Annotated in this window: 38 protein-coding genes (1 of these 38 only partly in view); 9 read left to right on the plus strand and 29 right to left on the minus strand. The window is 69.7% G+C overall.

Features of this window, described 5'->3' with window-relative positions:
* Positions 1–51: 51 nt before the first annotated feature.
* From KME78_RS33795 to KME78_RS33810, 4 genes are read left to right on the plus strand one after another with little or no spacing between them, the layout of a single operon-like run.
* Positions 52–1,053: an SIS domain-containing protein gene (locus KME78_RS33795; RefSeq protein ID WP_219533482.1), complete on the plus strand. Its 1,002-nt coding sequence runs from the start codon at positions 52–54 to the stop codon at positions 1,051–1,053.
* A gap of 2 nt (positions 1,054–1,055) precedes the next feature.
* Entirely contained in the window at positions 1,056–1,559 is a 504-nt protein-coding gene (locus KME78_RS33800) for a hypothetical protein (RefSeq protein ID WP_219533483.1), read from the plus strand.
* Positions 1,556–2,455: a carbon-nitrogen hydrolase family protein gene (locus KME78_RS33805; protein WP_219533484.1), complete on the plus strand. Its 900-nt coding sequence runs from the start codon at positions 1,556–1,558 to the stop codon at positions 2,453–2,455. Before KME78_RS33800 ends, KME78_RS33805 begins: the two co-directional genes overlap by 4 nt.
* 5 nt (positions 2,456–2,460) lie before the next feature.
* On the plus strand, positions 2,461–2,643 hold the full coding sequence (locus KME78_RS33810) for a hypothetical protein (RefSeq protein ID WP_219533485.1): 183 nt from the start codon (positions 2,461–2,463) through the stop codon (positions 2,641–2,643).
* Positions 2,644–2,812: 169 nt separating this feature from the next.
* On the opposite strand, the gene KME78_RS33815 is transcribed toward KME78_RS33810, so the two are convergent.
* The 6 genes from KME78_RS33815 to KME78_RS33840 form a co-directional block, all read right to left on the minus strand.
* Complete coding sequence (locus KME78_RS33815; RefSeq protein WP_219533486.1) at positions 2,813–3,454, minus strand: hypothetical protein; 642 nt, start codon at positions 3,452–3,454, stop codon at positions 2,813–2,815.
* A 94-nt stretch (positions 3,455–3,548) separates the two neighbouring features.
* Positions 3,549–10,460 carry a DNRLRE domain-containing protein gene (locus KME78_RS33820; protein ID WP_219533487.1) on the minus strand — a complete coding sequence of 2,304 codons (6,912 nt, stop codon included), beginning with the start codon at positions 10,458–10,460 and terminating at the stop codon, positions 3,549–3,551.
* Positions 10,461–10,841: 381 nt separating this feature from the next.
* Positions 10,842–11,651 carry a YwqG family protein gene (locus KME78_RS33825; protein WP_219533488.1) on the minus strand — a complete coding sequence of 270 codons (810 nt, stop codon included), beginning with the start codon at positions 11,649–11,651 and terminating at the stop codon, positions 10,842–10,844.
* A 367-nt stretch (positions 11,652–12,018) separates the two neighbouring features.
* Positions 12,019–12,921, minus strand: a complete 903-nt coding sequence (locus KME78_RS33830; RefSeq protein WP_219533489.1) for an aldo/keto reductase — start codon at positions 12,919–12,921, stop codon at positions 12,019–12,021.
* Entirely contained in the window at positions 12,918–14,498 is a 1,581-nt protein-coding gene (locus KME78_RS33835) for an FAD-dependent oxidoreductase (protein WP_219533490.1), read from the minus strand. Before KME78_RS33835 ends, KME78_RS33830 begins: the two co-directional genes overlap by 4 nt.
* Positions 14,499–14,523: 25 nt before the next feature.
* A complete protein-coding gene (locus KME78_RS33840; RefSeq protein ID WP_219533491.1) occupies positions 14,524–15,153 on the minus strand; it encodes an acyl-CoA-like ligand-binding transcription factor in 630 nt (209 codons plus the stop codon).
* Between the two features lie 178 nt (positions 15,154–15,331).
* Here KME78_RS33840 and KME78_RS33845 point away from each other — a divergent pair, with 178 nt between their 5' ends.
* Entirely contained in the window at positions 15,332–16,621 is a 1,290-nt protein-coding gene (locus KME78_RS33845) for a cellulose binding domain-containing protein (RefSeq protein ID WP_219533492.1), read from the plus strand.
* A gap of 5 nt (positions 16,622–16,626) precedes the next feature.
* Here KME78_RS33845 and KME78_RS33850 read toward each other — a convergent pair whose 3' ends face one another.
* From KME78_RS33850 to KME78_RS33865, 4 genes are read right to left on the minus strand one after another with little or no spacing between them, the layout of a single operon-like run.
* Complete coding sequence (locus tag KME78_RS33850) at positions 16,627–17,760, minus strand: NAD(P)/FAD-dependent oxidoreductase (RefSeq protein ID WP_219533493.1); 1,134 nt, start codon at positions 17,758–17,760, stop codon at positions 16,627–16,629.
* Between the two features lie 21 nt (positions 17,761–17,781).
* A complete protein-coding gene (locus tag KME78_RS33855) occupies positions 17,782–18,546 on the minus strand; it encodes an amino acid ABC transporter ATP-binding protein (protein WP_219533494.1) in 765 nt (254 codons plus the stop codon).
* The gene (locus tag KME78_RS33860) at positions 18,543–19,394 is read right to left on the minus strand and encodes an amino acid ABC transporter permease (RefSeq protein WP_219533495.1); all 852 of its coding nucleotides are present in this window, start codon (positions 19,392–19,394) and stop codon (positions 18,543–18,545) included. The genes KME78_RS33855 and KME78_RS33860 overlap by 4 nt, the downstream gene beginning before the upstream one ends.
* On the minus strand, positions 19,391–20,278 hold the full coding sequence (locus KME78_RS33865) for an ABC transporter substrate-binding protein (protein WP_219533496.1): 888 nt from the start codon (positions 20,276–20,278) through the stop codon (positions 19,391–19,393). Before KME78_RS33865 ends, KME78_RS33860 begins: the two co-directional genes overlap by 4 nt.
* A gap of 221 nt (positions 20,279–20,499) precedes the next feature.
* Between KME78_RS33865 and KME78_RS33870 the strand changes: the two genes are divergently transcribed.
* A complete protein-coding gene (locus tag KME78_RS33870; RefSeq protein ID WP_219533497.1) occupies positions 20,500–21,426 on the plus strand; it encodes a LysR family transcriptional regulator in 927 nt (308 codons plus the stop codon).
* A gap of 14 nt (positions 21,427–21,440) precedes the next feature.
* Here the strand turns inward: KME78_RS33870 and KME78_RS33875 are convergent, their stop codons facing one another.
* From KME78_RS33875 to KME78_RS33905, 7 genes are all read right to left on the minus strand, one after another.
* A complete protein-coding gene (locus KME78_RS33875; RefSeq protein WP_219533498.1) occupies positions 21,441–21,995 on the minus strand; it encodes a hypothetical protein in 555 nt (184 codons plus the stop codon).
* The gene (locus KME78_RS33880) at positions 21,988–22,512 is read right to left on the minus strand and encodes a hypothetical protein (protein ID WP_219533499.1); all 525 of its coding nucleotides are present in this window, start codon (positions 22,510–22,512) and stop codon (positions 21,988–21,990) included. The genes KME78_RS33875 and KME78_RS33880 overlap by 8 nt, the downstream gene beginning before the upstream one ends.
* A 43-nt stretch (positions 22,513–22,555) precedes the next feature.
* Positions 22,556–33,007, minus strand: a complete 10,452-nt coding sequence (locus KME78_RS33885) for a WXG100-like domain-containing protein (RefSeq protein WP_219533500.1) — start codon at positions 33,005–33,007, stop codon at positions 22,556–22,558.
* Between the two features lie 10 nt (positions 33,008–33,017).
* On the minus strand, positions 33,018–33,341 hold the full coding sequence (locus tag KME78_RS33890; RefSeq protein ID WP_219533501.1) for a hypothetical protein: 324 nt from the start codon (positions 33,339–33,341) through the stop codon (positions 33,018–33,020).
* A gap of 14 nt (positions 33,342–33,355) precedes the next feature.
* A complete protein-coding gene (locus tag KME78_RS33895; RefSeq protein WP_308127236.1) occupies positions 33,356–33,697 on the minus strand; it encodes a YbaB/EbfC family nucleoid-associated protein in 342 nt (113 codons plus the stop codon).
* A gap of 169 nt (positions 33,698–33,866) precedes the next feature.
* Positions 33,867–34,268, minus strand: a complete 402-nt coding sequence (locus KME78_RS68540) for a UCP033725 family protein (RefSeq protein ID WP_219533503.1) — start codon at positions 34,266–34,268, stop codon at positions 33,867–33,869.
* Positions 34,265–35,152 (minus strand): SseB family protein, encoded by an 888-nt coding sequence (locus tag KME78_RS33905; RefSeq protein WP_246652560.1) that lies wholly within the window; start codon positions 35,150–35,152, stop codon positions 34,265–34,267. Before KME78_RS33905 ends, KME78_RS68540 begins: the two co-directional genes overlap by 4 nt.
* 257 nt (positions 35,153–35,409) lie before the next feature.
* Between KME78_RS33905 and KME78_RS33910 the strand changes: the two genes are divergently transcribed.
* Positions 35,410–37,326, plus strand: coding sequence for an AfsR/SARP family transcriptional regulator (locus KME78_RS33910; RefSeq protein WP_219533504.1), 1,917 nt, complete (start codon positions 35,410–35,412; stop codon positions 37,324–37,326).
* Positions 37,327–37,358: 32 nt separating this feature from the next.
* Here KME78_RS33910 and KME78_RS33915 read toward each other — a convergent pair whose 3' ends face one another.
* The 8 genes from KME78_RS33915 to KME78_RS33950 all read right to left on the minus strand — a co-directional run bounded on the left by KME78_RS33915 (position 37,359) and on the right by KME78_RS33950 (position 51,546).
* A complete protein-coding gene (locus KME78_RS33915) occupies positions 37,359–37,802 on the minus strand; it encodes a hypothetical protein (protein ID WP_219533505.1) in 444 nt (147 codons plus the stop codon).
* A gap of 58 nt (positions 37,803–37,860) precedes the next feature.
* Positions 37,861–38,157 (minus strand): hypothetical protein, encoded by a 297-nt coding sequence (locus KME78_RS33920; RefSeq protein WP_219533506.1) that lies wholly within the window; start codon positions 38,155–38,157, stop codon positions 37,861–37,863.
* Between the two features lie 14 nt (positions 38,158–38,171).
* On the minus strand, positions 38,172–45,020 hold the full coding sequence (locus tag KME78_RS67400; RefSeq protein WP_219533507.1) for a polymorphic toxin-type HINT domain-containing protein: 6,849 nt from the start codon (positions 45,018–45,020) through the stop codon (positions 38,172–38,174).
* Between the two features lie 14 nt (positions 45,021–45,034).
* Entirely contained in the window at positions 45,035–49,201 is a 4,167-nt protein-coding gene (locus KME78_RS33930) for a LamG-like jellyroll fold domain-containing protein (RefSeq protein WP_246652588.1), read from the minus strand.
* A gap of 249 nt (positions 49,202–49,450) precedes the next feature.
* The gene (locus tag KME78_RS33935) at positions 49,451–49,972 is read right to left on the minus strand and encodes a snapalysin family zinc-dependent metalloprotease (RefSeq protein ID WP_219533509.1); all 522 of its coding nucleotides are present in this window, start codon (positions 49,970–49,972) and stop codon (positions 49,451–49,453) included.
* A gap of 112 nt (positions 49,973–50,084) precedes the next feature.
* Positions 50,085–50,489 (minus strand): hypothetical protein, encoded by a 405-nt coding sequence (locus KME78_RS33940; RefSeq protein ID WP_308127237.1) that lies wholly within the window; start codon positions 50,487–50,489, stop codon positions 50,085–50,087.
* Between the two features lie 29 nt (positions 50,490–50,518).
* Positions 50,519–50,761: a hypothetical protein gene (locus KME78_RS33945; RefSeq protein ID WP_219533511.1), complete on the minus strand. Its 243-nt coding sequence runs from the start codon at positions 50,759–50,761 to the stop codon at positions 50,519–50,521.
* Between the two features lie 59 nt (positions 50,762–50,820).
* Positions 50,821–51,546, minus strand: coding sequence for a tyrosine-protein phosphatase (locus KME78_RS33950; protein ID WP_219533512.1), 726 nt, complete (start codon positions 51,544–51,546; stop codon positions 50,821–50,823).
* A gap of 92 nt (positions 51,547–51,638) precedes the next feature.
* On the opposite strand from KME78_RS33950, the gene KME78_RS33955 reads away from it, so the two are divergent.
* Positions 51,639–53,351, plus strand: a complete 1,713-nt coding sequence (locus KME78_RS33955) for a S8 family serine peptidase (RefSeq protein ID WP_308127238.1) — start codon at positions 51,639–51,641, stop codon at positions 53,349–53,351.
* A gap of 47 nt (positions 53,352–53,398) precedes the next feature.
* Here the strand turns inward: KME78_RS33955 and KME78_RS33960 are convergent, their stop codons facing one another.
* Positions 53,399–54,085 carry a TetR/AcrR family transcriptional regulator gene (locus tag KME78_RS33960; RefSeq protein ID WP_219533514.1) on the minus strand — a complete coding sequence of 229 codons (687 nt, stop codon included), beginning with the start codon at positions 54,083–54,085 and terminating at the stop codon, positions 53,399–53,401.
* A 79-nt stretch (positions 54,086–54,164) separates the two neighbouring features.
* On the opposite strand from KME78_RS33960, the gene KME78_RS33965 reads away from it, so the two are divergent.
* Positions 54,165–55,073, plus strand: coding sequence for an oxidoreductase (locus KME78_RS33965; protein ID WP_219533515.1), 909 nt, complete (start codon positions 54,165–54,167; stop codon positions 55,071–55,073).
* Positions 55,074–55,089: 16 nt separating this feature from the next.
* Here KME78_RS33965 and KME78_RS33970 read toward each other — a convergent pair whose 3' ends face one another.
* The 3 genes in view from KME78_RS33970 to KME78_RS33980 are tightly spaced (each overlapping or abutting the next) and all read right to left on the minus strand, a layout consistent with a single transcriptional unit that may run on beyond the window.
* Positions 55,090–56,118 (minus strand): FecCD family ABC transporter permease, encoded by a 1,029-nt coding sequence (locus tag KME78_RS33970; RefSeq protein ID WP_219533516.1) that lies wholly within the window; start codon positions 56,116–56,118, stop codon positions 55,090–55,092.
* Positions 56,118–57,128 carry a FecCD family ABC transporter permease gene (locus tag KME78_RS33975; RefSeq protein WP_219533517.1) on the minus strand — a complete coding sequence of 337 codons (1,011 nt, stop codon included), beginning with the start codon at positions 57,126–57,128 and terminating at the stop codon, positions 56,118–56,120. The genes KME78_RS33970 and KME78_RS33975 overlap by 1 nt, the downstream gene beginning before the upstream one ends.
* A protein-coding gene (locus KME78_RS33980) for an iron-siderophore ABC transporter substrate-binding protein (RefSeq protein ID WP_219533518.1) crosses the window boundary here: on the minus strand, positions 57,125–57,671 show its 3' portion. 473 nt of this gene lie beyond the right edge of the window; the window shows 547 of its 1,020 coding nt (coding positions 474–1,020); its start codon lies off the right edge, out of view; it ends in the stop codon at positions 57,125–57,127. The genes KME78_RS33975 and KME78_RS33980 overlap by 4 nt, the downstream gene beginning before the upstream one ends.

Here is a 57,671-nt window from a genome sequence, read left to right on the forward strand (position 1 = left end):
GCGGATAAGTGGACCTGTTGGGATTACCACTTTATGCGTACGGTCTCGCCCATGAAGTTCGCTCTGGACGACCAGATCGCCGCACAGCCGGACATGGTCGCGAAATTGCTCACCGTCGACCCGCCTCGCCTGGACGGAGGCCGGCCGATCATCTTCACGGGAATCGGCACCTCGCTGCACGCCGCGCGAATCGCCGCGGCGTGGACGTGGCACGTCTCCGGTGGCCGTGTCCGAGCGGCGGCAGTCGACGCGCACGACCTGGCGCTGTGCTATCCGCTGACCGCCGAGGATCAAGTGGTGGTGATCAGCCATCGCGGTTACAAGCGGTATCCGAGCGCCGCGCTCGACAAGGCACGCGCGGCCGGTGCCGCCACGATCGCGATCGTGGGGGCGGACGCTCCTGATCAGCCCGCCGACGTCGTCGCGCGTACGTGCCCCAATGAGACGGCCGGTACCTTCACCGTTTCCTACCTGTCGTCGCTGGCTGTGCTGGCCGGGATGGTGGCCGGTCTGGAAGGGCCGCATCGGGAGCGGTTCGCGGCCGCGCTGCGGACCGTGCCCGAGGCGCTGAAGCTGACCCTGGCCGAGCCCGCTCCGATCCAGGTCGCCGAGGGCTGCGCTGCCAGTGAGCCGCTGCTGCTGGTCGGCTTCGATCTCGACGCGATCACCGCGGCCGAGGCCGCACTCAAGATCAAGGAAGGGGCCCGTCTGTGGACGGAGGCGATGTCCACGGAGTTCTCCCTGCATGGCACACCCGCCGCCTTCCGCGCCGGCATGAACGTCATCAGCATCACGCCAAGCGCCGACGACCAAGGACGGACGGAAACGCTGCGGGCGCTGCTGGCCAAGCTCGGCGCGACCGTGTGGACCAGCGGCGAGGACGGCGCAGACCTGAGGTTCGCACCGGTTGACCCGTGGATGCGGCCCTTCACGTCCATCGTGCCGTTGCAGCGGCTCACCGCGGAGCTCGCCCGGATACGCGGCACTGATCCCGACACCCTCCACGGCGGGGTGGAACCGTGGATGTCGGCCATGACCGAATTGACGTTGTGACCATGACCCCTTCGCCGATTTTCTCGAACCCCCTCCCGCTGCCGACGGAGCCGTACCGGCCGCGTAGAACCGAATGGCTCGGGGTCACTGAGCGTGCGGGCTGGCGACTGAAGCTCATCGCCATCGCGGCCGGCAGCGAGCTTCCCGGCGATGCCGAGACCGAAGCCGCGCTTGAGGCGGCCGAGCGAGACCTGCCGCAACCCGCGCGGTCCGGGACACGCCTGGGCGCCGGATTCCTTGTTCTGCATCGTGGCACTGAGGCACTGTGGGTGCTCGTGTGCTGGTGGGAGGCCGACATCCTGTACGAGCGGCTGTGGCGGGCCGACCTGGGCACGACGAACCTGCGGCCCGTACCGCCGGAGGGGCCCACGGCCTGCGTCTGGGAACTGCAGGCCATCGACCACGAACGGCGAGCCTGGATCAGGTATGTCCTGGAGCGCCCCGCGACCCCAGACCTTTCCGGGTATCTCACGTCGGGGCCTGTCGCCGAGAGGACGGCGTCGTGACGACACGACGCGTCGCCGTCGTCCAGGCCGCGCCCCGCCTGTTCGATCTGCCGGAGACGCTGCGCCGTTTCCGGGACCTCCTGGCGCGGGCGGCCGCTGAGGGAACGCACCTCGTGGTGTTCCCCGAGGCGTTCATCGGCGGCTATCCCAAGGGCTCGACGTTCGGTGCGAGCGTGGGACGGCGCGACGACCAGGGACGCGCGCTGTTCGCGCGGTACCGCAGATCGGCGGTCGAGATCCCTGGTGAGGCGTTCGAGGAGATCAGCGCCGCGGTGGCGGCCCATGGGGTCCACGTGGTCGTCGGCGTCATCGAACGCGCCGGCCGTACCTTGTACTGCTCGGCACTGTTGTTCGCACCCGACGGCACGCTGCTGGCTCGCCACCGCAAGCTCGTACCCACGGGAACCGAACGCGTGATCTGGGGACGCGGCGCCGCACGCGACGTCATCGTCACGGACACGGACATCGGGCGCATCGGCCTGGCCATCTGCTGGGAAAGCTACATGCCGCTCTACCGCACCGCCCTCTACCAGCGGGACGTGCAGATCTATTGCGCGCCCACGGTGGACGATCGCGACGTATGGACGTCGACCATGCGGCACATCGCCGTCGAGGGCCGTTGCTTCGTGCTCTCGGCCAACCAGTTCGCCGGCCGGAACGACTATCCGCACGACTTCGCCGCTACCGATTCGGCCGACGCGATCATCCAAGGGGGCAGTTGCGTCGTGGACCCCTTCGGACGCCTGCTCGCCGGGCCGTCCTTCGGCAAGCAGGACATGCTCGTCGCCGACATCGACCTGGCCGTGCTCGACGGCGCTTACCTCGACCTGGATGTCGTCGGCCACTACGCACGCCCCGACATCTTCCAGTTCCGTACCTCTCCACCAGAGTCATAGGAGAAATGCACGCTGCCAGGATCGACCACAACGTCATCGACAACCCGCTCGGCGACCCCATGAACGACCTGGCTCACCGGACGGTGACCAGAGCCGCCTCGTTCACGCCTCCTGCCACCGGAGCTGAGGAACTCCTCGATCCACCCCAGCTCGGCGATCAGCTCCAGGGTGGAGGGCTCAATATGTGATCTGACGTGTGAAAACTCCCACTCCCCGGTGCCACTCGTCAGGGTGGCACCCTTCGCATTGGCGACTGACTGCCGGGCGAAGGGATCGTCCAGAGTCGGACAGCAGCGAGACGAAGCCGTGCCGCAGTTCGCGGGCACCAGTCCATTCCGATTCCCGCAGCATCCGTGATCAGGTTGAAAGAGGCTCATTCCAGCGCGGCCAGGCGCCGTTGGGAATGCGGTAGAGGACGCGCGGCGCCGCGAACCAGTCCCGGTCAAGAAAACGGCCCGTGATCCGCCCCGCGAGGATCAGGTAACTCTCCACCTCCTCCTCAAACCCTACGTATGTTTCCAGATCGCGCGCGTAATCCTGGAACGCTTCCACTCCCACCCTGCCCATGAGCTCTCCATCGTAGTGATAGACCATTCCCTCATCGCCGATCTCACCCAGGTAGGCCATATGCCAATAACTAATGATGCGCCTTCCGCCCGTACTCGCTCCCTCCCGAAAAGTAAAGCTCCTGCTCATGGTAATCGCAACGGACCAGCCCGGCGAATGCTCCCCGATCCAGACCAGAATGTCCTGCTCATTTTCGACGGCCAAGCGAAATGCCGTATCGAGATCGCAAAGAATTCCAGAGCCCGGATCCGCGCGGAAACGCTGCGCGATCTCTTCGATATCCTCCGTATCGATCCAGGCCGCATCGAAGCGGGCGTTCAATGTGTACTCGTCCAGGAGGTTCCACTGACTCTCCGCTGGCAGCGTGCGCGACATGTCCACCGTCTCGTTCCTTTGAATTTCTTCAAAAGCTATGGGGGTGGAGGTGATCATACAACCACCTCCACCCCATAGGCATCCCAGCTAGACCGTCGAAGCCCTCCAGGCCGGCCCGGTCACAGACGCTCAGGCCGTCCCGGGCGCCGGGTCAGCTCACAATCTTGACCCAGAATTTTTCCCCGGGCACGACACGGTAATCGGCATAGAACTTGTTGACGGCGTCTCCGTGGTCCAGATTGTCCTGTCTGTCGACTGCTTGAATGGAGTAGTTGCCATCCTTCATGCCGGCGCCCTCCTTGGTCGACGCGAACGGATACTCGTCACAGTTGATCCATCCCGCCTGCGGAACCCCGTGGAGCCACCTTGTCGTTACGGCGTATTTGTCGTAGAAGTAGTATTTGCAATAGTTCACCCCCGCAAGTTCTCGAGCCGACACCGTAGTCCCTTCGGGAACATCCGGCCAGCGTCGTTCGGCGGAAGTCCCCTTGTCCGTGACGAACTGGAGCCTGGAGAAGAACGTTCGATTGACGTTCGCGTCCGTCGTGCTCACCTTGGTCAGCGGCTTGCTGAACGGGTCTGCCCAGTTTCCGGGGATCAGCTTGCTCACGGGAGTCGCGATGGTGGTCTTCGCGGGCGGATACTTGGGCTCGGCCCAGTTGTGGCCGAGTCGCTTCGGCGGGGCGGTGCCCACGTTGGTCTGCGAGTTGAGCGCCTTTTCGATGTGCTGGATGACCTGGAGGAAGTTCGCGTTCCTGCTCTTGGACATCACGAACACCCGGGGGACCGAAGGGATGATGCAGCCCCCAATCCGATGGGGGACCCCGAACCCCCCAAGTTGTTGCCAGTCGCACTGGACCACAGGCACCAGTTCCGTGTACGGATAACCGTCCCAGTCGCTGACGGGAATCCCCGAACCATGCCGGAGAACCGTGTTCTCCTCGACCTTGTAACGACTGTCGACGAGTTTCCGGTTCCAGAGCGGGACGGCCAGGCCTGTGCCCTCGTCCTCACCCGGAATGAAGACGACGACACCGACCTCGCACCGCTGGACACCGCTGTTCGTCCCATTCCACCCGAGCAGGAACTCGGCGTCGGGGGCGGCATTCCACGCGGAGACGTCACGCAGCGTCCTGGGCCCACTCTGATAACGGCATTGGCCCGCCCCCGAGTCGGGGTGGACCTTCATCTCGATCCCGCTCAGGTCATTCGACGGTACCTTCACGTCACCGTCGCCGTCGACAACCGCGAACCCGTCGAGACGGCTGAATATCTTGATCGTCTGGGCCGACAGTTGGCCCTGGGAGAACTCTTTTCCTCCCGTGCCGCCGAGATAGGTGTGCATGACCCAGGTGGCGCGGAACCGGAACGCATCGTCGTCCTCGACCTCGACCGACTGCCCGTTCTTTTTCTTCGCCTTCTTGAGCAATGACCGCTTCGCGGCCCTCACCATCCCGCCCGTGAACGGATTCTCGGCGAATTCCAGGACGTAGATGTACGACGACCAGCAGTAATTGTAGGTGGATTCATGGATCCGGGACTGGCCGAAAGCGTACTCTCCCTTCATCCAGGTCACGTAGGTGTCGGCCGTGTCCCCGTCGTAGTTGTCATCCAGGGCCTGACAGTCATCCAACTCGACGCGCTTGTAGAAGCCGCCGTCGCTGGAGGCGGCGGACGAAACTCCCGTCGTCGTAGTGGACGCTCTGGGGGCCGGACTTGCCTTCGCGGATGGCGCCGCCGCAGTCTGGACGGTCTGGGGTCGCGTGAACAGGTAGGCGACTCCGGCGGCCGTCAGCGGCCGCTGGTAGCCCCGGACCTCGTCGATGCTCCCGGCCATGGCCGCGCCGATCCGCAGCGGGGCCTGGGCGTCCCAGACGGGGAAGGACAACTTCGCGGTCCCGGCCTGTGCTCCGTTCAGGTACAAGGTCGCCGTCCGCGCGGCCGCGTCGTACGTTCCCGCCAGGTGGAACCACTCATCGACCGGCGGCTCAATTCCCGACAGGACACCCTCGACCGTCGCATCGGTTGCATCCGCATTGGTGAAAGTGAAAACCAGACCGTGCTCTGCGGTGTTGCCCAGCCGGAACGGCGCCTGGTGGTTGCCTCTCTGCTCGGCGACGAGGTAATCGCCTTCCTTGTCGCTCCAGCGCAGCCAGGCAGCGGCGGTGAAGCTTTGGTCGGTGCGGATCACCGGTCCGGCGGTCTGCGCCAGGGGCTCCTCGCCGGGCTGGGTGACGTTGACGGTGACCTGCTGCCAGCCCGACCAGACCGAGGAGACGTCGTCGGCTACCGCGCGCAGGCGCCAGCGCACCTTCCACCCGTTGGCCAGCTTGTCCGCTGGGACGGCGATGCTCGCCTGGGTGCCGGAGGCGACGTTGTCCACGTTGCCGGTCCAGATCTGGCCACTGCCCTGACCGCCGGGTGCGGCCGGGTCGTGCTCGACCTCGACCTCGGCGCGCAGCGCCTGGCCGGTGGGGTGGGTGAGGGTGGCCTTCATCGTGGGGGTGAGCGTGGTGGTCACCGTCACGCCGTCCACCACCTTCGACGGGGCGATGGTCAGGCCGGTGGCGGTGGGCTTGGGCAGGCTGACGGTGAAGGACTGCCAGTCCGACCAGGCGGAGCCGGCGGTGGGTGAGACCGCGCGAGCTCGCCAGCGCACCTTCCACCCGTCGGTCAGTTTGTCCGCAGGGACGGCGATGCTCGCCTGGGCGCCGGCCGGGACGTTGTCGGCGCTACCGGCCCAGATCTGGCCACTGCCCTGACCGCCGGGTGCGGCCGGGTCGTGCTCGACCTCGACCTCGGCCCGCAGGGGCTTCCCGGCGGGGTCGTTCACCTGGGCCAGCAGAGTCGGGGTGCGGGTGGGGGTGACCGTGGTGCCGTCCACCTGCTGGGACGGGGTGACCTGTAGCGCGCCGACGGCCGGTTCGGAGACCGGATCGGGTACGTCGACGGTCAGGGCCTGCCAGTCCGACCACGGCGAGCCGACCGTGGTGGCGGTGTTGATCGCGCGGACCCGCCAGCGCACCTTCCACCCGTCGGTCAGCTTCCCGTCGGGGACGCTCGCCGAGGCTTGGGTGCCGGAGGCGACGCCATCGACGGCGCCGGTCCAGATCTGGCCGCTGCCCTGCCCGGTCGCGGCCGGGTCGTGCTCGACCTGGAACTCGCCCCGTAAAGGCTGAGCAGCCGGGTCGGTGACCGTGGCGCGCAGGGCCGGGGTCAAGCTCGTGGCGACGGTGACGCCGTTCACCATCTGGGAGGGGGTGACCTGGAAGGCGCCCACCGTCGGGTTCGGCACATCGGCAGTGGCCGTCTGCCAGTTCGACCACGCCGAAGTGGTTGCGGCGGTGGCGTTGACCGCGCGTACCCGCCAGCGGATCTTCCACCCGTCGGCCAGCCTGCCCGCGGGGACGCTTACCGTGGCCTGGCCGCCGGAGGCGACCACCGGCGAGGCGCCGGTCCAGATCTGGCCGCTGCCCTGCCCGGTCGCGGCCGGATCGTGCTCGACCTCGAACTGGCCCGTGAGGCTTCCCTGAGCGGTGTCGGCGACGGTGGCGGCGAGCTGCGGGGTGAGCGAGGTCGTCACCGTGGTGCCGTTCACGATCTGCGCCGGTGTGATGGCCGGGGCGGAGACGGTCGGCGCGGAGGCGGGTCCGCTGGTGGTGATGGTCAGCTTGGGAGGCAGGTTGAAGTCGGCGTCTTCTGAGGAGGTGAACACCCGGTAGTTGTCGATGTTCGCCTCGCCGGGCGACTTGAGCACCAGGCCGTGGTTGGCGGCGCCGGCGGCCCAGTCCTGGGCGATGCCGGTGACCTTCCAGTCCATGCTGTCCGGCCAGACGGCGCAGTCGGAGTTGACGCCCTTGAAGTTGGTGGAGGCGTCCTCCGTGGTGAGGGCGGGCTTGCCGGCCCAGTACATGTTGTCCGGGTCCCAGGCACTGGTCAGCCGGGCGACCTGGATGCCGTTGGCGAGCGCGGCGCCGCAGTTGGGGCTGTGAACGGTGTTCATCGACAGCGTGGCGTCGGTCACCGTGCTGCCCGGCAAGCCCGTGGTGTCGAACCGCAGGTGCGTCCGGGACTTCATCCCGCCGGTCATGGTGCCGGCCATGATGTTCAAGCCGTCCGGCCAGGCAGGCGAGTCGACGGTGTCGTTGGTGCTGACTTCAACGTCGGCGCCGAGCGGCAGCGTGACCGCCGCGGCCACCCGCACCGGGTAGGTGGTGCCGGCGCCCGTCAGGAACGCCTGGTCCGGCTTGACCACCAGCTCCGTACGGCCGTCCTTGGTGACCACGTCCGTGTCGGCCTTGGCGTGCTTGGCCAGTGGGAGCCTGCCCTTGGCGCTGCCGTCCGACACGATCGGCTGCCCCGCCGAGGCGATCAGCTTCTTGTCCCTGCCCTTCAGCAGCAGCCGGCCGCCCTTGCCCTCGGTCAGGGTCAGGCCCTCGTCGTCTACGCCGATCCGCAGCTCCAGTGGCTTGGACGGCCGCTGGCGCAGCACCACCTCATGCCGGAACCCGGTCGGCAACGCCATCACCACCAGGTCAGCCCCGACGCCCGCGGCGTCGGTGTAGGTGGCCACGCTGCCCTTGACGGTCGGCTTCGGCAGCGGCGTCGGCCAGCGCAGCGCGTACGACTTCCCGTCAGCGGACATCTTCACGAACGGATCCGTGCCACCGGCGGAGATCTCCACGACAGCGTCTTCGGCCATCGCCTTCGGCTTCAGCCTGCCGCCCTGTTCCACGAGGGTGGTGTCGATCGGCACCCACCTGCCGGCCTGCTCGGTCCGTACCGGACCGGCGGTGACCTCGGTCTTGTACGTCTTCCCGTCGGGCTGGGCGTAGGTGATGCTGGTCGCGGTCGTCTCGCCGGTTACCTCGACGGCCTTGCCCTGCTTGGTTGCGGCCTGGGAGGCGGCGATCCGCGCCTGCGACGGCACGTTGGAGATCGCGTTCCCGCTCTTGCCGGCGATCCACGCCGCGGTGTCGTTCAGGCTCGCGTCGTGATCATTCCCGGAGGAGTCGGCGGCTGTACGGCCATCCCCCTCGTCGAACGTCCAACGGCCGGTCATCTGGTCGACCGTCCGGAAGGACCACGAGTACGGCTCCATCGTGTTCTCCACGCCGTCGATCGCCCAGGCGACCTCCGCGGAGTACGTGGTCCCCGGCGCCAATGGCTGGGCCGGAGTGAACGTCACGACCTTGTCGTCGTCGCTGTAAGCCAGGGAACCCGAGACAGTCGTGCCATCGTCCGCCCGTACTGTGACCTCCGCGTTGCCGACCGGCTCGGTGAACGTCACCCGCGCCACCGCGTCGAGCGGGACCTCGACCACGCCGGCAGCGGGCTCGTGGGTGAGGACCCGCGGGGCCAGGGTGTCCTCTCCGTCTCCGCTCCCGGTGTCATCCGGCTCAGGAACGCCCACCTCATCCGGGGTGAACTTGTCGGTGCCGACTGTGTCCGCCATCCCGTTGTGGTTCGCGAGGGTGGCGTCGAGTACTGCGTCGGGTACGTCGATCGACCCGAACTCCTCCACCGTCCTGCCCGCACGTGTCGACATCGCGACCGCCTGGTCGTAGTCGGTGGGGAGGGTACCCAAAGGCTCCGGCGCGGCGATGACGACCGTCTCCTGGCGCGCGGGCGCCGGGGGCTCGAAGTCGACCGTGAGCCTGGGACCGTGGGCGGGATAGCCGCTGGTCTGCTCCCGGCTGCGGTAGCGGCGCCAGTTCCGCAATTCGGATTCGTCACCTGCGGAGAGCCGGAATCCGTAGTTTGTTTCGCCGTCTGCCCATGCCTGGACGATGGTGTCGACCGAGTGGATGAGGTCGTGCTCATAGTTCATCGAACCGGAGCAGTCGGGACTGTAGGCCCCGTACTCGGTGTCCGCGCCCGCGTTGGTGACCGACGGCTGGTCGGACCACTGCAGGGTCAGATGGTCCCAGTCGGAGGTGACCTGCCGAGCGGTGATTCCGGACCCGACGAACTCGCCGCAGTCGTTGGACAGGTAGTTCCACAGCTCCAGGTCGGCGTTCTGGATTCTGGAGCCCCAGAAAGGGTCGCCTGACTGCGGGAGCGGGAACTGGATGTAGGCGCGCCAGCGCTTGGCGATGTTGCTGGCGTAGGACTTGCCGACCCACATCTGGTCGCGGTAGTGCATGTCCCAGCTGTCGGTGAGGTCCACGTCGTTGATGTACGTGTCCATGGGATCGCCGGGAGGACAAGGCGTGCCGAGGGTGCACTCGTACCAGTCGTCGTCGACCGCGGCCATGGTCACCGGGTACGTCGTGGCCGGATCGGCGAGGAAGGCCGGGTCGGGACCGTACACCAGCGCCGAACCGTCCAGGCTCACCTGCGCCCTGCCGACCCTGACGGCGCCGAGGTCCGCGTTCGCGTCAGCCGCGACCGCGTCCAGCAGCGCCGCGGGCCGGATGTCGAGGCTGTGCTTGCCGTTGCCGCTCTTCAGCGTCGGCTGCCCCTTGGCGTTCTTGCCGAAGGAGATGCCCTTGGGCAGATCCACGGGGACGCGGAAGGTCACCGGTCCCGCGGGGCGTTCCCGGATGACGATCTGCTGGCGGAACCCGGTCGCGGTGGCGGTGACGACCAGGTCGATGCCCTTGCCGTAAGCGGAGGAGTAGGTGGCGGTGCTGCCGTTGAGCTTGGGCCTGGGCAACGTGCTCGGAGCGTCGATCTGAGCGGCGAGGTTGCCGTTCTTGGTCTTGATCGCTTCGGTGTCGCCGCCGGGGGACAGCGTCAGGCTGCCTTTGGCTGCCTTGGGCTTGATGACTCCATCTGCCTCGACGAGGGTGGTGTCGATCGGGGCGAAGCCGTCACCGCCGGCGTTCTTGACCCGGATGGGCTCCAGGTACTGCTCCAGCCGCAAGGTCTTGCCGTCGGGGTTGGCGTAGTAGGTGGCGTTCTCCGAGCGCAGTGACTCGATCTCGATGCGCCGGTTGTCCTTCTTGGCCTGCGCCAGCGCCTTGCCGGTGGGCGTGGCCGGAGCCTTTGGCGGTGTCATGGGGGTGGGAGTGGTGATGGGAGGTGGCGTGGGGCCCTGGGCGATCGCGGGCGCGCTCATGAGCGAGAGCGGCATGGTCAGAGCCGCGATCAGGGCAGCGCGGCGGTGCGTCCGGCTGGATAAGCGGGACGCTGTTCGTGATGGGTTCACTCGAGCCTTTCGAACAGATGTGGCAAAACCGAATGATCATCACATGTGTCGCGATCTTATGTAAAGATCCTTTTCAGCAATGTTGTATGGCGTTCCGTTCGCGGTTGGACAGGCCGAGCCGGTAGTCGCGCGCATGCTTCGGGCTTGGCTCGTCGGTGAGCGCCAATAGGTCATCCCAGCGAACCGCCCAGCGCCGCACCCCGCCCGGCATGCCGTGCGGTTGGCCGTCGAGCGGGCGGCGATGGCGAAGCGCTGCGGCGGCGCTCGTCTACTTGAGATGCGGAGGGTAAGTCAGTGCCCTTGGACGTAGGGGAAAATCTGGCTGAAGTCACGGGAGGCGAGCCGGTCCCGGCGGATGCCGAAGATCAGGATGCCTCCGTCTCCGAAGATCATCCCATTGTCCTCATCGAGCTGGAGCAGGTTGACCCACTGGGAGGCCTCCGCCGCGAAACCGGGATCCTTCAGGTTCACCCCGGCCGCGTACGCGGCCGCGGCTTCGATCGGCGAGTGCAGGGCGTCAGAGTAACCGCCGACCTGGTGCGCACGGCCGCCCTCCGCTTCGGCGAACTCGGCGAGCATGTCGGCGAACACCTCCCAAGGCTCCCCCACCACCCGGTCCCAGAACTCGTCGCCCAGCTTGACCAGGTCGTCATGGCCACGCGTCGGCCAGGTGGCCACGGTCTCGGCGGCGAACGGGACCTCGGTGAACACCCCCGCCTCGCCGCTGACGGGCGCCTCGCGTTCGGGCACGCGGCTGGCTCCGGGAGGCAGCAGGATCACGTGCGCGGCCTCGCCGTCCCAGGTGGCGAAGAACAACAGCGTGCCCTCGGCGGGCAGGCCGATGTCCGACTCGTACGCCGCGAGTGCCGCGCAGTCCAGCTCGGCGAGGAACTGCATCGCGGGACCACCATCACCGGCGCACGGCCACGGCACCCCCTCGGGCAGCCGGGGCAGGCCACCCAGCCGGCCCACAACGGTCTCACCCTCCTCGGCGAGCGACAGCCGGACGGCCGGACGAGCCAGGGCGATGAACGGCTCGGCGATCTCCTCGGGTAACAGCTCTCGGACGTACTCGGCGAAATCAAGCATCCAGTCGTGCATGCCGCCCATCCTGCCGGGATCTGATCTCGAACGGAACGGAACGGTGCACGAGCAGCGCACCCAGCCTCAGGAGGCGGTGCTGCGAGTCGCTGATGGCAGCGCGCTGAGGATGACCGCTCCGTCCCGCAACAGGTAGAGGACGCCGATCCCGGTACTCTCCGCGCAGCGACGCCCATGTGGCCGACGCCGCTGTTCGATCCAGCCGACGTCCGTCGTCACCGGCCGCTTCGAGTTGGCAGTGGCAGCGGGTGATCTCCGGGACGCAGCGGGTTCTAGGTCGCTCGAGTCGCGGCGAGCAGTGCCCGCTGGGAGTGAGTCTCAGCGAAGGTGTCGTTCACGGACGGATGCCGCACTCGACATGAGCCTTCTACATCTCGCTGAGGCGGTCCCGCAGCGCGTCGTACACGTCCGTCGGGAGCGGGCCCTTCTGGGCGGCTGCGGCATTGGCCCGCACGTGCGCGGCATCGGTCGAGCCGACGATCACCGAGTGAAGATCTTGGTGGCTGAGGATGAAGCGGAGCAGGAGTTCCATCGTCGTGGCGCCGTCCGCCAGCTCGTCCAGGCCGGCGGCGGCGAGCCGGGCGTGGCGGTCGGCGAGTGGCCGGCGTATCGGCTCCGGTATGGCCTCCGGTGGAGCCACGAGGGGGCGGGCGACTGAGCCGCGGGCGATCGTGCCCGCGCCGGCTGCCGCGGCGGCGGTGATGAGTTCCTCGTGGGAGCGGTCGAGCGCCGAGTAGGGGAGGAGGAAGACGTCGAATGCCCCGATCGCGATGTGCTCCGGAAGGTTGGGCATATTTCCGGACATGCCAGTGAAGCGGATCGCGCCTTCGTCCTGGAGGGCCAGCATCTCGGCGATGGTGTCCTCGGCCCGCATCACGGCGACGCTCGGGCTCATGTGCACCATCAAGATGTCGAGGTGGTCGGTGCGCATCCGGCGCAGACTCTGTTCGACGCACGCGCGGACGTTCGCCCTCGTGTAGATGTGCGGCGCACCGCCTGCGGCGAGTGGGCAGCCGCACTTGCTGGAGAGGATGAACTCGTCGCGCCGGTGGGAGATCCAGCGGCCGATGTGCTCCTCGGCGTCGCCGTAGTCCGGCGAGGTGTCGATGAGGTTCACTCCCGCGTCGAGGACGGTGTTCAATACCGTGCGGGCCTCATCGTCATTTATCGGTTTGCCCCAGGCCTGTGGGCCGCGCAACTCCATCGCTCCGTAGCCGAGGCGGCTCGCCTGCAAGCCGATTCTGCCCAGCTTCGCGGTTGGCAGCGTCACGTCATCGTCCTCTTTCGGTCTTGGCCGGCTCGATGGCAGCGCACCACCGCCGCAAAAGCTGCCCAAAGTGCTTCCAGCTCCGCTGGATCTGGTTGAGGTGTTGCCGATGCCCAGGCCACGTAGCAGTCCGGTCGAAGGAGCAGAGCTGTGGGCGCGGCGGTCTGGGGGCGCGCGGTGACGATGTCGACGTGGTCCCGCCACGGGGCGAGCGTCTCGGCGAGCGATGTGCCTTCGGTCAGGTCCAGCAGCAGCGGGCGGGCGGTTCTGGTCAGCTCGGCCAGCCGGACCGGGCCGGCCGGCGTGTGCAGGTCCATGTCCGGGGCGAACCGGCCGGTCAGCGGGTGCGCCTCGGGTTCGCCCATGTCGTAGCGGACGTCGGCGCCCGCGGTGAGTTCGGCCAGACGCTGTACGGTGTTCGGGTCGCGGAGCAGTTCGGTGAACAGGTCGCGCAGTCCGGTGACGTCGCTGCCGGGGGCGATCAGGGCGGACTGCGCCCGCGCGTTCAGGACCATGCGATGGGCGGCCGATCGCCGCTCGGTCTCGTAGCTGGCCAGCAGGCCGGGCGGGGCGCTGCCGCGGAGTTCGGCGGCGAGTTTCCAGCCGAGGTTGATCGCGTCCTGCAGGCCGAGGTTGAGCCCGGGTCCGCCCCCCGTGGCGGCGTACACGTGGGCGGCGTCACCGATCAGGAACACCCGGCGGTCGGCGAATCGTTCGGCGACCCGGGTGTTACCCCCGGTCATCCGGCGCAGCGCGTGCGGCCCTTCGCCGTCGGGCGGGCCAAGTGGCACATCGACGCCGAGCACGCGGCGGACGCTCGCCCGCAACTCCTCCAGGCTCATCGGGGCGTCGGTCGCGGGCTGGTCCCACTCCGTGGCGCTGACCAGCGGCGGGTGGCCGGGCATCGGCGCGTAGGAGAACCCTCCGTGCTCGGTACGGTGGGGCAGGAACGGCAGAACAGCGCCATAGCCGGGTACGTTCAGCGCGCCGGTCGCGGGATCGACCCAGTCCGCCGGGATCGTCGCGTGCGCTGAGCGGAGCGTCATCCGGTCGTAGGTGATGCCGGGGAATCCGATGCCGGACAGTTTGCGCGTGGTGCTGTGGGCTCCATCCGCACCGATGAGATATCGGGCCCGCAGCTGGTACGCCCCGCCCGGCCCCGCGACGTCGACGGTGACCGCGTCGTCGTCCTGCGACAGGCCGACGGCCTCGTGTCCCCGCCGGATCTCCACGCCCAGTTCGACGGCGCGCTCCTGCAGGACCTGCACGATGCGGCGTTGCGGGACCGGCAGGGCATAGATCGGGCTGTCCGCCAGCAGGCTCAGGTCCAGGCCCATCGCGCCGAACATGAAGTACGCGGAGTTCGGCCGCGGCGGTGCCGGGTTACCGCTGAGACGTTCGTACAGCCCGCGGCGGTCGATCATTTTCACGACCTGGCCGAGTAATCCGTTCGCTTTCGGTTCGTCGCTCGGCTCCGGCAGCCGCTCCAGCACGACCGGCCGGACCCCGGCCAGGCGCAGTTCGCAGGCCAGCATCAGCCCGTTCGGACCGCCGCCGGCGATGACGACATCTGTGATCATCGAGGTCTTTTCCCTTTTCTGGTTCTTACGGGACGGGTAGGCCAGCGGTGAGCTGGTCGAACACCTCGCGCAGCAGCGGCGCGAGCGGAATCGGCCGATCGGCGCTCAGGACGTGCTCCACGGCCACGGCACTGCCCGCGCTGACCACCGCGGCGACCAGTTTCGGGTAGACGTCATGTGCCACGTCGGTGCCGGTGCGCTCGGCGATCGCCTTGGCCAGCTCGTCCTTCGCGACCGCGTCCGCCCTGAGGATCTCGCCGTGCAGCGCCGGCTCGGTCAGCAGGAGCCGGAGCGCGTCGTGCCGGCGCCGGTCGTGGGGAGACCCGCCGCCATGGCCCTCGCCCGGTGCGAGCTGGGCCTGGACCGCGCTCACGATCGAGTCCCACAGAGGCTCATCGACCGGCCGCGCTCGCAGCTCGTCGGCGATCCGCAGGGCGCGTTCCAGGTGGCTGGCGGCGATCGCCTCGGCCTTGCTCGAGAAGTAGTTACGAAAGGTGCGTGCGGACACGTTCGCCGCCGCGGCGATGTCGTCCACCGTCACGTTGCTCCACCCACGCTCGACGCACAGGCCGATCGTGGCCTGGCTCAGCGCGAGCCGGGTCTCCCGCTTCTTGCGCTCCCGCAGCCCGATAGCGACATTCTCGTCAGCCGTCATGCCCACCACCGTAGCGGATCTTGCCAAAATTGCAAAAATGCCGTTTTGGCAAGATCTTCCAGCGGCAATGAAAGTTTCACGGATTTTGGGGTGTTTGCCCAGCTCACCCGCGTCTCTGCTTGACCGGTCGGCGCTCTGCGGGGAGGTTCGTGTCGAACCTTTCTGCCTTGGGAGTCCGATGAGTCGCCGGTTACTCGCCATCCTGCTTCCCGGTCTGCTGCTCGCGCTGTGCGCCCTGGTGCCCTTGACGGAACAGTCCGCCGGCGCGGTCAGCGACCCGCCCGGCCCCGTGACGGGCAACGCCACCTACTTCGACGGGCTCGGCACGCCGTACGGTGGCTGCGGAGTGCCCCAGGCGAACATCGACTCGCAGGACTTCGTCGCGCTCAACGTCTACAACACGCCCGGCGACTACACCTTCTACCCCCGGCCGTTGACGGGAGCCAACCTCAGCAAGGCCGGGCTGTGGAACAACGGCCTCAACTGCGGCCGCTACATTCAGGTGGAGGTCGCCGATTTCTGTACGGGCACCAATGACGGCGCGCAGAATCAGCCGTTCTGCCGCAACGGCTCCTGGGTCGCCGATGCCTACAACGGCGCGAAGCTGACCATGCTGGTCGCCGACAGTTGCGGCGACTCCAACGCCTGGTGCCGCGACGATCCGTACCATCTGGACCTGGCCAAGGACTCACTCAACCGGTTCGTGAAGAACGGCGCCGCGGTCGGGGACATGTATCCCGGTCATTGGAACAACCGACACCTGACCTGGTCGTTCGTCCCCGCGCCCGGCTACAGCGGCGACATCAACATCGGGTTCCTGCAGTCCGCCCAGGTCTGGTGGCCCGCCATCTCCGTCTCGCACCTGGCCAACGGCATTCACGGCGTCGAGTACTTCGCCAACGGCGCGTGGCAGACCGCCCAGATGAACAGCGACATGGGCCAGTCCTACGTCATCGGCGGGACCACGTCGGGCGGCAGCCAGTACCAGATCCGGGTGCGAGACGTCACCGACACGCTGATCAACGGCGGACGCGTGTACAGCTTCACGCTTCCGTCCACCTGCAACCCGCAATGCGGCACGCCCTACACCAAGGTCGGCTACACCACCTCGACCGGCCCGACCGCCACGCCCACACCGACTCCCACGCCGACCCCCACGGGCGGCACCGGTGTCTCCTGCGGCGTGAACTACCAGGTCGCCAACGCCTGGCAGGGTGGCTTCACGACCAACGTCACCGTGCGGAACACGGGGACCGCGACCTGGAACAACTGGACGATCATGTGGACCATGCCGTCCGGCGTGACCTTGACCAGCGCCTGGAGCTCCACGATCACGCCGTCGGGCACCACCTGGACGATCAAGGCGCCGAGCTGGGCCACGAGCCTGGCGCCTGGCGCGTCGGCCACCTTCGGCTTCCAGGCCAACGGCCCGTCCACGCCCGGCCCGGCCAATATCACCTGCTCATAAAGGGCTCAGCTCGTGGTCATGAGGGTCAGGCTTTCGTCCTTCACGGATGGCGCGATGTCGCGGGTGACGCGGTAAGGGGCGAGGTCGGGCCCGTCGCCGTTGGTGATCTCCTGAGCCACGAGGCGGCCGAGTTCGGGGGCGAGGTTGACGCCGCTGTGGGTGACCAGGTGATAGAGGCCGGGGGCGTCGGGGTGCGTGCCCGCCAGCGGCAGGCCGTCCGCCGGCACCGGCCGGACGCCGAGACGGACGCCGGCCAGCCGGGCGGTGCGCAGCGCGGGCAGGATCCGCTGGCCGCCGGCGTGCAGCCGCTCCGCCAGGGCGTCGTCGTCCTGGCCGGAGAGCAGCGCGTCGACGGGCCAGGAGATGGAGCAGATCCGGTCTCCGGGGGCGGGGCGCAGGTCCACCTGGGGCGTGGCCAGGATCGCGTCGAGCCGGAGTCCGGGGATGGGGGTGCTCTCCCCCACCAGCCCGGGGATCCGGGTCATGGGGAGGTCGGTGCCGGCGAGCGCCGCGATGCGGTCGGCGTCCGGGCCGGTGCAGTTGACCACCCAGTCGGCTTCCCAGCGTCGGGTACCGGTCTCGACGCCGGTGACGGTGTCGCCGCTGCGGATCAGCGCGTCCGCCCGCAGGCCGTACCTGATGTCGGCGCCGAGCGTGGCGGCGCGATCGAGCAGGCGCTGGACGAAGAGCGGGGCGTCGTACCAGGCGCTCTGGTCGTGGACGACGAGTTCGCTCGCCGTACAGGCCGCGGGGTCGACGGCGGGGGCGAGTTCGCGCAGCTCGGACGGTTCGGCGATGCGGCAGGCGTGTCCCCAGGATTTGAGGCGGACGGCCCGTTCCCTGAGCCCTCGCTGGCTCTCCTCGCTGTCACCCCACTGGATGGCCGGCATGGGGTGCCACCACGACGGGCCCTCCAGCTCCTCGGCCAGCGTGGCGTGCAGGGCGGCGCTGGCGCGGTTCAGCTCGAAGTAGGTGCGCGGGGTCTTCAGATGGGTGACGTCCATGGAGAAGGTCGCGCTGGAGGTCCCCCCGGCGGGGCCGCCGGCTTCGATGACGACGACCTCAGCGCCTGCGACGGCCAGGTGGTAGGCGACGGAGGCACCGAGCACTCCGGCGCCGAGAACGATGACGCGGGACACGTGGATATCTTTCCTTCGGGGTCAGAGAACCTTGCTGAGGAATGCCCGGGTGCGCTCGTGCCGGGGTTCGCCGAGCACGGCGCCGGGTGGCCCGGATTCCACGACGACCCCGTTGTCCATGAAGACGATGGAGTCGCACACCTCGCGGGCGAATCCCATCTCATGGGTGACGATGATCATCGTCATGCCGTCCGCACGCACCAGGTCACGCATGACGTCCAGGACCTCGCCCACGAGCTCGGGGTCGAGGGCCGACGTCGGCTCGTCGAACAGCATGAGACCGGGCCGCATCGCCAGGGCCCGGGCGATGGCGACGCGCTGCTGCTGGCCGCCGGAGAGCTGGTCGGGGCGGCTGTGCGCCTTGTCGGCCAGTCCCACCCTGGCCAGCAGGGCGTGGGCGCGCTCGCGTACCTCCGCCTTCGGCTCCCGCTTGGCCATGATCGGCGCCATCATGATGTTCTCGAGCGCGGTCATGTGCGGGAAGAGGTTGAAGCGCTGGAAGACCATCCCGATGTCCACCCGCTGGGCGGCGATCGCCTTGTCCGGCAGTTCGTAGACCTTTCCACCGCGCTCCTCGTAGCCGATCAGCCGGTCGCGGAAGTAGAGGCGGCCGGCGTCGATGCGTTCGAGGTGGTTGATGCAGCGCAGGAAGGTGGACTTGCCGGACCCCGAGGGGCCGATCAGGGCCAGCACCTCTCCCTCCGCGACCTCCAGGTCGATGCCTTTGAGCACGTCGAGCGTGCCGAAACGCTTGTGCACGCCTTCCGCGCGGATGAGGGTCTTCATCGGCTGAACCTGCGTTCGATGTAGTGCTGCCCGGCGTTCAGGACGGTCGTGGCCACGAGGTACCAGAAGCAGGCCACCGTGAGCAGGGGGACCTGCTGGAAGTTCCTGGAGTAGATGCCCTGGATCGAGGTCAGGAGCTCTGGTACGGCGATGGCGAAGACGAGGGAGGTGGTCTTGAGCATGGAGACCACCTGGTTGCCCGTCGGCGGGATGATGACCCGCATGGCCTGCGGAAGAATGATCTTCCGCAGGGTCTGGAACCGGGTGAGTCCCAGGGCGTGGGCCGCCTCCGTCTGGCCGGGGTCGACGGAGGCGATGCCGGCCCGCACAATCTCGCCCATGTAGGCCGCCTCGTGCAGGCCGAGGCCCAGCACCGCCGCGGTGAGCTGGGTGATGATCATGTTGGTGTCGAACTGCACGAACGTCGGCCCCCAGGGCACACCGAGTCCGATCGTCGGCACCACCGCGGACAGGAAGTACCAGAACAACAGCTGCACCAGCAGCGGCACCCCGCGGAAGATCCAGATGTAGAACCCGCTCAGCGCCGCCAGCAGGGGGTTGGGCGACATGCGCAGCACGGCGAGGACGACTCCGCCCGCGACGCCGACGACCATGGCGAGCACCGTGAGCAGCAGCGTGGTGGCCAGCCCGCTCAGGACCGCGGGAGAGAAGAGGTACTCGCCGACCACCTCCCACTGCATGCGCGGGTTGGCCACCCACCCCTGCAGCAGGAAGATCGCCACGAAGCCGAGGACGGCCGCGCCCACCCAACGCCCCGGATGACGGAGCGGGACGGCCTGGATCTGCGCCTTCGCGGCCGGTTGTGCGGTCTGCCGGGCCGTGGTCACGACCCGCCGCCGTTGATCGCGGCCTTGTCCAGGGCGCCCGAGTCCATCTTCCACTTGGCCAGGATCTTGGCGTAGGAGCCGTTGTCCATCAGCTTCTGCAGCGCCTGCTGCACGGCCTTGGCCAGGTTCTGGTCTTCCTTGTTGACGAGGATCCCGTACGGGAGGAAGCGGTAAGGCTCGCCCACCTGCTTCATCCGGCCACTGGACTGGTTGGCCTGGTAGCTGATGGTGGGCGTGCCGCCGATGAAGGCGTTGGCCCGGCCGGTGGAGACGGCCTGCAGACAACCGACCGTGTCGGGGAACACCAGCACCTTGACCGCGGGCTTGCCCGCCGCCGTGCACTTCTTGTTCTGCTGCTCGGCGTCGTCGGCCTGGGCGGTGCCCTGCTCGACGGCCGCCGTCTTTCCGCAGAGATCTTCGAGCGACTTGATCGCCTGAGCGTCCTTGTCCTGGACCAGCAGCGAACTGCTGGTCTTGAAGTAGTCGACGAAGGTGACCTTCTCCTGGCGTTCCGGCTTGTCGAGCATCGCCTGGATGGCCAGGTCATAGCGGCGTGCCTGCACACCGGCGATGAGGCTGTCGAAGCTGGCCTGGCTGAACGTCACCTCGACGCCCAGCACCTGGCCGACGGCCTTCATCAGCTCGGGTTCCACACCGATGACCGACTTGTTGTCGGTGTCGAGGAAGACCAGCGGTGGGTAGTTGTGGCCCGCCGCGACGTTGAGCGTGCCACCTTTCTTGATCTTGTCGGGCAGAAGATCGTGGAGCTCTTGACTCTTCTGCTGCGCCGGGGCGGCCGCCTGGGAGGCGCCACCTCCGGAGCAAGCGGTCAGGGACAGGAGTCCCGCCAGGCCGAATGCGGCGGCTGCTTGGGTGAACCGCATCGAGCAGGACACCCCCTCTCGGGCTTAGTGTGACGTTCCGTAAACACCAATATTGGGGGTCCGTTTAGATACGGCAAGGTGAGCGAGCATGCGCGTTCGTGCACATACTGTTCAGTCTTGCTTATCCTTTTTCTTGGCCTCACCAGCTGGTCGGCCCAGTTAGTCGATCCATCCGCTGCAACCTATGGTGATGCAAGTCGCCGGACTGTTAAGTTGGACCGATGCTCACCCCGGTCCAGTTGCAGGCCATCCGTGAAGTGGTCGCCACCGGTTCGCTCAGGACCGCCGCCAAGCGCCTCGGATTCACCCCGTCGGCGATCTCGCAGCAGGTCTCCTCGCTGGAGCGGACCCTGGGCGTCCAGCTGTTCGAACGCCTGCCGCGCAGCATCCGGCCCACCGCGGCGGGGGCCGAGCTGGCCCGCAAGGCCGCCAGGCTGCTGGCCGATCTCGAGGCGGCGGAGGAGGAGATGCGTTCCTTCGCCGGCGCCCACCGGGGCAGACTGCGGCTCGGCAGCTTCTGGTCCGCCGGATTCCGGCTGGTGCCCGCCGTACTCGCCGAGTTTCTCCGCGACCGCCCCAACGTGGACATCCGCTACGAGGAAGGCGATCCGCACGGGACCATTCCGGCGGTGAACGAGGGGCGGCTCGACCTGGCCGTGGTCTTCGAGTACGGCATGGTGCCGCACAACTGGCCGAAGGACCTGACCATGACGTTGATCATGGAGGAGCCGCTCTACGTGCTCGTGCCGACCGGCCATCGGCTGGCCGCCCGCAAGCGCATCCAGTTCGGCGAGCTGTCCGCCGAACGATGGATCTCCTACACCGAGGGGATGGACGCCTCGCTCAACCTGTCACACATCTGCGCGGCCAGCGGCTTCGACCCCGACGTGCTGTTCCGTACCAACGACTACAACCTGCCCTTCGAGCTCGTCCGCAAAGGGCTGGGGGTGGCGATCGTGCCGGAGCTGGCGATGATCGAGTCGCACGACGTGTGCGTGTTCCGGCTCGGCGACGCCGCCCACATTCGCCGGGTCTACACCGTGTGCCGCGCCACCGACCCGAACCCCCTGCTCGCCCACACGACGAACATGCTCATCAGCGCCGCCGAACTCCTGCACCGGCGCACGGACCTCCCCGTCGCCGTGTAAGCCCTTTCAACAGATCACTCCGGCTCGGCGTGCAGCCGGCGGAAGTCGTCCAGGCTCCGGCGGTAGAAGGCGAGGTCGCTCTCCAGCTTCCGCCTGGTCAGCCGGTCGGGCTCGGCCTCGGCCACCGACCTGCCCGACTCGGTCCAGCAGGCGTCGGGGGGCAGCTCGGCCGCGCCCGGAGGGAAGAACTTCAGCGCCTCTTCCAGGGCACTCTCGGCGAAGCGCCAGTCGGTTTCGACGTTCTCGTAGCTGTGGTCGCCGGACGGATCGGCGGCGTGGAAGAGCGCGCCCTCCAGTGCCCTGCTCGTGTACGTCGCGGCGATGAGGATCCACTGACCGGGGTCGATCAGCTCGGAGAGCCCGGAACCGAAGATCGCGTCCTGCTCCCGCGCGCCGATCTCGGCCTCGTAAGGGACGAGGACCTCCAGAGCGCCGAGGCTCACCACGATCCCGTCCGGTTGCCGCGCGAGCGTCGCCTGCCGCGACGCCCCAGGATCGCCGTCGTGGGCCACCAGGTCGAGGTAGACGTACGCCTCCACCAGCGAACGGCCCAGGCCGCGATCAGGCATGCCCGGCCGCCAGGTCCTGGTAGGTGTCCTTGACGACCAGCAGCCGGTCGAGCTCGAACCTGCCGGGCTCCTCCTCCCGCATTTGCTGCCCGCGCTCCGACCAGAACCCGTCGTCGGGCACGGCGTCCGCGCCGGGCGGCGCGAACTTGATGACCTCCTCCACGGCCGCGGTCGCGACCCGCAGCGCCCGCCGGGCCTCGGCCTGGTCGTCCACGGGTACGTTGCCCGCGCTCAGGTCGGCCACCCACAGCCACTCACCCGCGTCGAGCAGCTCCGACGGCTCCGGCCCGCCGAACGTCGGGTAGCCCGTGGGCATCACCGGCCGCTCGGGCAGCCCGAACAGGTATTCTCGCGCGGTCCCGCACTCCTCGCAGGTGCCCGCGTAGCGGTTGACCAGCTCGCCCTCGACGCTGGTCAGCCCACTGTGCCAGGTCGTCTCCACCGACCCGCACGCGCACGGGTGCAGGTCGAGGTAGAGATGCGCCTCGTCCCGCGTGCGCGCCACCGCGAATGCCATATCCGTCCTTTCCTCGACAGTCCATCATGCCGGAACGCGGCCCTCACACCGCGGCCACGCGCTCCCCGGACGGCACCCGCTCAGACTCGGGCTCGGGATCGGGACGTTGGCCGCACCGACACGGCCCGCCCGCGGGGCACTGGCACTCCCCCTCTTCCGGTGGCCACCAGCCGGTCGCGTTGGCGAGCGCGCGCAGGCGGTCCAGGTGCGCGGGCCAGTCCCGGGGGCGCCTGCCGCTGGCCATCGTGGCGAGCTCGTCGGCCACCGGCCGCGGGATGAGCCGCCACACCTCCGGGCGGGCGCCGGCGAGCAGGTCGAACAGCACGCCGAGCCGCCCGAACCGCTGGGCCGTGGTGGCCGCCCGCGCCTGTCGCACGGCCTCGTGCACCTCGGCCAGGGCCGCATGGTCGCCGGGGTGTCCGCCCAGCGCGCGGGCGACGGCCGCGGCGGCGGTCGCGGCGGCGGCCCGCTCGTTCGCGCCGATCGTGCGGCGGCCGTCCACCTGGTACGTCAGCATCCCGGGCTCGGGCGGCCCGGACTGATCCGGCCGGACCTCGACGGGGATGGGCGGACGGCCGGGCAGCACGATGTCCATCAGGCCGGGGCCGTACACCTGGGCCCGTGCCCCCATGAGCGCGGCGGCGCGCGCGATCGCCCTGGTCGCGGCGGTCTCGGGCAGCGCCGCCCCGCCGCGGACGGCCGCGACGTCCGCGGGAGAGAGCTCGCCCGCCCGGGCGAGCTCCAGCAGCCTGGGCGTGGCCCCGTCCTGGCCGGGCGCCAGACCCGCCCGGCTGATCTCGGCACGCAGCGCGGACCTCTCGGCCGCGGCGCCGCGCGGGCCGGCCTCGGTGATCGCGTGGACCAGGCCGCGGAGCCGGGCGAGCGTCCCGGCGTCGGGCACGCCGAGCGCCCGGTGGGACACCACCGGGCCCGGCCCGAGCAGCTGCTCGTCCGGCCGTCCCGCGAGCCGCGCCGCGTGCGCCGCCACCTGCTCGGCCACCGCGGCCGTCACCCGGGCTCCGCCCTCGGCGGGCACCCGGAGGGTCAGCCGGTCCGAGGTACGCGCCTCGACGGTCACCTCGGTGGCGTTCCGCGCGGCCTCGGCCAGCTCCAGGGTGAACCGGCCGCCACCCGCGGTCACGGTGAACTCCTTCACCTGGCCCGGCGCCGGACTCACGTCGGCCACACCGGCGATCTGGGCCACCTTGGACAGCCCGGCCGCCGAGGTGTCGAGGCCCGTGGCGCTCCCGCCGCTGAGCAGCCGCGCGATCCTGCTCTGCGGCTCGGCGGCGGCCGGTGCGCGTGGACCCGTCCCCCAGGGTGGCGCGGGTGGGGTGTGGCCGCGCCGCTCGACGTCGGCGGCGATGACGTCGATCGCGTCCGCCAGGCGCGACCGGGTGGCGGGGTCGGTGGCGGCGCGCCACTTGTCCGACAGGTGGGCGTGCTCGTTCAGGCGCGGGAGCAGGCAGTGATCGGAGCCCTCGGCCTGCGCCTCGGAGAGCGACGGCCGCACGACGCCCTGCGGCGCGCCCCAGGCGGCGGCGGTCGCCTCCTGGGCGACGTGCGTGAGCTCGTGCACCAGGGTGGCCGACACGACGTCCGGGTGCACGCGCGGCCCGATCCGCATCAGGTGCGGGTCCTCCGCCGTGCCGGCGCGCAGCTCCGTGGCGGCGTTCAGCCCCTCGCCCGGGTTCCCGACGATCACGCGGACGTGCTGGTCGGGCGAGGCGGGGAGCTGGACGGCCATCGTGTCATCGGCGGTCCAGCTGATGCGCTCGGCGACCCCGGTCGCGGAGCGGGCCTGGGCGCGTACCTCTGCCGTGGTCAGGTCGGGAACCTCGGCGGGCCGGGCCGAGCTGGAGTAGATGGTGTTCTCGATCTCGGGCGAGGTCACGCTGGGCGGCGCCACGCCCTGGGAGACGCTTCCGCCCGCCGGCGGGTTCGGGAACGGCCGGTCGGCCGGCCACGGGATCTTCTCGGTGTCGACCGCCACGATACCGTGGGCCGTCAGCGCGGCCTTGACCTGGTGGGTGAAGGTGCCGGGCGTCTGGGAGTTCATGAAGACGTCGCGCAGGTCGAGGCCGATGCCGGCGGCGGCGTCCAGCAGCAGCGGGGAGAGCGTGGCGAACGCCTCGGCGAACCCGCCGTCGGCGGGTTCGCCGGCGGGGACGCGCAGCGCGCCGTTGGGGTAGGCGTGGTAACGGTGCACCCCGTCCGCCTCCCTGACCTCCACGAGGGCCACCTCGCCGCGTTCGCGGGCGGCCAGCCGCGCGTCCCGCAGGGCGTCGATCGCGCCCTCGCGGCCGGGCTCCGGCGTGAACCTGAACGTCGGCAGCCCCAGCTCCTCCGTGGGCAGGGGCGCGAGCCGCACGTTCTCCTCCATCCGCGCCAGCAGCTCCTCGATCTCCTCCCCGAAGAGGACCACGTCGATCTCGCCGCTGGCGGCGCCCGGCAGGCGGACGGGCTCGCCGACGGGATGCTCATGGCCTTCCCTCAGCCGGGCCACATTCTGGAATGCCAGGTCGTAGTCGACTCTCAGCCGGACGATGTAGGCGGCGCCCTTCTGGAACATGCTGCGCTCGCGGCGCGCCCCGTGGTGGTCGCTCACGCTCTCGGAGGTCTGCAGGCGGACGCGGGCGCCGAAGCTGAGCCCCGACTCGCCGTCCGAGAGGTTGGCGCCCGCGCCGCCCGGCAGCACGCGGCTGCGGGACAGGGTCGCGTTCTGGGCGTTGGCCGCCCGGTCGACCTCTCCCTTCTCCGCGTCGAACGGCCCGGCGGCGATGGTGAGGTCCGACAGGCGAGCGGTGATGTTCACCTCGGTGCCCTGGTTCCTGAACTTCTGCCTGGCCGCCCGTACGACCACCTCGCCCCCAGGCCCGGTCATCCGCTCGAACGCGGTCAGCATCGCCGACGGGAGCAGCCGCGTGACCAGCTCGGGGCGGATCTCCGCGACCGACGTGGCGCCCACCATCTTGGTGAGCTGCGCGACGATGACCTCGTACAGGGTGGGCCCGCTCGGGTCCTCCCGGATCGCCGCCGGGAAGTGGCCCGGATGCAGCTCGACCGGCCGGGGATCGGGCGTGGTCACCAGCGGTCCGGAGTCCTCGGACGCGGGCCGGATCATGCCGGTCGGGATGCGCCGCACCAAGCTGGCGGCGTAGACGACCGGCGGCGCGGTGCGGACCCTGCCCCGCAGTTTGTCGGCCACTCTGCTCAGCCGGCCCGCCATCTTGCCCTTGCGCATCGGCCTGCGCTCGACCTCGATGACCAGCAGCATGTCCTGCTGGACCCGGTCGAGTTCGCTGAACAGGCCGATCCGCTGCAGCCGGGTGCTCTGCCGGTTGATCGAGCCCGTGTACGAGCGGCCCCGGTCAGTGGACACTCCCCCGCCATGGCCGTCGCCGTTGTCGGAGGCGCCGTAGTCGAGCCCCGCCGAGTAGGAGCCGCTGTACGACTCGGAGTGCGAGCGGTCGCCGTAACGGTAGCGCTGGATGATGATCCCGGCCTGTGTCAGGTGCGCGAGGAACTTCGCCCAGCGGGGATGCTTGGAGTTGGCCGGCACCAGCCGCGCCTTGACCGTGACCTCCTCGGTCCGCGTGCCGTTCTGCACCTCGTAGCTCTTCTCGAAGCCGCTGCGCGACCACATGTCGAGGACGCGGATCCGGACCGCGTCGTCGGAGAAGTCGACGGCCAGCTCCTCGCCCAGGGTCGGGCTGCCGTCCAGCGCCCCGGGGACCGCGGCGGACACGGCGCGGGTCACCGCGTCCAGCATCGGCACGTTGTCGCCGTTCTGGTCGGCGAGGTCGAGTGACTCCACCGTGCTCAGTGACACCGACTCGTCGAACGACGGGGCCAGCACGACGCTCCTGGAGCGTTCGAGCAGGTCCGACGCCTGGCTGAGGACCTTGTCGAGGTCCTTGGCCGTGTCCCCCGAGGGCTGTCCGGGCAGCGGCCGGCCGTTCGGGTCCGTCGCGACCGGGTCGGGCGTGACCCCCATCACCTCCCTGAGCCTGCCGAGCAGGGCCTTCGGGGTGTGCCGCGCCGCGTAGCCGACGTCCGCGCCGGCCGCCCGCGCCTTGGCCACGTCGGCGGTGTAGCGCTGGACCAGGGGTACGGCGATGCTGGTGTCGAGGTTCAGGCTGCGGTTGAGGAAGCGCTCGATGGCGTCGCCCACGAGGGATGCCGGCAGCGAGAGCTCGCCTTCGGCGTACATCAGCAGCGCCTCTTCCTCGGCCAGCGAGAACAGCGCGGTGCCCGGCGCGGTGGCCGTCCGGGTTTCGCCGAGCGGGATCCGGCCCGCGGCCGGCAGCGCGTTCGCCGTGCTCTCCGAGCCGGTGAACGTGAGCTCCGTGGACGCGCGGATGATGTAGTGGCGGCCGTACTTGATGGTGAGTTCCTCGTTGCCCCAGATGTCGAGGATCGAGGTGTTGTCGGAGGTGCCTCCCGACCGGGAGGGCAGCGACAGCGTGCCGCTGTCGCTCGACGTCCCGCCGCCGTCGAGGTCGGAGACGCTCGTCGAGGCGCCGGCGGACACGTTCGACGATCCGCCCCAGGACACGCCGGCGCTGCTGAGCCCGAACAGGATGTCGCCGCTCACGTGGTCGACGATGCCGATCACTTCCGCCTCGCCGAGTTCGCCGGACACCGACAGCGACGATCGGGTGGGTACGCCGTCGACGTTCAGGGCGAGGGCGGCGGTCAGCGCCCGGGTGAACATCTTGAAGTGGGACACGAGGTTGCGCACGTTCAGCATCGCGGCGATGGTCTGGAACGCACCGGAGCCGGGGCGCATGCCCCTGTCCAGCACCTGCCGGGCGGCGGCCTGCGACCCCGGCACGTCCATGTGCAGCAGCCGCAGACTGCGCTGCGCCTTCCTGGAGAGCTTGCCCAGAGGCGCCGGCGGGGTGTCGTCCACGGCCGGGAGGAGGTCACCGGCGATCTTCAGGGTCGCCCTGCCGGTCTCGGTGGCCAGCGTCGTCGTCGTGCCGTTGTGCAGGAGCTCGGCGGTCATGACATGCCCCAGCGAGACGATCGCGACCGGGCCGCTGCTCTCTTCCAGCGTCACCACGTTCACCGTGCCGCCGGCGCTGGAGCCGACCGAGCTGGTGCGGCTGCCGCCCGCGTTGACGCCCACTTCGTGCGTCATGCCGTCGTGGCCCTGGTCGGGCCCGTCGCTCTCGCTGACGGACGCGCCGCCCGCGTACGTCCTGGACTTGCCGATGGCCCGGGCGGAGGTGTCGGAGCCGATGTCGAGGTTGACCACCGTCTCCGTGTCGGTGTGCTTCATGGGGCCCACGTCGCTGAAGTCCTGCTTCAGTGACAGGCGCAGCTGGTAGTTCTCCGGGGCGCCGTTCAGGCCGTGCAGCGTGAGGTCGAGGAGGATGCCGTCCTGGGCGAGGGAGTCGTAGGCCGCGCGGATCCGATGCTCTTTCAGCTGCTCCGTGACCTCCTGGTGGTTGAGGATCTGGGCAGCGCGGGCGAGCCGGTTGTCCGCGTACTCCGTCACGCCGTTGACGGTCTTGGGGATGATGCCGCGGTCGGCGAGCGCGTCCAGCACCTTCTCCTCGAACGCGTCCAGCCCCTCGATGTCCCCGACGACGGCGGGACCCGCGCCGCGCATCTGCCCGGGGCCGTCGCCCAGCCAGACGGGCAGCTCGGCCTTGCGGCCCGGCGGCGGGCCGGGGCGCGGGTCGCCGCGCAGCACCTGGTTGCCGTCGGCGTCGATGACCGGCTGGCCGTTGTCGTCGTACACCAGTGCCGCACTGTCGACGGGCAGTCCGAAGCGGTAGGCGACCGACTCTCGCATGCTGACCACCGCGGTGCTCCGCATCGGGCGCAGCGTGACGGGCGGCTTGCCGTACACCTCCACCGTGTACGTGGTCTCCACCACGAGCTTGTAGCTCTGCTTGGGGCTGGTCTTGCGGTGCACGCTCGGGTGGATCGCCTGCTTGTTCGCGGTGGCGGAGTACGACCGCGACACCCCCCTGGAGCCTCTGGCCTTGGGCCCGATGGAGGGGTGGTAGGGGCCGAGGCCGCCGATTCCCTCCAGCGAGGGATCCTTGAAGCCGGCCGAGGCGTTGCCCTCCGCCGACCTGCCGACCGACGCCCCGCCGGGCACCGCGACGAAGTCGGTGACCACCTCCTCCTCCCACTCCGCGGCGCTCGCGCCGCCCAGCGGCTCGCTCTCCACCCTGATGATCCTGCTGTTGGCGCGTACCCTCGCGTGCGGCTGGCCGCCCCTGGTGAAGACCCGCTCGTGACCCTTGTTGACGGCGTCGCGCAGCTGATGGGGCACCTCGTCCGTGATGAACGTGCGTAACTCGTCATGCGGGACGGCGCCGACCTTGGTGTACTCCCCGCCGAGGGCCGCGGCGACGGTGGCGAGGTGGTCCTCCGTGTCGCTCATGCTGATGAGGACGTGCTTGGGGAGTTTCTCATCGCGCTTGGCCTCGTCGATCGAGACGAGCTTGCGCGCCGGCTGGTCGGCGTAGGACTGCGAGACCCAGATCCGCTGCGCGGCGGCGTCGCCCGGCGCTCCGGAGTCGACCTTGACACTCTTGCCCCAGCCCTCCGACTGCCGGAAGCGCACCTGGACGTTCCAGCTCGCGGCGGCGTCGAACAGCAGCGGCTCGCTCCTGTCGTCGGCGACGTAGCCGCCCTGCGCGAACGCCCCGGACCCGCCCGTCGCCGCCCAGCTGCGCCCGACGGCCGCCCCGACGCTGACCCCCGTCATCTCGACGAGATTCCTGGCCAGCTCGCCCTCGGGCAGCATCGGCGCCAGGACGCCGCTGTTGAAGCCCCGGGATGTCCCGACGCTCCCCGATTCGGTGACGCTGACCGTGCGGCCCGACTGGAAGAACAGGCCCACCATCATCTCGGACCCCTTGATGACGGGGTCCATCACCTCGACCAGGTCGGACAGGGTGAGCTTGACCCGCACCTCCGCCGCCGACCGGCCGCGGCCCACCCGCAGCACGACGCCCTCGGAGGAGACGGCCTTGTGGAAGTCGGCTCTCAGGGCCTGCTCAAGGTCGATCGCCGTGAACCTGGGGCCGGGTCCGTTGGCCTCCAGCATCTCGTTCACGGTGGCGGTGAGCGTGGTCAGATGGGGGAGCCGGCCCGTCGGCAGGGCCGCGGACAGGCTGAGCTCCTGCGGCAGCGCCGCCGCCAGCGCGTCCAGGTAGCTCTGGTGGCGCCGCTGCGCCTCGCCCGCCAGCCGCCGGGCGATGTGGGCCATGCTGACCTCGCCCGCCTGGGCGGGTCTGCCGGCCTGGTTCATGGCCGAAAGGAGCTGCTCGTACGCCTGCCGCGTTCGCGTCGCCTCGGCCAGCGCGACCCGGTACGCCGCGGCCATCCTGAGGTTCCGCTCCTGCGCGGCGCGGAACTCCCGGTTCTCCTGCCGAGCCTTGCGCGCCCGCTCGAAACGGCCGCTGTCGTGCTGGTTCTTCGCCTTGCGGGCCTCGCGCGAGGCCTTGCGGGCCTTCTTCCTCGCCTCCTCGGCGCTGTCCATCTTGTGCTGGATCTGCTTCTGAAGCGCTTTCTCGGCCTTCGCAAGCGCTTCGGCGACGGCCTCCACCTGATGGGCGTGGGGGTTGTCGCCGGGTAAGGCCGGGGCCTGCTGCGTCCGGGTGGCCTGCGTGGGCGCCCAGGGCGGCAGCGGCGGCGTGTGGCCACGCTCGCTCAGCTGGCGGGCCACACCGTCGATGTCCACGGCGAGCCGGCGCTGCTCGCCCAGCGTCGGGGCCCGGTGCCACTTCTCGGCCAGGAACGTCAGCTCGTTGAGCTGGGCCGCCGCGCACATGTCCCGGGTGTTCCTGCCGAGGCGCGGCAGGATTCGCTGTCCCTTGCCCTCGCGGGACGACAGCACGTCATGGATCGTGTCGGTGATCTCGTGCAGCCAGACCCTGGAGACCTGTCCCTCGGCGACGCGCGGGCCGAAGTGGACCAGGTGCGGGTCGTCCTCGGTCCCAGCCTTGATCTCGGTCTGGCCCATCAGGTCTGGGCTCAGGCCCCCGATGACGGGGCGGAAGTAGAGGGTGCCGTTCGTCCTCGTGTGGACCGCCAGCACCCGGCCTCCCTGCGACCAGGAGAAACCGGTCACGTTCTCGTTCAGGAAGTGGCGTGATTGGAGCTCGGCGAACGCGTGGTGCACCTCGTCCAGGGTCAGGTCGGGGCCCTGGCGGCCGTCGGGCACGTGCCTGGTGCCGGGGACGGGTCTCGACGTGACCGTGCCCGGCTTGCTCGTGGCCGCCTTGCTCCTGCCCGGCTCGCTCGTGCCCGGCTCGCTCGTGCCTGGCTTGCTCGTCGGCGCTGTGGCGTCCTGGGCGGGGGTTTCGCCCTCCTGGACGACCAGCAGCATCGCGGTCGCCTCCGCCTGCAGGTCCGCGACGTCGGTGACCTGCTCGGCGCGGGTGTCGAGGGCGGCGCGGAGGCGGTTCATCGTGGCGGCGGTGATCGTGCGCACGCTGGAGCCGGAGGTGACGAGGAGGTCGCCGGTCGGGCCGATCACCGCGTCGGGGAAGTCCGTGGCGAGCGCGCCGATCAGGGCCGTACGGGCTCGGTCGGCGGCCGGGGCGATGGCTGGGGCGGTGACCGCGGCAGGGTGCGTGGTCGTGTCCTGCGTCCCGTGGTCCGCCGCGTCTGCTTGTGGGGCGGTATGGGCCGAGGGGGCGGCCGTGGTCTGGTCGCTGGTCGCGACCGGGCTGGGAGTTCCCGTCTGGTCGGGGGTCGCCGCGTTGTCCGGGGTCGCCGCATTGTCGGGCGTCGCCGCATTGGCCGGGGTCGCATTGTCGGGCGTCGCCGCGTTGTCCGGAGTTGCCGCGTTGGCTGGGGTCGCCGTCTGATCGGGAGTTGCCGCGTTGGCCGGGGTGGCCGCGTTGCCGGGCGTCGCCGTGTGGTCCGGGGCTTGGGCCGGCTGGGCTGCCGTCTCGGCTGTGTCCGGCGAAGGGTGTTCCGCTGTCTGGCCCTGTGCGGGCGCCGCCGCGGCAGCGCGCCCGGAGGGGTGGTGTGCCCCGTTGGCGGGCTCCGGAGCGGTGCCGGGCTGCTGGGGCTGGGCTCGATCGCCACGGTCCTGGGCGGCCGAGCCGCGCTTGGGCGCGGACGTGTCCAGGTCCGGGGTGGTGGCCGCGCGTCCGGCCGCGCCGTCCTGGCCCGTGGGGGACGGCGCGGTGCCCGCCGTCCTCGCCGTCGCGGGCGAGTGGGGCGCGGCACCGGCCCTCGGGGCGCCGGACGCCGCAGGTTCGGGTACGCGCGCGGCCGCACCCGGCTGGCCGCCGCCCGGGCCGGGGCCGCCACCCGCCGGGCTCCCGTCCGGCGTACCCCCGGGCGTACCCCCCGACGGGTCGCCGCCCGCGCGGACGGCGTCGGCGCGGGCCGCGGCGTCATAGGCGGAGGCGAGAGCGGTCGTCGGATGGGCCAGTGTCGTGTAGACCGAAGGGCTGAACGGGCTGATGGATCCGGTGCGCCCGGCACCGCCCATGAAGCCGCCCATGAGGGAGTCGGCCGTGAACGGGTTCTCCCACTGACCGTAGACCGCGCCGTTGGCGATGAAGCTGCCGACCGGGGAGGCGATGGTGTTGGTCGCGCCGGTGGTGATCGCCCGGCCCGCGAACCCGGGCACGCGCCCGGTGACACGGGACACGGGCCCGGCCACCTTCATGCCCACGATCGCGCCGCCGCCCGCGCCGATGATCGCGGCCTTGGACTTGTCCCAGTCGATCTCTTTCCGGGTGCCCATCTTGATCTGCTGGTACTGGGCGGCGAAGTCGATGAAGAACTCCTCGCCGATCTCCTCGATGAGCTCGTGGCCCATCGCGGAGCCCAGCAGCCTGGTGATCACACTCCGCCCGGTGGCGCCGCTGAGCGCGGCGACTCGGGCCAACCGCGTCGTGCCCACCTCCCTGGCCCCGGCGACCGCGAGCCTGACGAGGATGCGGCTGATGGCCGCGCGGGCGCCGGCCGCGTACGGGCCGATGATCGCGGTGGAGGTCCCGGCGGTGAAGAAGTTCACGATGATGGCGATGGCGATGGCGACGACCGTGACCCAGAACGCCACGTTCACCGAGAGCTTGGAGTACTGGGTCTCGACGGCGAAGTTGCTCGCCTGCTGCGACAAGGCCCGCGCGTTCCGGGCCACCCCCGACATCCCGCCCTCGTTGCTGTACAGGACCTTGGCCCTGGTGATGAAGTTGGCGGTGGCGGGCGAGTTCCAGCCGGTCGCGATGGTGCGCGCGGCCGTACCCGCGCGCGGCGCGCTGCCGATGGCGCCGGTGGCCAGGTTCTCGTACACCTGGCACAGCGTCGACAGCCCGCTCTCGCTGGCATCCGGCCATTTCTGGCCGGCGGACAGCATCGGGAGCAGCCAGTTGACGACCCAGCTGGGCAGCGCCTCGGTCTCCCAGGCGGGGAGGACGTCCCTGTCGATGCGCATGATCGACTGGCCGCCGGTCGCCTGGCTGCCTGTGCTCACGGCGCCGGAAGCGCCGTTGACGGTCACCTCCCGGGCCTCAGATCTCTCGCGTCAGCCCGGACATGTCCTGGTACGTGGCGTGGTGGGTGCGCAAGGTGTCGTCGATGGTCTTGCGCATCCGGTCACCGACGTCGGTGATCTCCTTGGTGAGATGGGCGCATTGGATGAGCATCTGGTTCGGGCCGTCGCCGCGGAAGTGGGCGGCCTTGAACGCGGCGCCCTCGGCCCCGCCGCCCCAGGGCGCCGCGGCGAGCGCCTCGGTGACCGCGGCCCTCAGCCGCGGCGCTTCCTGTTCCCATTCCTCGGCCATCGTGGACCACTGCGAGATGCCCCGGTTCACGACCGGCTTGGCGATCTCCACACCATCCCAGGGCTTCAGCTCGTGCCTCCCATCCGCTCGGCGAAGCGCGCCATGACGGCTTCGAGGTCACCTTCGAGATGAGCCTTGAACTCCTCGGGCGGAATCACCGGCTCGAAGATCTCAGTGACGCGCTCCTGGGCCCTGACCGCCGCCCGATGGGCGGTCTCCGCGATCGTGTCGGCCAGGTATCGCGCGTCGGGTCTCCGGTAGATGCGCGGGTCGAGGTCCAGCCGGATGAGCTCGCCGCGGGCGCCCACCGTCACCGACACCTGGCCATCGCGTGAGGTCTCGGTGACCTGAACCGCTTTAGCCTGGGTGTGCAGCTCCGCACTCGCGTCCTGAATTCGTTTGAACACGTCGCGTAACTCGTCGGCGTAAGCCCTCGTTCCCGCTAAGTCGGGTTGGTCGAGCGATTCCACGGACCCCCCTCAAAGCCAAACCGTTCGGGCTCGTCTCTTACGACACTCTCGCATTTCCTCCTAGTTTCTGTCACATGAACAACAAGAGAACAAGGGTGCGCGTGATTTAAGTTCGATCTCCGGCATCCAGCGGTACGGCCTCCTCGTGGATGCCGGTCACCTCCGCGCGCGGCACCCACAGGCGGTAAACGCCCCGCTCAATCCGCTCCAGCCCCAGCTCCAGCGCGGTGAGCGCGGACCCGCCCAGGTATTCGAGCAGCAGCAGCCCGTCCTTCTCGTCGTGCACGTGGAAACGCTCTCCGCGCCATTGGCACACCGTCGCCACGAAATCCAGAGCGGCACACTCCGTAACGGGGACAGTACGCACGTGACAACCCGGCTCGACCTCCTCGAAACCATCCGCGGGTTCGGAACTACGCAGTCGTACCCAAAGTTCCAGAGCGTGCGGCTCCGGGCTGGCCACATAATCCGCGCCCTGCCAGCGGGCCCGGTAGAAATGCCGGCTCACGCCGCCTGCCTCCCCACCAGCAGCCAGCGCCGCAGGTCGCCGTGGTACATCGCGCGCCGGTGCTCGGTTCCCTCGAAGGTGAGCTCCCAGATCTCCGCACCGTGCGGCAGGCCCACGCCGTACACCTTGTACTCGCGGATGACGTGATCGACGTTGGGCACCAGGCCCAGCCCCACGAACGGCGGCTCCTCGACCACCCAACCGGCCACCGCGGCCTTGCCCTCCTCGTCGGTCCCGCCGTAGGGAGTGCGGTACAGGCTGAGGCCGGCGGGGCGCCAGCGCAGGATGTTCAGGCAACCGTCGGTGGTCACCATGTCGGGCTGGCCCAGCGCCTCGGCGAGCACGGCGGGCGTGGCGATGTGAGAGACGTCCAGCGCGTGGTGGCAGTAGCCGGACACCCGCGGCTCGCCGCCGATCAGCAGGCCGTGAACGTCGGCCGGAGAGAGCAGCTTCTGGACCACCGGCACCCCCGACCCGGGATCGAGCAGCAGGTCCTGGGCCAGCGTCGGCACCGCGAGCCTGGCCACCGTGCCTGACTCCAGCATGAAGACGGTCGCCAGCCCCGGGTTGACCGCCAGACCCCACCGCGGGTCCGGCCAGCCCGCCGCCAGCTCGGCCGGCGAAGCGACACGGTAGTGCGTGGCGACGCCGCCGGTGGCCAACCGCATCGCCTCCTCAGAGGTGTAGGCCAGCAACCAGGTCCGATCGGAGTCCACGGCCGTCGCCCAGGCGGGGGCCTCGGTCCCGGCCGCCGCGGCGGCGGTGATCGGCAGCGCCAGGTCGGCGTCGCGGAGCATGCTCAAGCACAGAGCGTCCTGCCCGTTCTCCCGCGCCGCCAGCAACCGCTCCTCGAACGGCGTGGCCGGATGGTGATCACTCATCATCCGCCCAGTGTGCCGACTTCTGCCGCCTGAATCTGTCCAGAAAACGCGATCTTCCCGTATCCGACAGCCGACCCGTCTGGTCGCATAACCCTGCGACCTGTGGTTTTGCACTCGGGCGGAAACGTCTGGACGGTACTGGCGTGCTGCGGCAGGCTGACCGGGCACCGCGGTCAGGCACCGCTTCGACGCTGTTGCGCGGGGGGAGATCGTCGTGGTGCCGGGGAGAGGCGCTACAGCGGAAGGCGGTGCGGGTCCACATGCGATTACAGGTCCTGGGACCGATGCGGTTCTGGACCGGTTCCGGCTGGGCCCCGGTCCCCGGCCCGCGCCCCCGGACCCTGCTGGCCCTGCTGACGATCGAGATGGGGCGACCGGTCACCACAGCGCACATGATCAGCGAACTGTGGCCCGCCAAACCGCCGACGACGGCGGCGACCCTGATCCGGGGCTACATCCTGCAACTGCGCCGCGCGCTCGGCGACCTCGGGGGCGAGATCATCCTCACCCGGGCGTCCGGCTACGAGCTGCGCGGCGCCGCCGACGCGACCGACGTCGCCCGGTTCGCGACCGATGTCGCCCGCTTCGACGCTCTGACCGCGCAGGGGCGCGCCGCACTGCTCAAGGGTGCCGCGGAGGAGGCTCACCGGCTCCTCTCCCAGGCACTCGATCTGTGGCACGGCGAGCCGTACTCCGACGCCCTGCTCACCACGGCGGTGACCGCCGAGGCGAGCAGGTTGACCGAACGCCGACTGACCGCCAGCGAATCCCGCATCGAGGCCGGCCTGCTGCAGGGCCGCGGCCCCGAGCTCATCCATGAGCTCGAAGGCCTGGCGAGGGAGCATCCCCTGCGGGAAGGCCTGTGGGCGCAGCTCATGCGGGCGCTGTACGCGGCTGACCGGCGCGCCGACGCCCTGGACGCCTACCGGCTGGCCCGGCTGACGCTTGTGGAGGAGCTCGGCCTCGAACCCGGCCCAGACCTGCGAGAACTACACCAGGCCATCCTGGAGGGCCGGTCCTTGCCGGGTGCATGTACACCCGCCCGTCCTGCCCTGACCGAGGACACTCTCGCCACTTCGACATCACCTCCCCTGGAACTGCCTCGAGACGTCCCGGCCTTCACTGGCCGACAGGAGGACTTGGCGTTCTTACAAGGGCTCATGACCAGCCCCGGCGGGCCGGGAGCAGCCGTGATCACCGGTGGCGGGGGCGTGGGCAAATCAGCGCTGGCCATCCACCTGGCCCACCGCTTGTACGACCATTTCTCCAGCGGATACCTGTACGTCGACCTGCAAGGATCGCGCGAAGATCTGAAGCCCCTCCAACCCGTCGAAGCCCTGGGACGCATGCTGCGGGCACTCGGCGTCGCCCCGCAGGATGTGCCATCGGAAACCGCCGAGGCGGCGGCCCGTTTCCGTTCCCTCACGACGGGCCGCGGCCTGCTGGTGCTCCTGGACAACGCGGTGGACACGGCACAGGTCGAGCCGTTGCTGCCGGGCGAGCGGTGCGGTGTCCTGGTGACGAGCAGGCGTTCCCTGACGACCCTGGGCTGCGCCGTCCATCACGTGAAGCCCTTGTCCGAGCAGGAGTCACTGGCCTTGATCGGCAGCCTGGCAGGCAAGGAACGTGTCGCCGCAGAACCGGACGCGGCCCTGCGGATCATCCGCTACTGCGAAGGGCTCCCGCTCGCCCTACGCATCGCGGCCGCCCGCCTGATGTCCCGCCCACGCTGGCCCCTGAGTTGGCTGGCAGCCAAGCTGGAGAACGAACAGCATCGCCTGGATGAGCTTCAAGTGGAGAATCTGTCCCTTCGCTCCGTCTTTGCTGTCAGCTTGCGTGACCTGGAGGGTGACCCCAGCGGGCAGGATCTGACCCGCCTGCTCTGCCTCCTGGCCCTCTCATGCCATCTCCAGGTGACGATCCCCCTCGCCGCCGCAGTCGCCGGCACAACGCTCGACCAGACCGAGAAACTGCTCGACAAACTCCTCGACGCCCGCCTCCTGGAATCCCCCGGACCGGGTCGGTACCAGATACCTGATCTCCTGCGCCTGTTCGCCGAGAAGCAGGCCATCGCCACATCTCCTGTCAGAGCCGAATCTGCCCCTCGAGCACGCGATCCGTTGGTAGCGGCGGTAGAGCAGGCAGGCGTACCACTACAGCTGATCCCGAATTGCTAGCCAGGCATCAATCCCGCGACGTACCCGGCTGGTCACACAGGCAAATTCGGATTACGAATCAGCCCGTTGAGCTGGTCGCGCAACTCCGGATCCAGAACCTCCGACTTCGCCATCCCGACGAGGATGTCCCGGACGAATTCGCGGTCGAAATTTGACCGCTGCGCCATCTCGATGGCCCAGGGAACGGCTAGCTGCATCCAATACGAGCGACCAGAACTCCACGCCGACCCAACCGTCATCTCGACCAGCTTCTCGGGAGTTGACACGCCGCCCTCATTGAGAGATTCCCATGCACGGGAAAACTCGCCAAGGCAGGCCGAGAGATCACGCTCCAAAAAAGGCCACATGGCAACGAACCCAGAGCCCTCGAGGGTCGCCCGGCCCTCCTGCTCAACGCCTACACCAATCCGGCCGTCAGGCATGATTCCAATCCATGCCCCGTCGCCGCGATAAACGACCGGAGTCCATTCGGCCATCTCAACCCCACGACCAGTAGCCATATTGGAACCGCTGGCGCGTAGCAGCACTTACGCACTAGTCTCCCAGAAACCACAGATAGAGATGTGAACCATTCTCCACCTGCATACAGAGCCTTTCGATCTCTACTACTGAATCCTGCCCAATAATCTCCAGGACAGATTGATCAGAAATTTCCCGCCGAAGTCTCTCGACCTGTCGAGAATTGAACATTGTATCCGCGTAGGGCAGCAGGCTACCCAAGAACGGAAACTTGTCTTCATCTATGCGCCGGACGGTTTCCATCCAATCCAGTCCGCAAGATCCGCGCAGCACGATTTCTCCGCTCTCCGTGCGCACCTGAACGTTAATCATCGGCCACCACCTCGTCAGTTCGGGTGAACGCCCGTGACTGCACCGTCCCGCACCCATACCGCAACCGAGAACAGATCATTCCCGTCCGCGTCAGAGCCGATCGGGTAGCGGCTTCTAATGTCGAGGACGTGTCGGTGGGCGGAACCGGTGCCGAGATTCGTATTATCCATCGGCTTCCTCATCGCCAGCTTGGCCCAGTTGCGGATATGGTCCGGCGTAACCCAGTCCTCGAATTTTGATTTCTCCTCCCATCTCCAGGAATCCGCGTGATTCGGATCATGCCTCGGGAGGATGTGTTCATCCATCACCTTGTCCGAGACGGTCCCAGGCCCGCAGTTGTGAACGAAGACGGGAGTTGTGCCTGCCAGCACATAGTACGTGTGGATGTCGTCGACCGTCAGATTGTGGACGCGTTGGGTGGCGGTCCACTTCTGAACTGCGGTGATCTGAACATGGGTGCCGGCGCTGGTGCGGAGCCACATGCCCGGCTGCAACTGGTCCGCGTCCCGCCACTCTCGCTGGTTGTCCAGCCAGAACGGATGGCCTTCGGTCGCGGTGACGTTGCCGGTGCGATCGCCTCGGTCGCCGTCGATGTCCACAGTGATCTTGACGAGGTGCTTGACGCCCTCACCGACGATCAGAGCGGTGACCTGTTTCGCTTCGGTTCTGCCGGTGCCCGGATCCGTGGCGAGGACCCGGTCGCCTACATTGACGCGCTCGATGGGCTTGGCGGGTCCATCTGCCATCAACACCTTCGTGCCGAGGACGAAGCTGTTGCCCACACAGTTTCCTCCGCTTGGCCTTGCTCTGGCGGCGGCCCTGCGCACCGCGCTCTGCACTCCCTTGCGAGCCGCCTTCGCCGCGGCTTTCTCGGCGAGTTTCACGGCGGCCACCCGCACCGCCCCGGCGCCGCCGATAAGAACCGGAGCCCATTCGCCGACGAACTTGCCGACCTTGTAGTTCTTGCTGTCCTTGTCGCCCCAGGTCGGGATGTCCTTGTAAAGGGGGCTGTTGGCCTGGGCGTCGTCTGCCGCCGCGACGCATCCGGTCGGGATCCCCGGCGGGCAGGACATTTTCACGATGCCGTAGTAGACATCGGCGAGGAAGTTCTTGGCGGTGCCCAGCGTGCCGTTGACGAGGCCGCTCGCCGCGCCTCCGGTGAAGTTGCGTACATGGCACAAGAAGCGGCATTTCTTGGCGGGAGGCGAACCGCTTGGGCTGCTGTGGCCTCTTCCTGGAGTTGAGTCCGGGCATCCCTTGTTGGCGTAGTAGCAGTCCGGATGGCCGCGGAGCGGTCCGTCGAGGCCGTCGGGGTCGCTCTGGGTGACGGGGGTCTGGTTGGCGTAGGAGTAACCGTCCCAGCTCTGCGGGTAGTCGAGGTTGAACAGCGGGTCGACGGAGATGAAGCGGCCGATGTCCGCGTCGTACTCGCGGGCGCCCAGGTGGGTGAGGGACGTGCTGGAGTCGATGGTGCCGCCGACGAAGCCCCTCTCCCCCGGCCAGGTGCCTATCGCGGTGCCTCGTGGCTGGCCGAAGGGGGTGTAGCGCCGCTTGGTGAGCGCGCCGGTCGTCGCGTGGATCGCCACCTCACCGGTGCCCTGGTGGTCGGGCGACAGGAAGGTGACCCCCGCACTGGTGCGCATGGCGACCGTGTCGCCGTCGTGGCTGTAGTAGCGGGTGGCCTGGGTGGCCGTGGCACCCTTGTTGAGACGGACCTCCAGGCCGGACAGGTACAACGTCGTGCCGGTCGGGTCCCGGCGGATCAGCCGGTCACCGCTGGAGTCGTAGCCGAAGCTGGTCTCCGCGCCGGCCGAGTCGGTGACCTTGGCGAGGTGGCCTTCGACGTCCCAGGTGAGGGCCTGGTCGCTGGAGCCGGTGGTGCGCCGGGTGGTGTTGCCGGTGGCGTCGTAGGCGTAGCTCTCGGTGTGCGCGCCCGCCCCGGTCTGGGTGACGGTGGCGAGCTGGTGACCCTTGTACGAGGCGCCGACTCCGTCGCCCCCCGCATAGGCGTAGGTGCGCGTGGAGGCCACCTGGTTGGACGTGGCGTACTGCGTCTCGGTGGCTCGATTGCCCGAGGCGTCGAAGGCGTACGCGGTCCGGTACGGCGCGGGACCGCCGAGGGTCGCCGAGGCGGGGTCGGCCGCGCAGCCGTCCGTGGCCTGCGTCCAGGCGTCGGTGAGCCTTCTGAGGTAGTCGTAGCGGAAGCACTGGTTGTCGGTGCCGTCGCGGGACACGTCGGTGATCTGGGTGACGTTGCCCGCGTCGTCGTAGCCGTAGGTGGCGCTCCGGTCGACCCCTGGCATGCCGGCGTGGACGGTGGTGCTGGTCTTCAGCCGCTGGGTGCCGAACTCGTAACCGTAGCTCTGGTCGACCTGCTTACCGCCGTTGGACAGCCGCCTGCCCAGCACCTTGCCGGTCTTACTGTAGTCGGTCCCGATCACGTACGTGGACAGGTTGCTGGTCAGCTTGACCGCGCGGCCGAGGTCGTCGTACGTCGTGGCGATCACTTCGGCCGGGAGGCCGCCGACGGCCGGGCTGCTGACCGACCGCGCACTCCCGTCGAGGTTGTAGACCGTGTTGAACTGGTAGCCGGCGGCGGGAGCGAGCGCGGACTCGGCGGCCGGGAGGCCGGACAGGGTCACCGTCGTGCGGGTCGGCCGGTTCTGGTTGTCGTAGAAGTTGACCGCCTCGGTGTAGACGGCGCCGTTCTCGTAACGGACGGTGCTCGCCGGCTGACCCTTGCGGACCGTGTCGTACGTCCACTCGGCGAGCTTGACGCCCGGGCTGCCGCTGGTCGTGTCGTAGCGGGCGGTCTGACGGCCGATCACGTCGTAGGTGGTGCTGATCTTCTTGCCGCGCGCGTCCTCGGTCTGGACGAGCTGGTCGAGGTCGTCGTAGGTGAACGTGGAGACGCCCTTGTCGGGATCGGCCTGCCGGACCTTCCTGCCGCGCAGGTCGTACTCGTAGGTCCAGGTGTGACCGCCGAACCCCTTGATCGACGCCAGTTCTCCCCTGGTGGTGTAGGTGGAGAAGGTCGAGTCGTATCCGCCGGGCCTGTGCCGGCGGACCTCGATCTGCCTGCCCTGCGCGTCGACGAGGGTGGTGGTGGGGGTGCCGCCGTTGGGCGGGGTGACGGTCGTCCGATCTCCGCCGTAGGCGTAGGTGGTCCGCCATTTCTCGCCCGCGTCGCTGTTGCCGGCCAGCAGTCGTTCGGTGAGGACGCGGCCGAGCCCGTCGTAGGTGTAGGCGGTCTGGGTCTCGACCTGGCCCGGGGTGTCCACGCCGAACAGCGACACGCCGGGGGCGCCGTCGGCGTAGTACGCGGCGTATGTCCGGTCCACACTGCCCTGGGCGTTGTAGAAGGTGTCGCTGATCAGGCGGCCGCCGTCCGGGCCTGGCTGCTGGGTCTGGCGGGACCGCAGCCAGCCGTCTATCAGCTCGTACGCGATGTCCTGGCCGCCGTCGTTGTTCAGTTCCCTGGTGGAGACCGTGGTGATCTCGCCGGAGACGATCTGGTAACCGAACTGCTTGTCGGGGAGTTGGCCGGTGTCGCGGCCCGGCGCCCACACCCTGCTCACCCGGCCGAGGGCGTCGTAGGCGAAGACCGTCGTCCTGTCGCCCTCGTCGGTGGACCTGAGGGCGCTGCCCCAGGCGGGATCGAGCTCGGTGGTCGTGGTCATCGCCGAGCCGGTGTCCCCGCTCTTGACCGGCGGGCCCGTGACCGCCGTCTTGGTGGTCAGGCCACTGGTCTCGGTGTAGGCGGTGGTCGTGGTGCGCTCCGCGGGGGTGGCCGCGGTGTTGTCGACCACGGTCATGGTCTTGGGCCTGCCGTAGGCGTCGTAGGTGCTCCTGCTGCCGGGCACGTACCGGACGGCGCCGCTGGTGGTGCCGGTGGCCGCGACCTTGTCGGTCGCCGTGACCAGTCCCCTGGTCGGCGCGGCTCCGAGGGCCCCGCCGTCGTAGTAGGTGCGGACGTCGGAGATGAGCTGCTTGGTGAAGTCGACGGTCTTGCCGCATGACGCCGCCACCGTCCGCACCTGCGCGGGCAGGGCGACCAGCCAGTCGGCGGTGTTCCGCGCCGCCATGGTGATGGTCGTGCAGCGGTTGTCGGCGTCGACGGTGACGTCGCCGAAGTCGTCGACCTCGGTGGGCGCGCCGGTCGTGGTGTCGAAGGCGTTGGTGGTGGTCTTGGTCTCCCGCCAGCTCCCGTCGTCGAGCGCGGTCATGTTCCGGGTGGTCTTGGTGCCGGTCAGGTTGGCGGTGACCGTCCCCCAGGACCGGGTACGGGAGGCCGTCTGGAGGTGCCAGGGTGAGGCGACGCTCTTGGACACCGCCTTGCCATCGGCCTTGTCATACGTGACCGTCCTGACCTCGAGCCCTTGCAGGGACTCGTGGTCGGGATAGGTGCCGCCCTCACCGTCGGAGACCTCGGCGTCCTTCTTGCCGCCGGAGGTGTTCAGGCGGTCGCCGTCCATGCCCTGGAAGTACCAGTGGTCGACCTGGCCGGGCGCGTCGCTGTTCGCCGCGCTGATCACCCGGACCTTGTCGTAGCCCCGCCACTGCGACCACGTCTTGTACTTCTCCGATGTGATCCCATCGTCGTCGTCGTAGTGCCAGGCGGGGTGGCCGATGCCGTAGTCGTACTTGGTGACCATGTCGGGCGAGCCGCCGGTCAGGTCGGTCTGGACGGTCTCGGTCACCACGTACTTGTGGAACCAGTCGAGCGTGGGGTTGTCGTCCTCGCCGCTGGTCTTCATCCAGTACGTCGGGAAGCACCTGCGGTGGTTGGTCTGCGGGGTCGGCAGGTCGCCCGTCGTGCAGTCGGCTCCGGAGTAGTTGACGTCCAGCACACCGCCGAACTCGTTGTACACCGTGCCGATCCGGTTCTTCACGAACGGGCCGAGGTCATCGCCGAGCTTGTCCACCCGGTTCGGCTTCTGGGTGTAGACGAACGACACGGGCGGCAGCACGACCGGGTCCTGGCCGGCCAGCCCGGTGTGGACGATGGACGTCAGCAGCAGCTGGCGGTCGACGTCCGCCATCCCCCACGCGTGGCTCAGCTCCCAGGTGTCCACCGGGCGGTAGTCGACGCCGTTCTCCTTGAGGATCTCGGTCTTGATCAGGCTGAGCCGCTTGCGGGACCAGAACGTCGGCGACATCGTGCCGTGCTCCTCCTTGCACTCCTGGCCGGCGTCGCAGTGCAGGTCCCAGGGCACGTCCTCCCAGTACTCGGGATGGTCCTTGATCTTGTCCTCGGCGCAGTCGGCGTCCTCCGAGCGCAGGCATCGCTCGGAGACCTCGAAGCTGACCCGCGCGGGGGCCTTGCCCGGGAACAGGTTGTCGGCACGCAGGCCGTAGTCGACGTGGTCGAGGTAGCCGCCGCGTACGTACGACGTCTCGTCCTCGGCCTTCAGGTCGCGGCCGTAGTGGTTGCGCTCCTGCTTGTAGAAGTAGGTGACGGCGTTGCCGTCCCGGTCGACGACCTTGTCGAGGTTCCACCGCCACGCCTGCTGGCACCAGGAGTCGCTGAACTCGGCCTTGTGGCACAGCTCGCCGTCGTCGTCGCCGAACACGGGCACCGTCCAGGCCGACTGGGTCTGCGGGTTCTCCAGGGCCAGGGTGTTCAGCCCGAAGAAGTACTGGGTGCCGTCGGCGGTGGTGACCTTCCAGTACTCCCCGTCGTTGTCACCGTTGGCGTTGGAGTCGCCGGTCAGCTTCTCGACGCGGGTGCCGTCGTCGTTCTTCATCCGCCACGTGCCGCCTCCGGCGGGGATCAGCTCGCCGCCCTTGCCGTTCAGCGTCATCGTGGCGTTGTCGTAACCCCAGCACAGGTCGCCTGGATAGGTGTTCCAGGTGGAGTTCTTCGGCACGCCGTCGTCCTTGCAGGACTTGAAGCGGCGCTCGATGTAGCCGGGCCACAGATCGAACCCGTCGCCCGCCCAGGACGGCTGGGAGTTGGTGTTGGAGGTTCGGCCGTCGATGGACGAGGAGGAGTACGACAGGCTGAGGCCCGGCGTCAGCCCGCCGGGCACCGGCGGCACCCGCAGGGCGTACGACCAGGTGAAATCCCCCGACTGAGTGCCGACGCCCCACGTGGCCGACGCTGACAGCGGAGTCGCCTTGTAATCGCCCTTGTCACCGGCCGGTTCCGACGCGGCCGCCAGCACCGTCGCCGCGCCGTCCGCCGACGTCGTCACCTCCGCGCTCACGCTCTGGTGCTCGGTGTCGTTGGCCGAGGCGACCGGTGCCGCCGTACGGCAGCCGGCGACGTCCGGGGTGGTGAGCGCGCACGCGGGCAGCCGTACCAGCCGCAGGCGGGAACCATAGGAGGCGCCGTACGCGCGGGCGAACCCGGAGTAGTCCAGCCGTACGGCCATCTTCCCGGGGACCGGCGCGGCACCGGCCTGCTCAACGGAGAACAGCACCCCGTCGACACCGGCGCGCCGCCCTGCCGCACGGTCCAGCATCCGCACTCGCACCTTGCCCGGGACAGCGGGCGAGGTGGCGGCGCCGACCCAGACCGGAAGCGCGCCCGCCTTCGTGGCCGCGGTCGCGGCGGCCGACCCACGCAGGCCGGGCGCGGCGGCAGGCAGGGAGACCTCGGCGACGCCCGCCTTCGGCCACGTCACGGTGGCGGAGGGCGCCGGGTGGGCCACGGCCGCGTCCACCCGGCGCGGCTTGACCTTCACCTCGTGCCCGGCCACCGTCTTGTCGGGATCCGCCGGCTTGCCCAGCAGCCGTCCGGCCTCCGCCGCCACCGGCGGGGCCCCGATCGGCGCCGACGCCAGCAGCCCCGCACACAGGACGAGCGCCGTCACCATCGCCCACAGCCGTAAGGCGGTCAGGCCTTTGCCGCTACGCACAACATCCTCCACGGCTAGAGCTCGTCGATCTCGGTCGGGTTGGCCAGGTAGGCGACCTCTTCCTCGGTGGCCGCGCCGCGCAGCACCCAGACGTCGTCCAGCTGGCCGCGCCAGTTCTGGCCTGCCGGGTAGGCGCCCCCTGCCTTGGCCCGGCCGAGTTGCAGGGAGGTGATGGGGGCGAACACCCGGGTGTTCTCGCGGTAGGACACCGTCGGCGCCTCGGCGGCGTCCTCCCGCACGCCGTTGACGTACAGCGTGATCCGGCTGTTGAAGCCGTCGTAGACGACGGCCAGGTGATCCCAGTCGCCGAAGCCGCCCTGGTGGAAGCTGGAGTGCTCCACCGTCGCGGTGGTGGCGCCCGTCCCGTCCACGCTGGGTATGTCCAGCACGTAGCGGCCCTTGGCGGCGTCGTAGCGCACCGCCACGGCGCTGTTGGTGGCGCCGGCCAGGCCGAGCACGGTCATGGACCTGGTGGGAACGCCCGCCGTCTCCACCCACGCCGACACCGTGAAGCTCTCGGCGCTGTCCGCCACCGCTCCGTCGGCCGTGGCGTAGTCCCCGTCGCCGCCGGGAAGGTCGAGCGCCCCGGCCACCTGGCCGTCCGGCGGAGTCACGACACCGGTGGTGATCTTCGCGGCGCCGGCCAGCGTGACCAGGTGCTTGACGGCAACCGGCGCGGAGTCGGGGCTGGTCGCCGGGCTACCCGAAGCGGTGTTGAGCCGCCAGCGGCCGATGATGTCGGACTTGACGGTGAACAGGTCCTGCGCCTCCTCGACCGAGACCACCCGGTCGTAGATCCGCACGTCGTCGATCGCGCCCGTGACATAGTCGACCGCCGCGCCGTTCCACTTGGACCGGCCGATCTGCAGCCCGCCTCCGGCCTGCCACACCGGCGGAAGCTCGTTGGACCCGCTCTCGACGCCGTTGACGTAGATCCGGAGTTTCCCGGCCACGACGTCCTGGATTCCGACCAGGTGGGTCCACTGGCCGAGCACGGCGGTGTTGGCCGAGTACGCGGTGAGGGTCGTCGGAGCCGTGACGTCGCCCGCCGTCCGCATGAACGCCCACTTCTTGTTGGCGGCCCGGTACTTGAGGTAGAAGCCGCTCTGGTCGGCGCCGTCCTGGCTGACGATCGTCATGTCCGTGGCGGCGGTCGTCGGCAGCTTCACCCAGGCCGCGATCGCGAAGTTCCCGGTCGTGTTCAGCACCGGGCCCGTGGTGGAGGCGTACGCGCCGGGGCCATTGAGCTGCATGGCCGTCCCTGCCTGCCCAGGAACCCCGAGCGTCGCCCCGCCCCGTACGGTGGCCGAGAAGGGGCCGCCGCCCTCGCCGTAGACTCGCTCGCTGCCCACCGGCTCCTCCAGCCGCCAGTGCGCGGTCAGCTTCCGCCCCTCGGGGGTGGAGCCGGCGGCCAGGCTCGCCGCGTCGTCGTCGGACAGCGCCTCGGCGAACACCTTGACCTCGTCGACGTCGCCCGGCCAGTTGTTCGCGTAGCCGCCGTCGTACCGGCTGCGCCCGATCTGGAAGGCTCCCCTGGCGTCGAGTACGGAGGCGACCGGGGTCTCGGCCGCCTTGGTGCCGTTGACGTACAGCCGGAGCATCTTGGCGGGCGCGTCGTACACGCCGGTCAGCTGGGTCCAGGCGTTCAGCTCCGGCGGCGCGGGCGCGATCGCCCCCGTCCAGGGGGCGCTGGCGCCCTTCACGTCGTTCGCCGGGGTCTTGAACACCCATGAACTCGGGGCGGGATTCACGCCGAGCTGGAAACCGCTCTGGACGGACGCGTCCTGCGCCAGGACGTTGTAGAAGGCGTCGTTCTTGCGCAGCCGGACCCATGCCGAGACGGTGAAGCTCTGAGCGGTGTCGAGGACGGCGAGGTCGGTTGCGGCGTAGCCACCGGCGTAACCGTCGAGGCCGAGGCCGTTGCCGGCTTTGCCCTCCGTGCCCAGGGTGGCACCGGCGCCGGACCGGGCCGCGATCCCCGGGTTCTCACCGGTGAGCGTGGCGGAGCCGGCGGGCTCGTCAAGCTTCCAGCGCGCCTTCTCCGGGGCGCCCTCGCTCACCCAGAACCGGTAGTCGCCGACCGAGAAGTTCCCCGCGGCGTCCCACACGGTGACGTACAGGGTGTTGACACCAGCGTGCGTCGGGACCACCCGGACCGTCTGCGGGTTGGCGGCGCGGCTGACCGCCGCGGCGGGGGCGGGGGTGGTGTTGAGCGCGTAGGCGAACTTCGTCACCTCAGGGTCGAAGGTGATCGCGAACGAGCCGTAGCGGCCGACGCCGTCGCGGGCGCTCACGTCGGGGTCGTCGGGGTTCAGCTCCGGGTATTCGGGTGAGCCGACCACCGGAGTGCGGGGGGCCGTGGGGTCGTAGCGCAGGTAGCAGCTGGTGGCGTTGCCCCCCGAGCTCCACGGGCTCCACGCCGCGCCGTCGTAGGCGCGTACCTGGTAGTTGAAGTCGGCGTTCACCGGGATCAGACCCGAAGGGACCTGCACCGAGAACGACGAACGACGCGAGCCCTTGGCCGACTGCTTCTTGGGGCTGGTGGTGCGCCACTGGTGCTCGGTGCCGCCGGCGTCCTTCCACGACACCAGGAACTCGGCGTTGAGCTTCTCGCCCTCGGCGCCGCTGTTGTCGGGGTCGGTGAGGTTGTCGGCGTACAGCATCGGCAGCCGGTTCACCGGCGTGGTGTGACCGTAGGCCGGGCAGGGGCCGCCGGGGCTGGAGTGCAGCTGCTTCATCTGCGGCTGCGGCGGGGTGGAGTTGTAGTGCACGCGGAGAATCGCGTTTCCCTCGAACCGCTTCCAGCCGTACTCGTCGTCCTCGTGCCCGGCCCGCAGGCCGAACGTCGTGCTCGACCAGCCCTTCTTGGCGGCCTCCTTGACGGCCGACGCCACGTCGAAGACCACATCGCCCGCCGGGCAGCTGCTCGAATGGCCCTTGGCGACGTCCCGGTAGGTGAGGTAGTCCGCCCAGTTGTCGGCGGTCGAGCTCCAGGTCGAGTTCTTGCCGAACGCGGTGGTGCGGTAGATGTGCACCGATCGCCCGTCGCAGGACGGTGCCCAGGTCTCCTTGACCGAGAACTCCGCCGACAGGATCTGCTTGCCCGCGAAACGGCTGGTCGGCATCCGGTAGAACAGCCGCTTGACGTGGGAGCTGCCGCAGTAGGCGCCGGCCGGGGGCAGGCTGATGGGACAGCGCCCCATGCCCTCGTCGCTGAAGCTGTGATCCTCCCAGCCTCCGCTGGAGACCATCAGCTTGGCGGACTCACCGGGCGCGTACCACATGGGATCGATGTAGATCGGGAACTTCGCGTCCGGGGAGGTGAGCAGCCCCTGGTCCGACTCGAGCGTCAGGTGCCCGGCGTCGGCACCCGTCTTCATCACCGCGACGCGTGAGGTGTCTCCCGGCGCCGCCGCGGACGGCCTGCGCAGCCCTCCGTTTCCGGGCATGGCGGACACCGCCAGGGACCCGGCCGGCTCGCTGGAGTCCCACATCTTCGGCGGCGGCGCCCTGAACACCTCGGCGCCCGTCACCGGGTCGAATGCCGACTGATTGCCTCGCGTGTCCGCCGCCAGCCGCAGGTCCGGCGCCGACAGCCCGAACTGGAGCCTGGCCAGCCGGGGATCGCGCGCCGCTTCCGGCGTCTTCACCACCAGCACATGGGACGCGCCGTCGGCAGTGGCCCGGACCCGCAGATCGACGTCGGGCCCGAACACGCCCCGGTACACCGCGGTGTCACCGTCGAGCTCGGGTACGGGCAGGCGGCCGGGCCACGACAGCGACATCCGGCGGCCCGCTCGGGTCATCGACAGCATGGGCGTGTCGCCGCCGCCGGAGAGCCGCAGATCGATGGTGGTGGCCGCCGGCCGGATGGACCCGTCGGGATCCCTCCGCAGGGTGGTGTCGATGCCGACCCACGTGCCGTCCCTGAAGGTACGGACCGGTTCCAGGTGCTCGACCGCGACGAACCCACCCTGTGGTTGCGCCAGCACCTCACGGCTCTCGCCGCGCAGGCCGACGACCTCCACCGGCCGCCCCGACTCACGCGCCGACCGCGCCGCCTCGGCCTCGGTCACCTGGGGTTCGGGGTCGGCCGTACGCATGCCCGCGGCCGGCACTCCCGGCCCGGAAACCGAACCCCAGGACGGGACGGCGAGGCACGACAAGGTCATGGCCGCCATCGCTGACACCGCCGTAAGGGTCCAACGAGTTCTCACACCGCGCTCCCACCGGCTCGCCGTCGATGTCGGCCGGCAGTCCTCTGGCGGCCGAGATCAACAGTGACGGTGACCGGTAGACGGCCCGTTCAGGTCGTGTAGATGCCGTGTTGACCCGTCGCGAGACGTGCCCTGTTCGCTCAGTACGACCAGCGCGCAGCCGACAGGACTCTGCCGCCGTCCCTGACGACAAGGACGGCGGCAGCGTTGGGTTCAGCGGTCCACGAGCACCCGGCCGAACTCGACCTCCGGGGTGGCGCCGGCGAAGTTACGGTCGACCTGGGCCCGTTCGGCCGCGCTCGGGTTCGCGTTCGTACAGCTCACCGGAGCGCTGGAGCCGGACATCAGGTCGGAGCAGAGGCCGGTGCGCCGATCGGGCAGGCCTAAGATGTGGCCGATCTCGTGGGCGGCGATGCGCACCGGGTTGTAGCCCTGTGAGGTGGCTTCCCTGCCCATCCAGATGGTGCCCCGGCCCAGGCTCGTGGGCAGGGTGCGGGGCCAGCCGTTGTCGGCTAAGACGACGAAGTCGGCGGGGGTGCCGGCGACGAGGCGGACATTCGCGACACTGGAGTTCCAGATCTGCGCGGCCTGGTCGACCGCGCCACGGAACTCGGCCGCCCGGCTGGCGTCGTACCGGAGGGTCCTGAGCAGGGGCGCGGCCTGCGCGGGCGAGGTGGCCAGCAGGAACGCGACGGTGAGGACGAGAGAGAGCGCGAGACGGAGGGGTCTGGGCATCGTGTCTCCTCGGACAGTGGGGGTGCTGTCACGCTAGGCGCGACGACGCCGTCCGGGGATAAGCCAGTTTGCCCCTATTGCAGTGGTATGGATCCGTGGAGAGCGAGGCGGGTCAGACCGGCACCCACCCGATCGGCGATTCACGTCTGAGCCTGGCTGCCGCAACCAGTTTGGGGATATGCGAGCCATCGCTCGAGGCCACCTTGGCCGGTCCGTTGCCCGCGGCCGCAGAGGCCACGACAAGGGCGTCCACGACACACTCATGCCCGTCCAGGCCGGCATCCTCCAGCAACCGCCCAGCGAGGTCGGCGATGCCTTCGGTCACAGGTATGACGGTCAGGTGCGCCCGTTGCCAGATGAGCCGCCTTCCGACCGCGCCCGTACGGCGCACTTCAGCGAGCGTCACAGCGCTGATCGCCGGAATGAACCCTTCCTCCCGGGCAACGGCGATCCGCGCAACGACCTTCGGATCGTCCTCACCGAGCAGGGAGAAAGGCTGGGCATCCAGCACGAGCACTGGGGTAGGGAACGAAGCCCCTGCGCGCCTTACTCGCCGGACCACGCTCGCCTGGCCTCTTCCATGACCTCATCGGGCAGCGGACCGGTTCTGCGTTCGTGGTCAGCGACGATCTCGTCGGCTTTCAGCAGCGCCAACCCGTACTCCGCAGCCTGGTCGACGAAGCGGGAGAACCCGCGGGGACCGGTCCGGAGCTCGATTTCTTCGGCGAGCGAGCGGCGTAGCGTCACCGACTTCTTGATCGTCGGGTCTGCGGGCTGCGGTAGGGACATGGGTTCAGTATGCCACTAGGTATCGCATAGCGCTGAGGCCCAAGGCGTTCGCTGGACCATCAAGAAAGATAGTGCTCGCGCAACGCCGTGATCAGCTTGTCGTCGACGCCCAGCCGGGTGACCGCGTAGTCGCGTACGGAACCATGGCCGGCGGCCAGCTCCGCCAGGCAGAGCCGCATGACCTCGCCCGGCGCGCGACCGTAGCCGGGCCACTTCAGCGTCCGGTCGGGGTGGGCCGCTCGCCAGTCGGCGACCAGCCGGTCGGCGGCAAGCTCGGTGAGCGCGAAGTCTTCGACGATGGTCTCCTCGTCCACCCCCAGCAGGGACAGCACCAACGCGGCCAGCAGCCCGGTACGGTCCTTGCCCGACGCGCAGTGCATGACGAGGGGAGCGCTGTCGTCGGCGGCGATCACCTCCAGCGCCTGCCGCAGCTCCTCGACCCCGTCCAGCGCGACCTCGGCGTAGCGGTCGGCGAGGAAACGCGCGGTGTCGATGTCCGGGCCCAGCTCGGCCTGGTCGTAGGGCTGATGTTCGATGCTGAGGTTGTGGTAGGCGAGCCCCTCGCTCTCCGGCACGCGGCCCCTGGCGGCTATCTCCCACGGGTAGCGCAGGTCGATCACCGTACGCACGCCCAGGTCGAGAAAGCGCTGCCAGTCGTCGCCCCGGAGCTTGGCCAGAGAATCGGAACGATACAGGCGCCCCCAGCGCACCGTACGCCCGTCGCGCGTACGGTAACCGCCCAGGTCACGGAAGTTGTGCAAGCGTTCGAACGCGATATGCCTCATCGAGCACACTTTATGGGGTCAGCGGACCTATGGACGTAGCCACCAAACATGACCAGATTGGTGGAGATATCCGTCTTAGCCCGGAGGTACGCGTGAAGCGTGTCATCGTCCTGGCCGCCTGCACCTTAGTGGCGACCGCCCTCGTCCCACCCGCCCAGGCGGTCCGGACCCCCAACGGTCAGGAAACCGAATACGTCGTCTTATACAAGGAGGGCGTGCGCCCGGCCGACGCGCGCAAGGCCGTCCAGGCCGCCGGCGGCACGGTGGTCAAGGAGAACACCGCCGTCGGCGTGGCCACGATCTCCACCACCAACGCGGACTTCGCCACCGCCCTCGCCGCCAACGGCTCGATCGAGGGCGTGGCGCACAACCGGTCCATCGGAACGGTCCCGTCCGCCGCCCGTTCCGCCGCCGCAGCGCGCAAGGCCACCGAGGCCGTGGAGAAGGCCGGTGACGGCGCCCCCGCCGCCACCACGTTCGGCAAGCCGGGACCGACGGCCGAACCGCTGTCGGAGCTGCAGTGGGACATGAAGCAGATCCACGCCACCGCGGACGGTTCCTACCGTCACGAGCAGGGCGATCCGGGAGTGCTGGTCGGCATCCTGGACACCGGCGTGGACGGCTCGCATCCGGACATCGCACCCAACTTCAATCGCGCCTTGAGCCGGAACTTCACGGTCGACATCCCGGTCGACGCCAACGGCGGCCCGATCGACGGGCCCTGTGAGGCCGAGCCCGACCACTCCTGCAACGACCCCGCGGACGTGGACGAGAACGAGCACGGCACCCACGTGGCCTCCTCCATCGCCTCCCCGATCAACCGGCTCGGCGTGGCCGGTGTGGCGCCCAAGGTGTCCATCGTCAACCTGCGGGTCGGCCAGGACTCCGGCTTCTTCTTCCTCCAGCCGAGCGTGGACGGGCTGACGTACGCGGGCGACCACGGCATCGACGTGGTCAACATGAGCTACTACATCGACCCGTGGCTGTTCAACTGCGTGGACAACCCGGCCGACTCCCCCGCCGACCGCGCCGAGCAGGCCACCATCATCAAGGCGACCCAGCGGGCGCTGAACTACGCCCACGCCAGGGGCGTGACGCTGGTAGCGGCGGCGGGCAACGGCGCCACCGACTACACCAAGGAGCTCATCGACGGCTCCAGCCCCGACTTCGCCAGCGTGCCCGGCGAGGCGCCGTACGACCGGACGATCCCGCCGAGCTGCGTGTCCATGCCCAGCGAGGGCAAGCACGTGATCGCGGTGTCGGCCACCGGCATCAGCAAGCGCAAGTCGTACTACTCCGACTACGGCAACGGCTATGTGGACGTGGCCTCACCCGGCGGCGACGCCTATGACACGCCGACCAACACGCGTGACGTGACCAGGGCGACGCTGGCGGCCTACCCGCAGTCGCTGGCGCAGGCGAACGGGCAGCTCAACCCCGACGGCACGCCGAACACCCCGTCGGTGGTGCGCGACTGCCGCGACTCGGTCTGCGCGTACTACACCTACCTGCAGGGCACCTCGATGGCCTCGCCGCGGGCGGCGGGCGTGGCCGCGCTGATCGTCAGCCGGTACGGCCACCGCGACCGCGCGCACGGCGGCCTGACCATGAACCCGGACGCGGTGGAGGCGGCCCTCAAGGCGACCGCCACCAAGACGCCGTGCCCGGAGCCGCGCGCGTTCACCTACACGCGGATCCTGCCGAATGGTACGACGACGACGGACACGCACACCTGCGAAGGCGGCAGGGCGCGTAACGGCTTCTACGGCTCGGGCATCGTCGACGCGTTGAACGCGGCCCGGTAACCGACGGCACGCCCGGTGCGCGCCCGCGAAGGCGTACGCGCACCGGGTCACCCGGACACCGCCGACGGGCCAGGGTCGGACGAGCCTGGCCCGGACGGGCCGAGGTCGGACGGGCTTGGAGCCGACGGGCTGGAGGCGGGTGGGCCGAAGGCGCCGGCGCGGGCGGCGGCCAGCGTGACGCGTACCGCCTGGTCCGCGACGGCCTCATCGACCGGTTCCGCGGTCATCAGCAGCCTGAGGTAGACCGGCGCCGCGAGGGATTTGATCACCTCCGCCGCATCGGTCCCGGCGGGCAGTTCGCCCCGTGACACCGCGCGGGCGACCACGGGCTCCGCGCGCCGCAGCCGGTCCTCGAAGATCTGGCGCCGGACCTCGGCCACCTCCGGCAGCCGCGCGGCATCGGAGAACACCGCGGCCAGCAGAGCGCGGGCGGACGGGGCGGTCATCAAGCGGACCAGCGCCCGCGCGAGCACCGTCAGGTCCGCCTCGAACGTTCCCGTGTCAGGGATCGGGACATCCGCTGCCACGTGCCCGGCCAGCGCGTCGACGACCAGGCTCTCGCGGTCCTTCCACCGCCGGTACACCGTCGTCTTGTGCACCCCCGCCCGCTGGGCGACGCCGTCGACCGTCAGGGCGGCGTACCCCTTCTCGGCCAGTTCGGCGAGCGTCGCCGCGTGGACGGCGGCCAGCACCTTCGCACCCCGCCCAACCGACCTGGCGTGCTCAGCATCCATTGCAACTCCAAGTTGCGTTAAGGGGCAATCAAGTGCCATCGTATCGCAACTCAAAGTTGCAATACGAAGGACGCCAACGATGTGGACATTCGACGACATCCCCGACCAGTCCGGCCGGCTGGCGGTGGTGACCGGCGCCAACAGCGGCATCGGCTACGTCACGGCCCGTGAGCTCGCCCGCCACGGCGCCCACGTGGTGCTGGCCTGCCGCGACCCCGAACGCGGCCGGGACGCGGCCGACCGCCTGCTCGCCGAGGTGCCGGGAGCGAAGGTCGAGACCCGCCGCCTCGATCTGGCCGCGCTCGCCTCCGTCCGGGAGTTCGCCGACGGTCTGGACCGGCTCGACCTGCTGGTCAACAACGCGGGCGTGGCCATGGTCCCGCACGCCAGGACCGCCGACGGGTTCGAGTCGCAGTTCGGGGTCAACCACCTCGGGACGTTCGCGCTGACCGGGCTGCTGCTCCCCCGGCTGCTCGCCGCGCCGGCGCCCCGGGTGGTCACGGTGAGCAGCGAGGGGCAGCGCTTCGCCCGGTTCGACCTGGCCAATCTCAACGCCGAACGCGGCTACAGCGCCGTCAACGCGTACCTGCAGTCGAAGAGGGCCCTGCTGTACTTCGCCGTCGAGCTGCACCGCCGGGCGACGGCGACGGGGCTCGCGCTGCGCAGCATGGCCGTCGCCCCCGGGCTGACCCGCAGCAACGTGCTCACCGGCGGCGCCAACGCCGATCGCGGGCGGCTGTACAGAACGTTCGCCTCGCGGCTGGTCCGTCACGTGTTCCGGCCCACGCCGGAGGGGGCCAAGACGTCGTTGTACGCGGCGACCCTTCCCGGCCTGCCCGGCGGCAGCTACGTCGCCCCTGACGGCCTTCTGGAGCTGCGCGGCGAGCCCGCTGTCCACCAGCGGCACCGGGCGATCACCGACGCCGTCACCGCGCGCCGCCTCTGGGAGGTGTCGCAGGAGCTGACCGGCGTGCGCTATGACCTCTGAGCCGGGGCCGGCGGCGCTAGCCGCGGCGGGCGCGGGCGAGGAGCCAGAGCAGGAGCGGCGCCCCGAGTACGCCGGTGACCACGCCGACGGGCAGCTCAACGTCCGGGATGACGCGGCGCGCCAGGAGATCGGCCGCCAGCACCACGAACGCCCCGGCCAGCGCCGAGGCGACCGGCGGCGGCCAGGCGGTGCGGGCCAGGCGCTGGGCGATCTGCGGAGCGGCCAGCGCCACGAACGCGATCGGCCCCGCGGCGGCCGTGCCGAAGGCGACCAGCGCGACGCCCACCAGCAGCAGCGTCAGCCGCGCCCGCTGCACCGGCGCGCCGAGCACCACGGCCACCTCGTCGCCGAGCTGCAGCGCCCGGCTCCAGCGGCCGAGCAGCAGCGCGACGGGCACGAGCACGGCCAGGGCGAGCGCCAGCGGCACGGCCTGGCTCCAGGTGCGGCCGTTGAGGTTGCCCCAGAGCCAGCCGAGCGCGGCCTGCGCCTGGAAGGTGTCGCTCGTGACCATGAGATATTCGGTGGCGCTGGTGAAGATCCACGACAGGCCGATGCCGACCAGCACGATCCGGTACCCGGTGGTGCCGCGCCGCCAGGCGAACAGGTACGTGAGCAGCGCCGCGAGCACCGCCCCCGCGAAGCCGAGCACCTGCGTGCCGGGCCCGGACCCGACGCCGAGGACGATCCCGGCCACCACGGCGACGCCCGCCCCCTGGGTGACGCCGATCATGTCGGGGCTGGCCAGCGGGTTGCGGGTCATGGTCTGGAACAGGGCGCCGGACAGCCCGAAGGCGGCGCCGGTGAGCAGCCCGGTCAGCGCCCTGGGCAGGCGCAACTCCCGTACGACGAACAGGGTGCCCTGGTCACCGGTGCCGAGCAGGGACTGGACGACCTCGCCGAGGCCGAGCGGGAATTCACCCAGCCCGATGCCGAGGCAGAAGACCAGGAACGTCGCGGCGGCCAGGACCAGGCACACCACGAAGACGCGCGGGCGCAGCACCCAGGACACGGGCGGCGTCGACAGGCGGAAGGTGAGCTGGCCCATCACAGCTCCGCGAGCCGCTGCCGGCGGGCCAGCACGACGAAGAACGGCCCGCCGATGAAGGCGACCAGCAGCCCGGCCTGCACCTCGATCGGCGGCACGACGAGGCGGCCCAGGATGTCGGCGGCCAGCAGCAGGCACGGCGCGAGCAGCGCCGACAGGGGCAGCAGCAGCCGGTGGTCGGTCTCGGCGCCGGCCCGCCGGGCCACGGCCCGCGCGAGATGCGGCACCACCAGGCCGACGAAGACGACGGGTCCGATGGCCGCGACCGCGGCGCCGGTCAGCAGCATCACGGCCGCCGCGCCCTGCAGGCGGACCAGGCCCACCCGGCGGCCCAGCCCGCGCGCCACGTCGTCGCCGAGCGCGAGGCTGTTGAGCGCGGGCGCGCACGCGAGCGCCAGCACGGCGCCCGCCAGGATGAACGGCAGCAGCTGCGGCAGCACGCCGGAGCCGTGCCCGGACAGCGACCCGGCGGACCAGAACCGGTAGCGGTTCAGCGATTCGGGATCGACGAGCACGATGGCGCTGGTCACCGAGCTGAGCAGGAACGTGACGGCCACCCCGGCCAGGGCCAGCTTGACCGGCGTCAACCCGTCGCGGCCCATCCCGGCCATCGCGTACACGACGAGGCTGGCCACCAGCGCGCCCGCGAACGCGAACCACACGAACCCGGACAGCGCGCCGATGCCGAGCACGCCCATGGAGATCACCACGCCGAACGCCGCCCCCGCGCTGACGCCGAGCACTCCGGGGTCGGCGAGGGGGTTGCGGGTGAGGGCCTGCATGAGCGCGCCGGACAGGCCGAGCGCCGCCGCGGTGAGCACGCCGAGGAGCGTCCGCGGCACGCGTACGGACCAGATCACCTCACGCGTCTCCCCGTCCACGCCCAGGCCGCCCAGCGCCCTGACCACCTCGCCCAGGGGGATCTGGCGGGCGCCCAGGGCCAGCGACAGCAGGCAGATCAGGACGAGGGCGCCGAGCGACGCCCCCACCAGGGCGGCCCGTCGGGTCACGAGGGCAGCCCGACCTCGGTCGCCGGCTTCCCGTCCACGGCGGCCGCGAGCCGCGGCACCAGCGCGTCGAGCACGTACGGCAGGCTGAGCACGGTGAGGAAGGACACGGCGTTGCCGTCGTCGGTGCCCTCCTTCACGAACACCTCGCGCCCCTCCTTGACCACCTTGAGCCCCTTGTAGACGCTGTCACCGCGCAGCGTGGCCTGGTCCTTGTCCACGTCGGTCACGCTCCAGACGAGCGCTCCGGTGTCGAGCAGGTCGAGGCGTTCGCGGCTGATGTTCGCGCCGAACTTGTCACCGATGGCCTGGTCCAGGTCGGCGGGCAGCGTGAAGCCGAGCGAGGCGAGCAGGCGGGAGCGCGGGTCCTGGCTGCCGAAGACGAAGTAGCCCTCATAGACCGTGGCCATCAGCCCGGTCTGGCCGGCGAACTCCGGATGCTCCTCCCGCACGGCCGCGAACCGGTCCTCCACCTGCTTGACCAGCGCGTCCGCCTTCGCGGCCTCGCCCACGGCCACACCGATCTGCTTGGTCACCTCCTGCCAG

Source organism: Nonomuraea guangzhouensis, assembly GCF_019396345.1.
In the GTDB taxonomy this organism is placed as follows: domain Bacteria; phylum Actinomycetota; class Actinomycetes; order Streptosporangiales; family Streptosporangiaceae; genus Nonomuraea; species Nonomuraea guangzhouensis.

Bases quoted from the DNA above. Each gene is read 5' to 3' on its own strand.
- KME78_RS33795 (WP_219533482.1), top strand. From the start codon at position 52: ATGAAGTTCGCTCTGGACGACCAGATCGCCGCACAGCCGGACATGGTC.
- KME78_RS33800 (WP_219533483.1), top strand. From the start codon at position 1,056: ATGACCCCTTCGCCGATTTTCTCGAACCCCCTCCCGCTGCCGACGGAG.
- KME78_RS33810 (WP_219533485.1), top strand. From the start codon at position 2,461: ATGCACGCTGCCAGGATCGACCACAACGTCATCGACAACCCGCTCGGC.
- KME78_RS33815 (WP_219533486.1), bottom strand. From the start codon at position 3,454: ATGATCACCTCCACCCCCATAGCTTTTGAAGAAATTCAAAGGAACGAG.
- KME78_RS33820 (WP_219533487.1), bottom strand. From the start codon at position 10,460: ATGAGCGCGCCCGCGATCGCCCAGGGCCCCACGCCACCTCCCATCACC.
- KME78_RS33825 (WP_219533488.1), bottom strand. From the start codon at position 11,651: ATGCACGACTGGATGCTTGATTTCGCCGAGTACGTCCGAGAGCTGTTA.
- KME78_RS33835 (WP_219533490.1), bottom strand. From the start codon at position 14,498: ATGATCACAGATGTCGTCATCGCCGGCGGCGGTCCGAACGGGCTGATG.
- KME78_RS33840 (WP_219533491.1), bottom strand. From the start codon at position 15,153: ATGACGGCTGACGAGAATGTCGCTATCGGGCTGCGGGAGCGCAAGAAG.
- KME78_RS33845 (WP_219533492.1), top strand. From the start codon at position 15,332: ATGAGTCGCCGGTTACTCGCCATCCTGCTTCCCGGTCTGCTGCTCGCG.
- KME78_RS33855 (WP_219533494.1), bottom strand. From the start codon at position 18,546: ATGAAGACCCTCATCCGCGCGGAAGGCGTGCACAAGCGTTTCGGCACG.
- KME78_RS33865 (WP_219533496.1), bottom strand. From the start codon at position 20,278: ATGCGGTTCACCCAAGCAGCCGCCGCATTCGGCCTGGCGGGACTCCTG.
- KME78_RS33870 (WP_219533497.1), top strand. From the start codon at position 20,500: ATGCTCACCCCGGTCCAGTTGCAGGCCATCCGTGAAGTGGTCGCCACC.
- KME78_RS33875 (WP_219533498.1), bottom strand. From the start codon at position 21,995: ATGCCTGATCGCGGCCTGGGCCGTTCGCTGGTGGAGGCGTACGTCTAC.
- KME78_RS33880 (WP_219533499.1), bottom strand. From the start codon at position 22,512: ATGGCATTCGCGGTGGCGCGCACGCGGGACGAGGCGCATCTCTACCTC.
- KME78_RS33905 (WP_246652560.1), bottom strand. From the start codon at position 35,152: ATGATGAGTGATCACCATCCGGCCACGCCGTTCGAGGAGCGGTTGCTG.
- KME78_RS33910 (WP_219533504.1), top strand. From the start codon at position 35,410: ATGCGATTACAGGTCCTGGGACCGATGCGGTTCTGGACCGGTTCCGGC.
- KME78_RS33915 (WP_219533505.1), bottom strand. From the start codon at position 37,802: ATGGCCGAATGGACTCCGGTCGTTTATCGCGGCGACGGGGCATGGATT.
- KME78_RS33920 (WP_219533506.1), bottom strand. From the start codon at position 38,157: ATGATTAACGTTCAGGTGCGCACGGAGAGCGGAGAAATCGTGCTGCGC.
- KME78_RS33930 (WP_246652588.1), bottom strand. From the start codon at position 49,201: ATGGCGGCCATGACCTTGTCGTGCCTCGCCGTCCCGTCCTGGGGTTCG.
- KME78_RS33935 (WP_219533509.1), bottom strand. From the start codon at position 49,972: ATGCCCAGACCCCTCCGTCTCGCGCTCTCTCTCGTCCTCACCGTCGCG.
- KME78_RS33945 (WP_219533511.1), bottom strand. From the start codon at position 50,761: ATGTCCCTACCGCAGCCCGCAGACCCGACGATCAAGAAGTCGGTGACG.
- KME78_RS33950 (WP_219533512.1), bottom strand. From the start codon at position 51,546: ATGAGGCATATCGCGTTCGAACGCTTGCACAACTTCCGTGACCTGGGC.
- KME78_RS33960 (WP_219533514.1), bottom strand. From the start codon at position 54,085: ATGGATGCTGAGCACGCCAGGTCGGTTGGGCGGGGTGCGAAGGTGCTG.
- KME78_RS33965 (WP_219533515.1), top strand. From the start codon at position 54,165: ATGTGGACATTCGACGACATCCCCGACCAGTCCGGCCGGCTGGCGGTG.
- KME78_RS33970 (WP_219533516.1), bottom strand. From the start codon at position 56,118: ATGGGCCAGCTCACCTTCCGCCTGTCGACGCCGCCCGTGTCCTGGGTG.